This window comes from Rhizobium sp. 10N427, from assembly GCF_056394605.1.
This window is the reverse complement of record NZ_JBFTID010000006.1, coordinates 55473-112867: the sequence shown is the minus strand read 5'-3', so window position 1 is coordinate 112867 and position 57395 is coordinate 55473. Positions and strand designations below refer to the sequence as shown.

Genomic DNA, 57395 nt, shown 5'->3' with positions numbered 1-57395 from the left:
TATGAAGGGCGCCTTCCAAACCTCCTGATTGCGGCAGTCGGCGGCGGCTCGAATGCGATTGGTCTGTTTCATGCATTTCTCGGTGATCGTGACGTTGAGATGATCGGCGTCGAGGCCGGGGGCCGAGGCGTCGATACGGATGAGCACTGCGCTTCGCTTTCAAAGGGAACGCCAGGCGTCCTGCATGGCAATCGCACCTACCTTCTCCAGGATCTCGATGGTCAGATTCAAGAAGGCCACTCGATTTCGGCAGGTCTCGACTATCCCGGAGTTGGGCCGGAGCACGCGTGGTTGAAGGAGCAAGGCAGGGTTTCGTACAGGTCAGCCACCGACCGGGAAGCGCTCGATGCCTTCCAGTATCTCGCTACCGAAGAGGGGATCATCCCGGCTCTGGAGCCGTCTCATGCATTGGCGGAGTTGATCAAGATTGCCCCCGAGATGCCGGCGGAAGCAATCGTCATCCTCAATCTCTGCGGCCGCGGCGACAAGGACATCTTAACGGTCTCCAGTTTGATTGATGGCGATAACGACGCTCAGGCAAAGGCCAGTGGGGCGACCAGTCACCGATAATTGTCCAGGGACAGCAGCCCACAAGCTCAGCAAGGAGCACGTTATGATAGGGTTCGGTTCGACGGCGACTGGCGCAGCAGCAGATTCAGATGCCAGGTGCCTGGCTCTCCTTGTTGATGACGACTGCGTGTTCGCGCGGCGACTTGGCAAAGCGCTTCAGGACCGTGGATTCGACACGGAGATCTATAATACGGTCAGCGATGCGATCGACGCGCTTGGACTTCGTCGTTTCGATATCGTTATAACGGATCTCCGGATCGGCGATCGGAGTGGTCTCGAAATCGTAGCGGAAGTGCGCGATAGTTCTCCTGAGACCAAAACTCTGGTCTTGACTGGTTATGGAAACGTTCAGTCGGCCGTGACCGCAGTCAAACTTGGCGCAACTGAATTTTTGAGCAAACCCGCCGACGCGGACGAAATCCTTGAGGTTCTCGGTGTGGCAAACGCATTAAAGTTGTCTTCAGGGGATGCCATCAAATCTGCCGAGCTCGTTCGCTGGGAGCACGTGACCAGCGTGTTTGCGGAAACCGGAAACAACGTCTCGGCGACTGCCCGTCTCCTCAACATGCACCGTCGAACGCTGCAACGAATGTTATCTCGGGGGCGGCCGGAAAAAATAAGTGTATGAGCTTCAACACGAGGTTTCGGTCGATGGGAGGTTCGCGGCCACCTTGCCAGCAGTCGCTCCCTCGCGATCTGACAAGCACCATTCTACGTAAGGTCAATACAAAGGAAATGTGATGTCCGATCGAAAGAAAATTGCAGTTATAGGGGCCGGGATTGCAGGACTGACCTTCGCACGATCGCTGCATGGCATTGCTGACATTACGATCTTTGAAAAGAGCCATGGTGTCGGAGGCAGAATGGCAACCCGGCGTGCCGGCGAAATCACGTTCGATCACGGCGCCCAGTATTTTACCGTCCGCGACCCCTTGTTCCACGCTATGTTAGAGCCGGCACTCGAACTCGGCTTCGTCGAAACGTGGTCAGGAACCATCGGCTCGTCATCGATGGGCTCCGCATCAATCATCGACGAGAGCGATCGTGCCCCAAGATTTGTCGGCGTACCATCCATGACGGCGCTTCCTAAGTGGATGGCACATGGATTGGACATCCGGCTAGGCGTGACGATTGATGCTATCGAAGGGAGCCCGTGTAACTGGAGACTCGCCACTGGTTACGAGCGAGCTGGTCCCTTCGACTGGGTTGTCGCCGCCTGTCCTGCTCCCCAGGCGATGGCCTTGATGCCTGCGAACTACAGCGGCTTTCGAGCCGCAGCGAGCACAAAGATGAATGCTTGCTTTACACTGATGCTCATCCTTCAATCGCGTGCCTTGGGACGCCACTGTGCGGTGCGCTATGACGACGAGGTGATCGCATGGGTCGCCGACTGCACGTCACGCCCGCAACGCTCGCCTTTGCCGACGATTGTCGTTCACTCGCAAAACCAATGGGCCGATCGACACGTCGATGACGACTTGGAAGTCGTTCGTACGGCCATGCTCGATAGCCTGGCTAGACTGCTGCCCGGCGTTCCCGAAGGTGTTCTCTCGGCTAACGTCCATCGCTGGAAGTTCGCCAATGTACAGACAGTCAGTGAAAGTGACGTTCTTATGGACCTTGAAAACGGTCTTGCTGCATGCGGAGATTGGACGATTGGCAACAGAGTCGAAGCAGCATTTCTAAGTGCAACTAGGCTTTCCAAAGCGATCGGAGAACGGCTCTGACAGACATGGCCGATCCGGATGGCATGACTGCCCGCGTGTCGGACTTCACTTTCAGTTTGCCGCAACCAAGATAGGAAGCCATTGTCTCTGGTCAGAGCGGCAGAATCGGCTCGACTGTAGTTCGAGTGAAGATCCCCGGTCGGGCAAGTTGCGCGAAACTGCCAGGAAACGCGTTGGGTTTGATTTACCCGATGTTTCCGAGTTGAGATCGAGCGGCTGGAACCGCTTTTTTCCGGTTCTTCAACGTCAGATCGAGCTGGTGGGATGCTAAGCCGACGATCGCAAATGAAAGCCAGTTGTTAACCTCAGCCTAAGGTCGACGCCTATGGTTGAGACTGACTGCCGACCAAATCCCGTAGTCCAGAGAGTGCTTTAAAGTCTTCGGCACAGCGTTTGTGGATCGACTTCGGCCGCCGTAGCGCTCAAAGCGTGTCCGGGGCCGAGTTCCAGAAATGCACTTGCGCCAACCTCCTTGCAACTCTCCAGACACCTGGCCCATTCAACTGTATGCGAGATTTGATCAGCGAGCTTAATCTGAGCTGACGTGAGATCAAGCACCGAGGCGCCGTCGATACCACTGAAGAGAAGAATCCCGCTCGGAACCTCAGGGCAGATGGCTGCTTTTGCTAGAGAAGATGCAAACGCGGCAGATGCGTTTGCGAGTCTTGGCGTATGTGAGGCAACATGGACTTTAAGACGGACAATACGCTCGGCGCCGCTGCGAACTGCCTCTTCTTCTAAAGTTTGGAGGACGGCGACTGTGCCCCTTACGACGAATCCATTGCCGGGATTGGCGATCGCAATTGCAGTTTCCTGCGCGCGGCATAATCTTGCGACTGCCTCCCGCTTCAATCCCCGGGCAAACGTCAATCCTTCGCGACCGCGACTTGCTAGTTTCATCGCCTCCGCGCGGATCGCGACGAGCCGGAGCGCCTGTGTCCCGCTGATGAGCCCCGCCAGCGCCCAGGCAGCAACTTCACGGACGCTGTATCCAGCGACTAAACGGCGCTGGGGCTCGTTCGCCGCGACGGAGATGACAGACAATGTTTCCGGGGAATGATGCTAATTGGCGTCTAGGTCCGGCCACTCCGCACTGGCGTTGCCGCCGGTTAGCGTTCGAACGCGCCCGATACCTAAAAAAGAGAAGATCTATTCAGACCGAGAAAATGCCGGGCCGATAATTCGGCCCGGCGCTCGAACTCACATCTTCGGAAGAAGTACCTTATCAACGACGTGGATCACGCCGTTCGACTGCTTGACGTCAGCGATCGTCACGGTAGCAGTTCCTCCCGCCTCGTCGGTAAGCGTGATCTTGCCCATGTTTTCCTTGGCCTTCAAAACGCAGCCGCCGACGGTCTTGATGTCATGTTCGCCGCCATCATCCTTGATCATCTTGGCGACGGTGCTGGCCATGGCATCAGCTGCGACCACGTGGCAAGTCAGAATTTTGACGAGCTTGTCCTTGTTCTCTGGCTTGAGTAGGGTCTCGACGGTCCCTTTGGGAAGGGCATCAAAGGCTTCGTTGGTCGGAGCAAACACGGTAAATGGCCCCTTCCCTTCAAGCGTCGACACCAGGCCCGCAGCCTTGACGGCAGCGACGAGCGTCGTGTGATCCTTCGAATTCACAGCGTTTTCAACGATGTTCTTGTCCTCGAACATCGCCGCTCCGCCAACCTTAGGGTTGGCGGCATATGCAGCCAGGCTGCCTGTCATCATGCTGGCCAACGCGACTGCCGAAACTACCAGAAATTTCTTCATGATCATCTCCTCTCAATGCCGGCCTCTTGGCTCGGTAGAGGTTCTACGAATGACCGCCGCTCCGGTTCAAAAATCAGACAAATATAGTTCAGCATGATCTGAACGGCAGGTAGTGGGAAGGTCTGCGGTTACTCGGCCGATGAATACTGAAGTCAAATCCCGAGGATTGGCTGTATCAACCGCAAAAACCTGCTCTTGAAGCGTAGGGGCGCCTCGGTCACGGCAAGACATATACAGTCTCTGCCAGCATCAGCTTTCGGCTGATGCGTCAAGCTGTCGTCGGCCATCTCGACATCGCCTCGCGCAAATCGCGAAACCTCGTCGCTAAAACTGCCGTCAAGCACAAGCGTTAATTCAACGCCTCGGTGAGAATGCTCCGGGACCGGCTGACCGGCCGGAATCTTGAGCAATCTCACTGTCGTTGTTTCGTCGCTGGTCGGTATCATCATTTGGGCAGCGCCTCGACCGAGCTGGCGCCATTTCAGGCCTCCGGCTGCGTCGATATAGGTCCTCAGCGGCTGCGGGTACGTGTGATCAGACCACGAGCCTTTCTTAATGGGCACAACCTTGTCGATCTGACCCGCATCGATCTTAGCTTTGAGACTCTCCCAGCTTTGTGACACCGCGGCTTCATCAGCAGGTTCGCTGTCAATAAAATAACCGCCAACGCTTTCCAGCATTGAAAGCTTTGAGCGGCATGCCGGGCATAAGGCAAGATGAGTCGCCACAGCAACGCTCCAGCCTTCAGCCAGGGTTCCGGCCGCATATTGCTGGAGCATGTCATCATCCAGATGATGTTCGATCATTTGGCCTCGTCCTGAAGCGCTACGCGCAGTTTCTCGCATGCAAGCCTAATCCTTGATTTCACCGTTCCAATTGGGAGGTTTAGTTTTTCCGCGATCGTCGAATGGGTGAGCCCCTCGAAAAACGACATGCGCAGCACTTCCGCATATCTGCCCTTCAATGTCGTCATCGCGCCGCGCAGCGCTGCAGCACTTTGCTGACGCTCGATTAGCGAGTCGGCGGCCTCAAACTCATCCGGGACGAATGCCGGATCGTTTGGATCGAAGTCAGGCTTTATCGCTCTTCGAACAGAGTCGATCATCTGATTTCTGGCGATCGTGAATATCCACGTTGACGCCTGGGCCTTGGACGGATCGAAAAGCGTTGCCTTGTGCCAGAGGCGCATCATCGTTTCCTGCGCCAGCTCCTCTGCGAGTATGCGGTTTCCTCTCGTCATCTTGACCATGTAAGAGCGTACGCGCGGATAGAAGTGCCTGTACAAGAGTTCGAACGCCACGATATCGCGTGACTCTGCCACAGCGGACATCAGCGCTTTAATCCGCTCGGCATCTAAGCTAACGGTCTCTTCCTCCAATTTCCCGACCTTTCGCGCTCCGCCTGAAGACGACCACACTTTCGCGTCAGCGCATGTGGTTCGAAGTACTCCGATTCGAAGCGGCATCTGCATATTCATGGCGTAACCTACGCATCAGCGTGCTGCTGGATCAAAAAAATGAACTCTAAAAATTGGCCTCCAAGTCTTTGCTTGGGCTTCGATAGCGCCTGCCGGCCCACGTCGCGTGCGGACATCAGAGGCGCGCCACAGCCCCAAAGATCCGATATGTGACCCAAAAACCGACGCCTGATGCTGCCGCTGACAAGACTGTTCCCCAAATGAGGTCGGCGACCGTCAAGACAGTCGACCAGTTTCTTAAGGTAGACTGGTTGGTCAGATCATAGGTGGCATAAGCCATGAAGCCAACGGCTGCGCCGTAGATGACTGCTGTCGTCATTGATCCTGACGTCAAACCCGTCCGGACAGCGAGGAAGGTCAACCCCGCGGCGTAAATCAGGTAAAATGCCGCAGCAGGCGCCAATCGGAACTGCGGCGCAAGCATGTCGCCCAACGTTGGTCGATAGAGACGGTCGGCCATTGCGCTCAGCCAGACAAAATCGATGGCAACGAAGGCGATCAGCGTTGCGGTATAGGCGGTCAGGTACGTTTTCATACGGGGCTCCCAGATGGATTTCCAAGCTCAGTTTATGCGTGTCCAGTCCACGCCCTTGCAGATCAGACCGGCGATGACACAGCCTTTCGTGGTCATCCTGGCGCCGTCGACCTTGACGGTAAGCTTGTAGCTCAGATCGCGTTGCGGATCGAAAGCGGTGCCGGAATAGCTGCCCTCACTGTCCTCCTTGATCGACATGACCAGTTTGTCGCCTTCCTTCTCTTTCGGCGTACCGGGCTTTATCCATGTGTTGACCGCGCAGAGATCAGGGCCGCAAGGTGCAATATGCACACGCGCATTCCCGTCTCCGCGGGCCCAGTTGCCGTTTATATCGGCGGCTTCAGCAGGGAATACAGCTCCAACAAGAACAACCGGAATTGCCCAGGCAAACGATTTGGTTGTGTTCCTGTCAAAGAGCGCCTTCTTAGGCATGCTCGATCGTATAAAGTCCAACATTGATGCTTTCCTCCTCAAACCCTGCCTCGCAGTAACAAAGATAGTAGTGCCACATCCGCTTGAACGTCTCGTCGAAGCCGAGAGCGGCGATAGCCGGCCAATTCGCGTGGAACCGTGTGCGCCATTCCCGCAGGGTACGAGCGTAGGATCTGCCGAAATGTTCGACTTCCGTCAGCTTGAGCCCTGCGTCTGAGACAGCGTCCCGGAGAGCTGCGTCGGACGGCAGAAATCCGCCAGGAAAGATGTATCTTTGGATGAAATCGGTGCTGCCGCGATAGGCGTCGAAGCGGCTCTCTTCGATCGAGATGACCTGTAGCAAGGTTCGCCCGCCTGATGTCATGCACCGCTTGATCATCGCGAAGTAATCCGGCCAATAGGCTTCACCGACCGCTTCGAACATCTCGATGGATACGATACGATCAAACTGACCGTGAAGATCACGATAGTCTTGCAGCCGCAATTCAACCTGACTTGTTTTACCCGCCAACTCTACGGCGCGGTTCGCCCACTTGAGTTGCGAGGGCGACAGCGTTAAGCCCATCACATGTGAATTTGAATGTGTGGCTATGTCGAGCGCCAGAGCGCCCCATCCGCAACCGACCTCGAGGACGCAATGCCCATCCGACATGTCCAGCTTGTCGCGAATGAGCTGGAGCCGATTTTGCTGCGCCGATTCAAGAGTCTGAGTTGCACTCTCGAAGACGGCCGATGAGTACAGCATCGAGCTATCAAGCCAGTGCTTGTAGAACTCGTTGCCCAGATCGTAATGGGCTTCAACGTTCCGGCGGCTACCACGCCTGGTATTGGAATTCAGAATATGACGCAGGCGGCTGACAAGCCTTGCTATCCAGGTACCGGACAGAGCAGGCGACAAAGGCGTCGCGTTTGCGGCCACCAAACGTATTAGCGCCGTCAGATCTGGCGTGGTCCAATCTCCGTGAATATAGCCTTCCGCCGCTCCGAGATCGCCCGACACAGCGAGCCTGCGAAGTGCACCCCATCGGCGGATCACAATTGTCGCGTCCGGTCCGTCCTCAGTTCCTCGCTTTGTTACGTCTTCCCCTTTCGGCAGGATGATCGTCAACCTGCCCCGCCGAAGGTCTTTGATCAGCCTACCAAATAAAACACCACCAATGCCAACCTTCGGCCGCTCGGCCGGAGCTGCGATCGGTGAGGTGGTAGTTTCGTCAAATTGCGCCATGGGATCCTGCCTCGAGAACTTGGGAATTTGCACGACAGGAAATTGACTGGTCTCGTCCAAGAGGCCATGACGTTCTGCTTGTAATCGTCATGCCATCACCTTCTGGTCGGCAGCCATCAAGTCAAACGGTCGTGCCGACGGGATGCGGACGATGCGGCCGCTTTCATCACTGACTTCCCATGGGCGCCGCACGCCGCCGAGATCTTCGGCGACGGCGAGACCCGCCTGAATGCCGTCCTCATGGAAACCAGAGCCGAAGTGTGCGCCGCAAAACCAAGTCTTTCGTGTGCCCTGAAGTGACCAGATTTCGCGCTGGGCCCGGTCTGTGGCGAGATCGAAAACCGGATGCTCGTAAGTCTCTGTTGCGATGATCGAATCGGCGCGCGGTGGACGGGTCGGATTGAGCGTGACGAAGGTGGGGGGCGCAACACCGAGAGGCTGCAGCTTGTTCATCCAGTAGGTGATCGATGGCTTCGCCTGATCCCGCCGGTCCGAAACTCCTCTGTCGGCGACGTAGTTCCAGCTTGACCAGGCTRCACGGCGCCTTGGCATGAAGCCGGTATCGCCATGCAGAACCGCCTCGTTCCGAGAATAGCGAAAGCTTCCAAGGATCCTGCGCTCCTCTTCGGTGGGGTCGGCTAACATCCGGAGCGCCTGGTCCGCATGCGTCGCAACGACAACGTCATCGAACATATAGATTTTTCCAGTCGCGTCGCGCACTTCGACGTGATCGCTGAGGCGGCGGATATTTCTAACTGGCGTCGAGAGCTTTACACGGTCAGCGAAACCAGCAGTCATCCGCGCCACATACTCCCGACTGCCGCCCCGGACCGTGCGCCACGCTGGTCTATTCCAGAGAGCAAGAAGTCCGTGATTGCAACAGAATTTGACAAAGCTGGCTGCAGGATAGGCGCCAACCTCCATCGCAGGCGTCGACCAGATCGCCGCCGCCATCGGATAGAGGTGGTCCTCGCGAAATGCGCGTCCGTAACCGCTCCGATGAAGATAGTCGTTTAGAGAAATGCCGCCCATTAATGGGAGATCGCGCGGTGCGTTGCGATAAAAGCGCAGAAGATCGCGCATCATCGACCAGAAGCGGGGATTGGCGACGTTTGACCACTGGGCGAACAGGCCAAGTCCAGTGCCGCCGGAATACTCGAATTGCCCTTCGTTGAGGGATACTGCGAATGACATATCGGAGGCTGCTGTCGAGACGTCCAGTGTGTCGAACAGCGCCGTGAGATTGGGATAGGTCACTTCGTTGTAGACGATGAAGCCGGTATCCACCGCAACCTTGCCGCTGTCAGCCTCGAATTCTACGGTGTTGCTGTGACCGCCAATGCGATCCGCGGCCTCGAACACGGTCACGTCATGATTTTTTGCCAAAAGCCAAGCGGCGGAAAGACCTGAGATTCCGCTGCCGATAATCCCAACCTTGATGCGGCGTGATCCGGCAGCGCGAGCTCCAAATGCCATAGGTATCCTCTCTCTATAAATTTAAGAATTGACGATCTTTACGGACTGAATTCGCAGCGGTTCTCTCAAGCGAAGATTTTTTCGCATTTTTTGATTGCGGTCCGCAAACCGAGTTGCCGCAACCGGCGTAGAGGCGCTCGGAAGCAAATCGTTCTCGGGAATATGATGGACATCAATCCTCTAGTCATCATCGCGATTGGGCTCTCTGTGGCGATGGCTGGCGCGTGGGTGATACAGCGCACGACCGGCCTCAGCGGCTGGATTGACACGATTTGGTCTCTGGCTGTGGGGGCCGGCGGCATCGCGGCGGCAATCTTCGCCGATGGTAATACCAGTCGTCGCATAATGGTGCTGATGTTCGTGGCACTCTGGTCGCTCAGGCTCGCCAGCCATATTGGCGCGCGCACCAGAGGTGCGAAAGAGGACCCCCGCTACGCGAAATTTATCGAGGAGTGGGGCGATAGCGCGCCATGGCGGCTCTTCGTGTTCTTGCAAGTGCAGGCGATTGCCGCTTTCGTTCTTGTCTTGGCCGTCTATCTGGCAGCAGCCAATGGCGAAAATCTCCTTCGCACTCTGGATTTCATTGCCATTGGAGTTGGCTTTATTGCCTTGGGGGGCGAGGCGGCTTCGGATGCCCAATTGGCTCGCTTTAGAAAGTCCCCCGGCGCCAGAACAGGCGTTTGCGAGCTGGGTCTATGGCGCTACTCCCGCCATCCAAATTATTTCTTCGAATGGCTGTTCTGGTGCTGCCTTCCCCTCTTTGCGCTATCTGGGTCGATATGGAGCTGGTTATCGCTGTTGGCTCCGGCCATGATGTATTGGCTGCTTGTTCACGTCTCCGGTATTCCGCCCCTTGAAGATTATATGCTGCGAACGCGCGGCGCTAGGTTTCGTGCCCAACAGCAGCGCGTCAACGCCTTCTTCCCCGGCCCGCGCCGCAAACCCTCGTCCATTCCCCGCGGAGACGCTCCATGAACATGCTGGCCTTTGCCATCAACACCGCTGAACGCACCCCCATACCAGACGGGATATCCCTCGCAGCGATAGATTTGCTTTGCAGCAGGATGAAACGACGGCTTTTGTCGACAACCAACGAGGCTGAACAGGCTTTCGTGGATGAGATGGATCGCTTTCCCGTCGCCACTCATACGGTAGAAGCCAACCGTCAGCATTACGAGGTACCGGCAGAGTTCTTCGCGCAAGTCCTCGGTCCGCAGCGGAAGTATTCCTGTTGTCTTTATCCCGACGCCACGACCTCACTTGCCGAAGCGGAGGCGCTCGCGCTCGCGGAGACCGTTAAACATGCTGAAATCGAAGATGGCATGGAAATCCTTGAGCTTGGTTGCGGCTGGGGTTCGCTTTCGCTCCACCTTGCACAGAAATTTCCGAAGGCTCGTATTATCTCAGTATCCAATTCGGCGTCGCAGCGCTCGCATATTCTCAGCGTCGCAAACACGCATGGCATCAGCAATCTCGACGTCATCACTGCCGATATGAACGAGTTTGAGACCGACGAGCGGTTCGATCGCGTGGTTTCAGTGGAGATGTTCGAGCATATGTCGAACTGGAACGCCCTACTCCATCGTATTCGCGGCTGGACCAAGCCGGACGGCAAGCTCTTCCTCCACGTCTTCACTCACAAGAACAGATCCTACCGCTTCGACCGCGGCGATCCTGCAGACTGGATTGCACAGCATTTCTTCACAGGTGGAATCATGCCGGCTCACGATCTGCCACATAGGTTCGACAATCTTTTCCGGGTAGAAGCGGAATGGCGTTGGTCTGGACTGCACTATCGCCGCACTGCGCTCGACTGGCTTGCCAATTTCGATCGAGGCATTGAACAGATCCGGCCAATTCTTATCGAGGTATACGGAGCTGGCGCTGCCCTTTGGCAGCGCCGTTGGCGGCTGTTCTTTCTTTCCACCGCGGGGCTGTTCGGTCACGAAGGCGGCGACATCTGGGGTGTCGGCCACTATTTGATGGGACCCGTCAGATGAACGCTATCGATCGACTGCAAGACCCCTTGACGCAGGCGACGGTCACGATCGCTTGGGTGATCATCGCAAACAAGCCATTCTATCCGTTCTATGTCTGGTATCTGGTAGGCAATGGAGTGCCTGCGTCACTTTGGACGCTGGCAGCCGCTCCGCTCATGCTGATGATCCCTGTTCTGGCGAACCGCTCGCCGCTAGCTGCTAGAATCGCGCTACCCCTTATTGGAACACTCGATACATGGTTCGAGACGAAGCTGTTCGGCCAGAACTCCGGAACAGAATTGTTTTTTGCGGCCTGCATCATGTTGGCGGCAATTTCGTTCCATCCAGATGAGAAATGGTGGCAGCGAGGAATAGCTGCCTTCGTGTTCGTCGTCTTTGTTGCTTCGCGATCATTCATTGGTGCGCCGTTGCACGTTTGGAGCGAAAGCGATCTTTCCACGCTATTCAGTCTCAATGCGTTCGCTGTCGCGAGCCTGATGACCTTTATCGGGCTACGATACGCGGGGATTTGGCGCCGATCAGAGACATCAGGAACTCAGGTGCAAATTAACGATCAAGGGAGGTCTCAATGAAAAATCATCTTCGTAGCGTACGGCCGCTGCTTCTCGCTCTCGCCGTTGTTGTGTCGGCAACGTGCCTCGCTCGGGCCGAACCCGATGTCGTGAAGGTCGAACCAGATCACTACCGCGGCACCTGGCTGGAAATCGCCAGAAGACCGATGTACCTGACCGACGGTTGTGTTGCCGGCTACTCGTCATATCGTCAGGGACCGTCGCCTAGCGAGATCCTGGTCGAGGATGGTTGCAGGGTGGATACACCGAAAGGACGCTTGAAGACCGTCAAGGGTATCGGTACCATCACCGATTATGAAACGACCAACGCCAAAATGCGCGTCCGTTATCCTTGGTTCATCACATTCAATTACTGGGTTTTGTACAAGTCACCGGATAAATCCTGGTTTATAAGCGCCGACCCCTCAATGACCAACCTGTGGATCTACGCGCGAGCAGTACCTTCGAAGAGCAAACTTCAACGCATGGTCCGAAAGGCGAGCGAGTTGGGTTACGACGTGCGTCAGCTAGAGTTCCCCGCGCAGTGATAATTTTGACTATGAAGCCTGTGAGTTCGGGTAGGTTCAGAGAGCAAAGACTAGTGCTATGATCCTTCCATAGCTTGTATCTGTCGCAATGCAGCCCTGCTTTGGCTCATCTGATGAGCTTTATGACAGGTCCTTAAAGCTCGTGCCAAACCTTACCGGGTCTCGACGTGATGCGGCGTATCTTCGCATATGAGACAATGCGGAGCGGACCGCCGCGAGCAATCCATTCCGGCTGATTCTCGCCTCGCTCCGCTTAAAGGACTGAATAAAGCGTCATCGTGCAATAAGCGAAAAGAACGACTAGCGTCACACTGCCACGAAGCTTCAGGTACCAACGCAGGTCGTCGTCTTCGACGATAGTACTGGCGTCAACGACGAGGAGAAGACCAAACAAAATCATCTGAGCCAAAAGGACGATCGTTATGGATCCGATGAGAAGCGTTGCAAATGCGACCAGTGCCAGAACATTGCTAAACAGGGTAACGAAGACGCCGGCGCGACCGTTGAGTGCGCTCCGCCAAAGCGTTCCCGCCATGAACGAGGCGATAATTGCTCCATACGCTAGGAACGCGCGCTGCGCTTCAAATTGTGGCGCGATAAACGAAACAACTATGAGCAGCCAAAACGGTAACGTTCCCAAATACGTCAAGACGATTGCCAAAACGCGGTGCCTTTTGCCCATCCTACTGACCCACCATGCTACTAAGCGCCTTCGCCAGCACCAGCCCGCTAACGTGAGCCGCCCCTTTACAGCTAGCATCGGGTTGAATTTGCGCGAGCTTTGAAGCGTCGCGAACGCACCAGATTTCCGCTGCACTTTTCACGGCCGGATTGTTGCGCCACTCGGCTTGCCGGATCATTGCTGCTGCAGGACGGCCGGTGTTGCACACCGCGACTATATCACTTCGAACGCCACCGTCGCCAACCGAGCGGCAGCCTTTAATGCGAATTACAAGATCCCTGCTATCGATTGCACTCACTGTACCGCGCGAAAATAAGCCGTTTCCAACTGTCACGATTGTTCGCGCCTTTTCATCACTCCAAGAATACAAGCGCGTTTACGAGGTCATCGCGAAACAGATCAAAAAGTGGGGATCTGATCTGCCGGAAATTTGATCCGACCGATGATCGACGCCGTAACAGCGCGGTTATCATAGCGAAGGACGTTTCTGATGGACGCAATCGTAAACGACACCGGATTTTTTGCGGCCGCGGACCTGCCCACCCAGGAGGAAGCCGAGGCCGCCGTGCGCACCTTAATCCGCTGGGCTGGCGACGACCCAACGCGGGAGGGCCTTCTTGACACCCCGAAGCGCGTCACCAAAGCGTATCGTGAGCTCTTTGCCGGCTACGACGCAGCGCCGGAAGAGATTTTGGCGAAGACGTTTTCGGATGTCGCCGGTTACAAAGACATGGTCGTCGTCAAGGATATCGCATTCCATTCGCATTGTGAGCATCACATGGTGCCGTTCCACGGTGTTGCCCATATCGCCTATTTCCCGGATGGCGCCGTTCTTGGACTTTCAAAAATGGCGCGGCTCGTGGACCTTTATGCCCGTCGGCTGCAGACACAGGAAACGATGACGTCGCAGATTGCAAAAGCTTTCGATGAGAGCCTGCGACCGAAAGGCTTGGCCGTCATGATTGAAGCAGAACATATGTGCATGGCGATGCGCGGCATCCAAAAGCAGGGTGCAAAAACCATAACGACGACATTCCTTGGCCGTTTCGACGGCTCTGCGCAGGATCAGTCGCGCTTTATGATGCTGGTGCGCGGCTGATTGTTCGAGCTAACCATCCTATGTGAAGGGAGTTCGTTCAATGGCGGGTAAGCTGCTGACATCGTTGGCCCCCGGATACTCGGCCTTGGTGATCGGTGCCAGTGGCGGCGTCGGCCATGCAATAGCGAATTCTTTGGAATCCGATCCGAATTGTTCAAACACGGTGCGCCTTTCGCGCCGTGTCGATCAGCTTGACATCACTGACGAGGAATCCGTCCATCTCGCAGCCGATCGATTTCAATCAACGTCGTTCGATTTGATTGTGTGCGCGACAGGTGCTCTCACGATAGATGGTGTTGGGCCGGAGAAATCGATCCACCAGATCTCAATGATGAACCAATTTGCCGTCAATGCCATCGGACCGGCATTACTATTGAAGTACTTTGTTCCGTTGCTTGCCAAGAAGAAGCGGGGTGATCCTCGCTTTCCTGTCGGCTCGCGTGGGGTCGATTGGCGACAATGAGCTCGGCGGGTGGATTTCTTATCGTTCTTCCAAGGCTGCGCTGAACCAGATGGTCCACACGGCCGCGATCGACGTGTCCAGGGCAAATCCTGCATCGCTGCTGGTCGCAATGCATCCGGGCAGTGTTGCGACCTCCCTGTCGGATCCATTTTCCTCAGGCTACGAAAGGTCGAAGCCAGACGAGGCCGCGCGATCGGCCCCTCAGGCGCTTGACGCGCTCCAGCCTGCGAATACCGGCGGCTTCTTTGCCTATGACGGAAGCTCAATCGTTTGGTAGCACGCGTTGAAAATGCTTCGCTGACGACTAGGATCTGAACAGAGCCCAGCTGGCAGGCTCACTATCCGCAGATTCTGACATTCCTCTGATCGTTATTCCTTTACCACCGCAAAAATCTACCTGACGTTTCATATCTGGATCGGCCGCGGCAGACTCGAAGATGTCCTGTGAAAGCGTGTAGATGGCGGGGATTACTTTCCCAGCATCTTCACCAATGCTGTCGATCCAATCGATCCATTTCGGTTCTTTTGAACCTTCTATTTTAAATCGCCCCTCGATCAAAGTGTCGCCACCGGGAACAGCCACATGGAACATCTTACCGGAGATCGTGTGACTGCGGCCGTCCGAGCATTTGTAGCTGCGGTAGAATGGGTCGAGGAACCCTTGAAGCTCCTCGTAATCTCATGTTGAGCGGGATCCCGGCCGCTTGTCGACGCTCGATCTCCTTCGGGGTTTCGACTGTGGTGAGTTTAAAGGGGCATGAATCGTCGATCAGGCTGTTTCTAACGCGGCAAGACAGCAGATAACGCCGTGGAGTAGCGCAGCCGGCAACGCTAGCGTAACCCGCGACCGTGGAGTTCGAAGCTAAGTTGTCATCTGCCAGCCCAAACAGACGTGTGTGCGGGCGTTCAAGGGCCGGAGGCGCTTTTCGTCAGCTCCAGATGAGGATATTTTAAAGGCCAGTCATACGTTGGGAGATCTCCCAAAGCTGCTGACTGGCGGCTTTGTCGAGAGCCTGTTGCGGGATGCTTGCCGGTTGCGGATGTCCGCGTGTTTCGCCAAGGCGATCGGGCCCATAGTAGCCGCCTGATTTGGCCTCCTTCGAGGTGGCGGCGAATAGCTGCGGTAAAGCGCCTTGCGCGACGGGCTGGAAGAGAAACCAGAGATAGGTTCGCGCCAGACCCTGCAAGCTATTTCGTCCGGGTGCATTGTGCAGCAGATCGGTCCGAGAGATCCCGGGATGTGCCGCTATGCTTGAGACGCGCCACCCTGCAGCTCGGCTTCGAGCCTGGAGCTCGAGCGCAAACATCAAACATGCAAGTTTCGACTGGCTGTAGGCCTCCATCGGACGATAGTGCCTCTCAGAATTGATGTCGTCAAAATTGATCTTTCCTGCACGAGCTGCCACGCTGGACACGGTGACGACACGGGCGTCCGTCCCCCTTGATAGCAGTGGCATCAGATGAGCCGTCAATGCGAAATGGCCGAGGTAGTTCGTTCCGAATTGCAACTCGAAGCCATCCCGCGTTTCCTGCCGCTTCGGCGGCACCATGATGCCGGCATTGTTCACCAGCAAATCCACGCTCTCCCTCTCGTTTTCCATCCGCTGGGCGAACGACACGATTGAGGAGAGATCAGCAAGATCGAGTGTGTCAAACCGCACAATGGCTTTGGGAGCGGCATATTTAACGCGCGATACAGCGTCGGCACCTTTTTCACGATTGCGGCCGGCTATGGTCACATCGCACCCTGCGCGGGCGAGCGATAGAGCGGTTTCAAGCCCTAGTCCACCCGTTCCTGTCACCACGGCGGATCGCCCGCGCTGATCTGGTATGTCGGTCTCGTGCCACTTGGTCATTTCACGCCTCTTCCATCATTCTCGCACTTGGTGTAAAATTAATATCGCACTGAGTGTAATTATACAAGAGGCTGTGGTGAAGAAAACCGAGCGTGACGTTCAAGCAGGCGATGGCCTACGGGAACGAAAGAAGCGCGAGACAAAAAAGCGCATAACCGAGAAAGGCATCGCTCTTTTCGTTCAGAAAGGAATCGATCACACAACGCTTGACGAAATTGCCGCGGCCGCAGGGATTTCGCGCAGAACTTTCTTCTACTACTTCACGTCGAAGGACGAGATTCTACTGTCTCTCCAAAGTGGGATCGGCGAGATGTTGGCGGATGCGGTACGAAAGGCTCCCGCGACCTCGACGCCGATTGACGCGGTACGAGATGCTGTGGTGAGCGTGTGTAATGCGATCCCGACGGACGACATGATCGAGATGGATAGGTTGATGAGGACCAGTCCAAGCGTTCAAGCGCGCAAGCAGATATCATACGTGCAGCAAGAACTTGAGATATACGACGCGCTCAGAGAGCGGTGGCCCGAGCCTGAGCGATCAACGGCGTTGCGTGTCGTCGCTATGGTTTCCGTCGGAGCGATGCGCATTGCTGGAGATATCTTCAACCAGGAGAAAGGCGCGCGGCCAATGGCCGAACTCCTTCAGGAAGCATTCGGCAGCGTCGTCCGGGAGGTCCAGTCAGGGTCCACGCATGAGTGATCTCGACGAGATCCGGAGGCCGGTTAATATGAGACAAGAGCCTAACAATATAAGGTCTGGATATGTCCCACCAATGCAGTCAATGCAGGTCCGATATGGAAGAGGGTTTTTTGCTCGAGAAAGGGGACAGCGCCCTCTTGTCATCAGAGACCTGGGTTGAAGGAAAACCTGTAAAAAGTTTATTTTCCGGTTTAAGCCTCAAAGGCAAAGCGGTTTACGAGGTGGTGACGTTCCGTTGCATTGCTTGTGGTTACCTCGACTCATATGCTTTGAGGAAGCTTTAAGATTAGGCGAGCGGGCAATCGGTAGAAGCGGACTGATCATTGGCATCGTGCCGTGAAGGACTAAAATCGCCAGCCTAGTTATTAAAAGATGTTGGTCCGTCCGTTGCCCAAACGGCTGCACAAATCGCATCGATTTCACGTGGTGTCGGGAACCAGACATCATCGGCATGACGGCTGATGGCCTGCTGCGGCTTTAGGAGCGACGCGAGGTTCGTTTCATACAAGATGCGGGCGGCAATGCTAGATCGGGACATCGCCATCTGTTGTGGCGTTCGAAAGGCGCCGGACACGGTGCGGCAGGGATCAAGCTTCGCTGTGAAGGCTGCTATGCAGCGAAGCTTGATCCGACCGATTTTCCAGCAAGACTGCAAATTGTAGGTTTTTGACCTGCCAGCAAGAGGTCGTTTGGGTGTGGCGCTACCTCGCCCGTCCGATCGCCAATGCAAACAGTCTGGCCTGCCTTTCGGCGAAAGCGCGCGGATTGGTAGGCTTGTCCCCGTCGAGAATGCGGGCTTCGTCGAGCAGGAGCCAGGCGGCATCTTCGCGAAACGCCTGATCGTCCATCGCAGCGATGCTTTTCACGAGTTCGTTCTGCGCATTGATTTCCAGGACCGGCTTCGAAGCGGTCTGTAGCCGCCCTGCCCCCTGCAAAAGTTTCTCGAGCTGTCGATCTGGCCCATGTTCGGAGGCGACCAGGCAGACGGCACTTTCGGTCAACCGACCGGAGACCCGCACGTCGGTAACCTCCTCCTTCAGGCTAGCTCGCGCAAAATCGATGAATGCCGCGACGTCGGGAGAGGCTTCCAGGGCCTGCTTATCTGTGCTTCCCTCGCCGATAATGTCGTCCAGATCGGCAAGACCCTGGGTGACCGACTTGAAGGACTTTCCCTCGAAATCTGGGACATTCGTCGGCCAGAAATTATCTACGCCATCTGTAAGGAGAAGGACTTCGATACCTCTGGCTCGAAAACCTTCGAGTTGCGGCGACGATTTTAGTTGGTCCAGACTGGAGCCGCTGATGTAATAGATCGCCGACTGCCCCTCTTTCATCGACGCCAGGTAGTCGGCCAGATTACGGGTCGTCTCACCGGCCACGGTACTGCGGAAGCGGGCCAGCTTCAGCAACTGCGAGCGCCGCTCGAAGTCTTCGTAGATCCCTTCCTTGAGGATCGCCCCGAAGAGGTCCCAGAATTTGGAAAACGTCTCGGCTTCGCCTTCGGCCATTTTCTCCAGCGCGGTAAGGATCCGGCTGGTCACGCCTTTCTTGATGGCGCTAAGCACCGGGCTTTCCTGAATCATCTCGCGGGAAATGTTAAGCGGCAGATCCGAGGTGTCAACGATGCCGCGGACGAACCGCAGGTAACGCGGCAGCAACTCGGCTTCGTCGGTAATGAAGACGCGCTTCACGTAAAGCTTCATCCGACCCTGGCGGTCTGGATCGAACAGGTCGAAGGGCTGAGAACCGGGGATGAAGGCGAGCGTTGTGTATTCGTGGCGACCCTCGGCGCGGAAATGCACATTGGCCAGTGGCTCGTCATACTGACCGGAGACACCGCGATAAAAATCGTCATAGTCCTGTTTGGATATCTCGTTTTTCGGCTTTGTCCAAAGTGCTGCGCCATCGGAAACCTGCGACGGCTCAGCACCCTCTTTTTCAAGAAGGCGAATGGGGACAGGCACGTGGCCGGACTGGTCGCGAATGATCTTTTCGACCGTCCATTTGCCCGTATACTTCTTTGCGTCCTGCATGAGATGCAGCACGACACGCGTGCCCCTCGCCGGCGCCGCTTCGAGATCGACTGCGACGATGTCGTAACTTCCCTTGCCGTCGGACGACCATTTCCAGGCTTCGTCCTGACCAGCACGGCGAGAAATCACGTCGACCTGTTCGGCGACCATGAACGAGGAATAGAAGCCGACGCCGAACTGGCCGATCAATTCAGCCTTTTCACCAGCCTTGGCAGCCTCAAGCCGCTCCATGAACGCCTTCGTGCCAGAGCGCGCGATCGTGCCGAGCGCGTCGATCATTTCATCGCGGCTCATGCCGATGCCATTGTCCTCGATGACGAGGGTCAACGCCTCTTCATTGAGGCTCACGAGAATTCCCGGCGGGGTCGAATCCGCCGAGAGCTGCGGCCGGGAAATCGACTCGTAACGCAGCTTTTCGCAGGCATCCGCAGCATTCGAAATCAATTCGCGGAGGAACACATCCTTGTCCGAATAAACCGAATGCACCATCATGTGCAGCAGCCGGCTGACATCGGCTTCGAATGCGTGGTGCTCAGGCTGCCGATCTTCTACTGTCGTCATCGATAATCCCCATTGCTCAGAAATGCCGGTCAGATGGCTCTTTCACCACCGGATTTCAAGCGCCAATGACAACCCACGCTCAAGGATTTCCAGTCAGCGCATTCATCGTCTCTGCACCCGTAGCCACTGACTTGACCGTGGTGGCGTCACACACAATCAACTCACTGCACACTTGGAGCCAAGGAAATGCGCGTTCGTCACCGGTTCGGCGGACGGTCTTGGCCGTGCCGCGGTGCGCCGGACGCCAAGCCCCCGGCGCTGGAGTTCGCCGACGAGCTGCTTCACCAACCGACCAAGAGATTTATTGATGGTCTCGGCGGCACCGATTGGCTCCGCGACCGCGCGGGAGACCTCTATCCATTCTGGGGTGGAAACCGGGTCGATCGGTTCGGACATGCGACCGAAAATCTGACCGAGCCGCCGGCCGATCTCCGGACCAAACCGGAGAGCCAGCGGTGCGACGGCCGTGTTCGCACTCAGTCGGAAGCTTCGCCCAACGTGTCGGCGACATACGCGCCTCGAGTCCTCATGGACCGAGGCGAACCGGTCGTCGTGTCCCTCGATGTTTGGTGCTCAAGCTCGATAGGTGGCGTCGTAATTTGCGAAATGCTTGAGATAGAACGAGAAGCCGAGTGACGTGACAAACCAGCCCACCGTCACCAGACCTGCGCCCACGTCAGCCACCAAAGCTTGACGTCTTTGCAAGAAAGACGGCTGATTGAAGGATTTTGAGCACGAACTCTACGCCGCCTCAATCCGCGCCGACCACCTCAAATGGTCCCCAGAACAGCGGATGGGCATACCTGCCCTCGTCGCTCGACCGCAATTCGCGCATCGCATCTCCCAGTGCCGACGAGTAGGTCTTATACTTCCCGCTACCCCGGTTTTCAAACATTCTCGTCGTCAAGGCCGCGGTCGCCGCCGAGTCCACAGCCCAGTGTGACACCACCAGGTTTCGGGCACCCGCGAAGAAAAACGCCTTGGCTAGTCCCGAAAGCCCTTCCGCTCCGGCCTGTTCGGGCGCGGCGGTGTTACATGCCGAGAGGAGGACGACCTCGGCATTGAGGTTCAACGCAGCTATATCGCTGGCAGAAAGATATCCGTCATCGGTCGGCGTCGCCACCGCCGGTGGCGTCATGATCAGCCCAGGTTCCTGAACCCCAGTTATCTCTCCGGCGAGCAGGCCATGGGTCGCGAAGGCGAGTGTCTGGAACCTGGTCAGGTCCTCGCCCTTCAACGACGTCTCCGTCGCCATCTGTCCAAGCAACAACGAGCCGACAGGTGCCTTCAGGCTCTTTTGTAGGGCCCTTAGCTCGTCGGCCGTTTCCGGCAACCTTGGAAGCGCCCGGATATCCTGCACATTCGCGCCACCCCGGAGGGCGACCAGCTTCGAGGCAGCCAGACCGCCGCGCTCGGTATCAGGACTGCCATCCAGAACAGGGTCACCGATCCCAAGCAGAGGCTCCCCGCCCGGTTTCGCGCCGGCTCCGGCTCGCAGCGTCATCAGTGATGCGACCGATGGCACGCGCGTCATGGTGTACTTGTCCGATAGCCACTTCGCGCCGACGAAATCATCCCGCACCATCTCTTCAGTCAGCAGCACCGCGAAAGGAATGCTCTCAAGAGAGCCGTCCGGCACCAAAATCAGGTGTCTCGGCGACATGGTCCACTTGGCTTCGATCGGTTCGAAAAGTTGGCGGTATAACTGATATGCCGCCTCCCCGCGAAAGGCAGGAACCCGTCCTCCGCGCAGTTCGAGCCCTCGCCTGAGCTCGTGCACCAAGTCGTTTACATCGTCCGAAGACATCTCCGTCTTGATGACAGCGGTCCTTGCCTTGCTCGCAGCCACCACCAGAAAGTTGTCGCCCGTGTCGAGAAATGCGATCAGAGCCTCGTCATCCAACAATGCGGCGGTCGCCTGCTCAACCGACACGGCGACCGTGCCTGATATCTCGACGTATTTGGGAAACTGCTTGGCCAGCTCCAAATCAATGTCGTCAACCTGGACGGCCAACGCTTTGCGATCCGCGACTTGATCAACCGGCGTCGCAAGCCACTTCTGACGCAACTCTTCGCGCTGCTTGGCAAGATTTGCCAGCTGCGGAGACACCGCAGAAAGCCTCGCGCCAAGACGGGCAATGGTCGCACCCGTCCCACTCGGCTTCATCATCTGGACGATCTCGAAGACCGCTTCCACGTCGTCAGGAGAGAGCTCACGCCCGTCGACGAGAACGGAAAGCGCTTCGTTCAGAGCCGGGCGAGCAACCCGAACGATGACCTCTCTGGTTTCGTTGCGTGAAAAGCTCTGCAGACCGAGGACGAATTTGACGTACGATACCAGCGATCGGGCGTCCGACCGAGCTGACAGATCATCGTGAAGCTGGGTGCCCGCGATCATCCGCCCGTGATAGGACCCGATCACCCGCTCCCAGTCCAGACTCGATTGCGCGCCCTCGCCTACGCCTCCTCGGGTGTATGCGAGGTGTTCCGGGATGTGCTTTCCAAAGGCGGCAGTGGCAAGAAGCGGGCGATCCATGAGAAGCCATCTCCAGCCGTCGAGATATGTCTGCTCCTCATAGGTATCCGCCAGCCAAAGACTGAATATCGTTTGCGGAGGGCTTGCGGACTGATAACGCTCGATAGCCGGAAGAGCCCATGATTTCGCCATGTCGACCTTTCCAGCCTCGAAGAGCGCGGTAGAGATGAAAGCTGCGTCGAAGTCGTCAGACACCTGGTCGGCAAAGCGAGTGTCGTTCGGCGTTTGCTGGATATAGGTGTCGTGGTCCTTTGGCGTCTTGAGAAACGCCTGCTCGCGCTTCGAAAGCTTACGCTCCTGGAACTGAGCCACCTCACCAGGCGAGAACGCGGCTTTCGCCAAAGGCCGGAGGGCTGCGTATTCGGGGGCCGCGAGAAGTTTCAGAATTCGCCAATTCGGAATAGCGAAAAACGGCTTGACCTGTCCTAGCTCCAACCTTTTCGAGGCACTCTGCAACTCGGCACGTAACTGATCAGGCGAGATCGCCGCATCATCGGCGCAAAACGACGCGCGCACGATCGCCGGTAGCTCCGTTGGTTGTTGGGCGCAAATCGCCTCAGCGACCTTCGGTCCGATAATTGCCAACTTCGAAACAGGACCCGGGCCTTCCTCCTCGTCGCCTTGGAGCAACGCTGCCGCACCCAGCCGTCTCAACGCGTCCATGAACGCATCTGGTTGGTCACGGATGATGGCCGCGTAGAAGGCATATTCAGCCGATGATGGAGCATCCACGTCGGTAAGGCGCTCATACGCCGAGAGAAAGCTGTCCGGAGAGCCGTGATAGGCCTCGAAGGCAGACATCAGCCCGAGGCTGTCCGCAAGGAACTTCTTCCCGATAGGTGTTTCGCGGACGTCGGCGGGCAGCAGGTCGATACCCATCTCGACCAACTGCCGGCCCTGCCCGATGATACCTTGCATTCGCATCCATCCGGCCCACTGAACGGACGCAGCACAAAATGGAGGGATGACTGGCTGGCTACGATCGAAGCCAGGCAGGTCAAAACCACTGTATCCGGTGTAGTTCCCTGGAATCAGCCGGCAGAAGTAAGCGGCATTCTCACGGTCTCCAGAATCGTAGATTTCCTGCCATTGCGATAGCAAGGTGAACAGGTTGTTCCTCCCTTCCGCGATGAACGGCATAAGAGTGTGATCGACGAAGAATTTCGTTGCAACGTAGTCGTAGGGCCCCATCTCATAGGCGGCCTTGTCGTCGCTCCAGCTGACGGATTGGCCGGCGTCGGGATCATCGTAGATGAAAAACGGCCGCGGCTTCATCCGGCCGATGAATAGACTGCGATCGCTCTCGCTTGTCGCTATCGAAAACAAGGAAGCGATCTCCTCATAGGCCGCATCGCGTTTGCCTGCCTCAGCAAGGCCGGCAGCCTTGCTGCGAGATGCTTCGAGCTTCGCGATGAGCGGATTGCCTTCCGTCTCGGCAATTCGTAGCCGCTTGAGTGGACCATCCAGGCTCGCGTGCCCACTTCCGGTCGGAACGTTGTAGACGTTTCGCGCGATCTTAATCTCTGCTTCGGCTACCTTTCGTTTCGCCTCAGGACCTTCTACGGCGTCAAACAATGTCGGGAAAAACTGAAGTTGGTAGGCGTTGTCGTTGTATCGCTTCCAGTGAATGGCAAGTCCATTTCGCAAGTTGGACTCGGCGCTCTTCTTGTCGCCCAAGGCAAGAAACGCCATGCCTGCAAACCGATAGGCGCGCGCCCGTTGGATGATATAGCCGTCATGCTCCGCCTGATAGGGCTTCAGCATGTCTGCGCCTGACACCAGTGCAGCGGTCGCCCTCCTGAGTTTGTCGGTTTTGGCTTTGCCCTGCAGGAAATTGGCCTGCTTGTATGCCACTTCGCCGATGTCGCAGAGCAATACGCCAACCTGCCGGCTGTTCTTGCCGAACTGAACCTCGCTTGCCTCGATCAGCCGGCGAAGCACCACGACAGCGTTATCCAGTTGGTCGGATGTCACGTAGTCGGTCTGGATGATTTGCTTGATCGCGGAATGCTCCGGCCCTGTGATCATGCCTTCCATCGCCGAGCTCGCCGTGGCAGCGACGAAATAGAGCAAAGTGCTGAATGCCGTCGCGACAAACAAACGGAAGACTTTCATGGCCAGTCTCCGTATTCGATCGCGCTGGTCAGTGCAGTCTTGATGCGGGGCTCGAGTGCAAGACCCTTGATCTGCTGGACGCCTTCGAATGCCCAGTCACCGCCGCTCTTCGAGATTGCCGCGACGATTTGGGATGCCCGGTCGTAGTCATCCACGGGCTTTGCAGCTTTCTTGTCCTCGAAAGCTGCGATCCCGTAGATGTTGTAGGAAACCACCTTGGACGCATCGGCCACTTCCAGGCGAAATGCTTTGCCAGGCTCGATGAGAACGCGAACGCTGCCGGTGCGAGCGCCATCGGCTACGATGCCGTCGACCTTCTTGCCGTCAGAAGCAATTGCCTTCAGCCGGAAGGGTGGCTTGCCGTCCACCCAGCGCACCTCAAGCGTCCTGCCTCCCGCGACAAGCAAGGGCTTCGCCACATTGTCCAGGGCGGGAACGCGAAGGCCGTAGGACTCCCTGCTGCGCATCGGCTTCGACTTGCGTTCGGGGTCCCACCAGCCCAAGACTTCCGCCAGTTGCTGATATCTGCTCGAGACGTCATCTGTCAGTCCGGAGGACGGGACAGAATATGACGAAACGCGACTGATCGAACATCCCGGCTCCTCGGACCTCGATGTGTCGGGTGAGAGCAATAGTCCGCAGGCCCCGCCTCGGTTTAGTTTGACAAAGCCGGGTTCTGGAATATCGAGGCGATCCCCCTCCTCCAAAACACTCCCCAGCTGGAACTCCATCGCTGTGCCCGATCGCGTGCCGATGATGGAGGCCGCGCCTTCGTAGTCGACGATCACGGCCGCCGGCTGTCCCGCCAGAGATGCCACGGGAGCAAAGAGAATACAGCTCGCCAGTATGAAACATGTCGGTTCTTCCAACATCCAGACACGTCTACCCATTGAGAAACGACCTCCAGCTGCGCCCCTCAAGAAACCCGCGGCATATCGATTCAACAGACTCCAGTGCAATGACCAGCACCCAGATTACGATGGCGTACTGGACGACAGACTGGGCGGCGGCAGCGCCGAGATTGATGTTGCAGGCGGTGTACACAACGATGCCCACCAGCAGTGCCAACGGGGCCGAGATCAGAGATTTGAAGGTGAAGGTCAGAAATGCGACGAGACCCGCGAGGAACATGCTCGATAGGATGACGGCGGCCTTCGTCGGATACTCTGCAGCTGCAATAGCCTTTGTGGAATTGGCGACCGCATTTGCGATAACGCGCATTCCTTCCATTTCCCCGATCGGGGTGTCGTGGAAGTCCCCGTTGGAGGCGTAGCTGTTTCCAATGATGACGAAGCGATCCGCCAACGCACTGGCGGCGATGGGACGCTGCGCAAACTGGTATCCCGACAACTGAATGAGAGCGGGCACATGACCGTCTTCGACCATCATTGCGGACATCGCAGTGTCACTCTTTGGGAATGAAAACTGGATCGCCGAGCTCTTCTCTGCGTCGCTCAACCACCTTGGCACAGCACTCGGCATGTCTTGCCCTTCGCGAGCGCAGCCTACGCCGTCGCGGCTGCCAAGATATCTCTGAGCAGTCTCGACCATCGCCGCGCCACCCAACTTGAATGCATAAGACAGTATCGCCGGAGACAGGAGAGCTTGGCAGGCACCCTTAGGCACTTCCCAAAGGTTCCAGTTTCTAACCTTGGCACCGTCACCCACCTCAAAAAGAACGTTCACCCAAAAGAGCGGTTTTCCGGCTTTGAAATGCATATCAAAGTCGGACGGCGAGGCAGGGAGGCTGTTCCCGTCGGGGTCGAACGAAAGCTCTCTTGGGAAGAGCAAGGGCGGGTCTGATGGTCGCCATCTGTCGAGTAAGTCGTGCAGTACGTCGGCGTCCTTGCCACCTCCCGCGGATATATCGAGGTCAACAAGGATTGCCCGCGGACTGGATGTCCTCGCCTTCTCTATCAAGCCGGCGATGATCGCCTTGGTGATTGGAAAAGGACGTTGCCACGCCTCGAAGCTTTGGTCATCGATGCGCACCAGCGTCACCGGCACGCTGGGCAACGAAAGGAAGCCGAGGCCCTGGGAAACAGCGTGAATCTTGTCGAGAGTTGGGTTGTCCGTGATGGATTCCACCCATTCCTTCAACCAGAATGGTGCGACAGCCGCAATCAGCCCAAAAGCTAGCAATGTCACAATAACAAGCCTGTAACGGCTACGTAACTTCATCGCCCCACACGCCAGACACGAGATTTCCCCGGGTGGATCAGATCACGGAGGCCGATATTGCGCAATCATGTCCATGTAACCAATTCGGATAATGAAAATATTTTCGCTACGTATCCTGCGACTTACTGGTCGATTTGACAGCACTGAATTGGACGAAAGCGGGACATTGACTTGAGTGCGAGGCCAAAACTAGAAATTTATTCGGGCGTTATTCAAAGGGGGAAACTATGGAAAGCCTTTCGGTCTGGCATATGCTTGTTGTTCTTATTGTATTCGGGTTGCCGCTGTTCTTCGTGTTCAAGAGCCCACCGTCAGGCGTAAACCGCTTTGGGCAGGCTCCTTCTTCAATGGGGTTCGGACAGGCGATTTCGACGTTCTTTAAAAAGTACGCGACGTTCGAAGGCCGCGCCAGCCGATCGGAATTCTGGTTTTCATTCTTCTTCCTCGTCATCGTTTCGGCAGTTCTCAGTGCTATCGATCCGACGGATGCTCTGTCTGGCCTCTTTAGTCTCGGCGTCCTTCTTCCAACCATCGCTCTCGCAACCCGTCGTCTGCATGACCTGAATAGAAGCGGCTGGCATCAGCTCCTGTCGTACCTGTTTCCGGTCGGAACCATCGCGCTGATTATCTGGTACTGCACGGCCGGCACCGACGAGGTCGCGCCCGCCACTACGAAGGCCGCGGGCGGCACCATGTCTTCGAACGCCGTCGAGGTGCTCGAGCGACTCGCGAAGCTGAAGGATAGCGGCGCAATCAGTGGCGACGAATACGATGCCGAGAAGAGGAAAATCCTGGGATGACGGCCGTGCTGCAAAGCGGTCAGAACTTCGCCGTGAGCGTAGCCCGAAATGTGCGCCCAGGCGAAGGGTTCCAAGGCATCGACATAGAATTTGTCTATGAGGATTTCCGCCTGGAAGTCGAGGCGGACATTGTCGTTTATCTTATAGGTCGCGCCGCCACCGTCTAGGCACTTCCGATTGCGCGCTGACCACTGCTTGGGTTCATTCAGACACCCGGGCTGTTGGCGTAGGTCCGGCTGTAGTAGGGCTTGGAGTGACGTCCTCCAACAAATAGGAAACACCGTAGCTGAGGTTCACGTCGCCATAGTCAGCGTCGAACGTCATCGCATTCGAGACGTCTCCGCCGAACGTGTGCCCGGGACTTCCCCGCTCCGCTGGACTTTCGCTGGTCCGATTTCGAGGACGGCATCCATATCCCGCCTGAGATCGCCGGTTGACGCTCGGTAGCGAGCTATCGACGGCCTAGCCATCGTAGCCAAATATTGCAGGCTCTCGACTGCATTGTCTGTTACAACGTTGATACCGGCAACCCAAGCTGCTCGGAATAAATCGGCGTCGATTTGTTCGCGGGTCATTGCTTTTCCTACGGCCGGATCGTGCGATCGAATCGCAGCCAAGGTCGGGATGCCGCTGATGCTCCCAGGGTGCGTGGGAAGAACCGCGCCGCTCACCGGCGCGGCAACCCTTTGTGGCGTCATTCAGGTGGGTGAAATGCTCAGCCCGTCGCCAAGCTCTTGGAAGGCCCAGATCTCGTCGGCGCAAATGCGTTTGCGCGCGAGCCCGGCGACGTGCTCGGGACGTCCGGAATTATGGTCAAGTCAATCAGCATGATCTCCTCAAACGCTGGCAATCAAGCCGCCATCGATGCGAATGACCGACCCTGTGAGGTAGGAAGCGCGAACGCTCGAGACGAAAGCGACGACATCGGCATATTCCTGCGGATCGCCATAGCGGCCGACTGGGATCGACGCGGTGCTCGCCGCCGATACCTCTTCGACCGCCTTGCCTTCTCGCTTCGCCTTCTGCTCGTCGAGGAAGCTGATACGCTGTGTGGCAACGCGTCCCGGCACGACCACATTGACAGTCACGCCATCGCGGCCGACCTCGCCGGCCAGGGTCTTCGACCAGCCGAGAAGCGACATGCGTAGCGCGTTCGATAGGCCAAGATTGGGAATCGGCGCGACCACGCCCGATGATGTCGAGGTGATGATGCGGCCCCACTTCTTTTGCCGCATACCCGGAAGTACCGCGTCGCTGATGGCGATGACCGACAGGACCATGCTGTCGAAATACTTGCGCCAGCTATCGGCGCTCTGGCCTGAAACGACTGTCGGCGGCGGGCCGCCGGTGATGTTCACAAGCACGTCCACCGAGCCGAACTGCTTGTCGATAGCCGCGAGATTGGGCGGCAGCACGCCGAGATCGCCAACGTCCCATTGAAGCGCCATGGCCGAACCGCCAGCCGCGACGATGTCCGCGACCGTCTTGTCGGCGGCCTCCTTGTTGATATCGGCGACAGCGATCTGCGCACCCTCCGCTGCCAGCGTCCGGGCAATCGCTCCGCCAAGTCCTCCGCCAGCGCCCAATACCAGGGCAGTCTTGCCTTTCAATCCGAGATCCATGGTCTCTTTCCTTTCCCTTATTTCGAATATTGCGCGGCGCTGTGATCAGCCCGCCATCCAGCCGCCGTCGACCATCAGGTTGACGCCGGTCATGTAGCTCGCCATGTCGCTTGCGAGGAAAAGTGCGGCACTCGCGACGTCGCTCGGCTCGCCGAGCCGCGGCCAGGGCGTGCGGCGGCGCGAGTATTCGAGTGCGTCAGGAGCGTTGGCGACACCCGGTTTGCCGGTGACGATCTTGCCAGGAGCGATCGCATTGCAGACGATTCCCGCTTCAGCGTGGTCGACGGCAATTTGCCGCGTCATCTGCACGATCGCACCCTTGCTGACGCTATAGGGAAAATCACCCGGGCAGGCGACCATGCCATGCTGCGACGAAATGTTGATGATCCGGCCGCGCGTGTCACCGACCAGCTCCTGCTTAAGAAACTGCTGAGCGGCCCGCTTGCAACAGTAAAAGTACCCGGTGACGTTGACGGCAATCACCCGATCCCATTGTTGCGGCGACGTCTCGAGGAGATTGGTCGACGTATAGATTGCGGCATTGTTGACCATGATGTCGAGCCGGCCGAACTCGGCTACAGCGTGGGAGATCAGCGCATCGACATCGGCCCAGCTGGAGATGTCAGTCTTGACAAAAACGCTCTTTCCGCCTGCGGCCACGATGCGCGAGAGGGTGGTTTCGCCCCCCTCGATCGGAGCGTCGGAAACATCGGCGATCACGACAGTCGCGCCCTCCTCGGCATAGCGAAGCGCGATCGCACGGCCGAGACCGGAGCTTGCGCCTGTCACGATGGCAATTTTCTTGTCGAGCAACGGCATGGACGTTCCTTTATGGAGCTCTGCGGACGACGAGGCCGCGTCCGGGACAAATGAGGGTTCCGTTGCTGACGATGCGCTCGCCGCGCAAAAAGACGTCGGTTAACAGGCCAACAGTCTGCTTGCCATGGAAAGGCGTGTAGGCGGCTCGGGAGACCTGTTCGGCATCGGTAATGGCATTCGATCGTCTCATGTCGACAATCAGGATATCGGCATCCCAGCCGACCGCGATCGCCCCCTTGGAGCGTCCGAGGCCGAAGCGCTGCGCAGGATTGTAGGCACAAATCCGCACCAGGTCGGCAAGTCCCAGGACCTTGTCCGCAACGAGGCTGAGTATCACCGAAAGCAACGTCTGAAGGCCCGGCATGCCGCCGGGAATGTCGGCAAACGAACCATAGGGGGCAGACTTTTCGGCCGGGCTGTGCGGTGCGTGGTCGGTCGCCATGATGGTGATCAGGCCCTCCGACACCGCATGCCGCAAGGCGGCGACGTCACCACGGCCCCGGAATGGAGGGGACCCCTTCAGCCGGGCACCGCCGGTCTTGTAGTCTTCCGAGGTGAAGAACAGGTTTTGCGGCGTTGTTTCGACGCTGACGTCAGCCATCCCCTGAAGGCGGCGCCAGGTTTCGACGCCGAGTTTCGAGTTGATCTGGCGGACATGCACGCGCGCACCCGTTTCGGCCGCAGCCAGGACAGCGCGGGCGATACCGCTTGCTTCGGCGAGTGGCGTCCGGCTTGCCAGAAACGTTGAAATGTTGCCGCTGGTGTCATGAAGCCCGCTTTCATCGAGGATCGACTGGTCACCCGGCGAAACGCCGATCACCGTAGCGGCTTCCGCCAGCCGGCGAAGCATCCGCGTCACCTGATCCAGACTGTCGAACCGGTATTCGACGGGTACGTCTGCGGTGAACAATTCAAGAGATACGGGCGAGAGCGCAAGCAGGTCATCCAGGTTCTTGCAATTCTTCGAAACCACGGCCTGAAACCCGACATCGACATTCAGCCTACCCGCGGCACTCTCCATCTTGTCTGACAGTTGTTTGGCTGTTGCCGTCCAGGGATCGTCAGTCGGCATGTCGAGGATGGTCGTCACACCGCCGAGAGCGGCCGCATGCGTGCCGCTTACAAAGTCTTCCTTTTGCGTCAGTCCAGGTTCTCGCAAATGCGCATGTGCATCCACGAGCCCAGGCAGTAGCAGCTTGCTGCCGGCGTCAATGAAATCGCGCGCCATCGCGGTCTCGCCCGGTGCGAGGATAGCCGCCACGCGCCCATCGCGAATGCCGACATCCGCGGGGCGCTGACCGTCTGCGTTGACGACCGTGCCGCCTAGAATCATGGTATCGAACACGTCCGCCTCCGCTTCTCTACCGCACGCCCGCGAGCCGTGGTTCCTCGTGCGTGACGACCTCGATGAGCGCCGCCTGACCGGCCGTGACCCTCTCAAGAGCACGCAGCAATGCCGGCCGCAGGTTCTGCGGTTCCGTCACGCATTCGCCATAGCCGCCGAGGGCTTCGGCGATCGGCGCATAATTGCCCGTCACCCGGTTCGCGCCATATTTCTGCGTGGCGACAGGCATGCTCTTCGCATAGCCGCCGAGCACGTTATTGCGAAGCACGATGGTCAGAACCGGAAGATTGCAGCGAATAGCCGTTTCGAAGTCTATGCCGACCATGCCAAAGGCGGCCTCTCCCATCAGGTTGACGACCGTCGCCTCCGGACGGGCAAGCTTGGCGCCCATCGCAAAGCCAAGGCCGCTGCCGAGCTGTGTGGTCTTGCCCCAGCCGATATAGCTGCCTGGCGTGCTCGCCACGTAAAACGGGCAAAACTGGTCGCGCGGGTTGCCGGCATCGTGCGTGACGATGGAGGTCTTCGGATTGATCGCCTGCATGATCTCCCAGACGACGCGGTAGGGCGAGATCGGCGTGCTGTCGGATGTCAGCAGCGGCATCCATTTTTCCATGAACGCCGCGCGCACTTCGGCTATCTCCGCGGCCGGCTGCGGCCGTTTTCCACGGATCAAGCGATTGTCGCGGATATAGGCGGTCAACTGCCTGAGAACGGAGGCGGCATCGCCGATCACCCCTTGGGCGATCGCGTAGTCCTTCCCGAGATCAGCTTCACCGAGCGTCACATGGAGGATGGTTTTATCTTCCGGAATGGGCAGGATGTAATAGGAGCGGGTCAGGCTGCTGCCGATGGCGAGCACGACATCCGCCTTTTCCAGGAAATGATCGATCGTCGCTGGCCGTGCCCGTCCGGCAGTCCCAAGCGCAAGAGGATGATCTTCGGGAAAACCACTCTTGCCGTTTGGCGTCGTCATGACGGGAATGTTCAACAGTTCGGCCAACGCGACCAGTTCCTGCGTCGCCGATCCGGCCAGAATTCCCTGACCGGCCAGGATTACCGGGTTGCGCGCGGCCATCAGGGCTTCGGCCAGATCGGCCACCTCAGCGTCACCGGCCTGCGGCACGCTGCTGCGCGGGCGGCGATGGTCGCCAGGCTTGGCATCAAACCTTTCGGCAAGCAGGTCGATCGGCAGTTCCAGCAGCACAGGCGCCGGTGGACCGTTTCTGACGCGCGAGATCGCCGCATGCATCAGTTTCGGCAGATCGGCGACTTGGCTTGCCGCCTCGCACCATTTGGTAATGTGTCGAAAGTTGCGGCGGGATTCGAAGTTCGGGGACACCGCTTCCGAGCCGCGCGGATAACCGGTTGGCAGGAACAGCATCGGTACGCCGTCATTGAAGGCCTGGGCGATGCCGGCAAAGGCACTCTCGGCGCCCGGGCCGTACTGCACGGTGACAACGGCAAGCTCCCTGCCAGCCGTGACCCGGGCGTAGCCCTCGGCAATGTTGACGGCGACGCGTTGGGTACGGGCGATCAGCGGCGGAATATCGAAAGCCGCCGATGCATCGAAAAGCTCGCTTGCCGGAAAACCGATGATTTGCTTGACGCCCTCTTCCTTGAGGACGCCCGCAATATATTCGGCCCCGCTTATCGTTCCCGGTTCCACCTGAATACGCTTTTCCGGCATTGCATGCGCACTATCAGCCATGATGGTCGATCCAGTATTGAGCGATGTCTTCGCGTCGCATGAAGGCAGCGCCTGGCGTCTTCTTGACGTGCTCGATGACATCCCGCAGGCCCGATGCCCTGTTAGGCTGGCCCATCCAGCGGGCGTGCACACCGATCGTCAGCATGCGCCCGCCTGTCTCGTCTGCTTCGCCGATCATGTAATCGATCGCCGAACGGCAATCCTCGGCAAAATCGCGCGGGTTGCTGTAGCCGGGGGCAATCAGGTAGCGACTGTCGTTCAGCGTCTTCGAATAGGGCACGATCAGAAGTCGCGTGCCCTCATGATCGAGGAAGTAGGGAAGATCGTCATTGCAAGGGTCGGAATAATAGAGGAAGCTGCCTTCCTTGACGATCAGATCCCGGGTGTTGACGCTTGGAAAGGAACGGCAGTTCCAGCCCATCGGCCTGCCGCCGGTCAGTTTCTCGTAGAGAGCAATCGCTTCGTGAAGCTGCTCCTCTTCCTCATGGCGCGGCATGCTGGAATACTCGCTCCAACGCAGACCATGGCCGAGCAGATCGTGGCCGCGTGCATTCATCCAGGCGACGACGGCCGGGTTCTTCTCGAGCGCAACGGCGCAGGCCGAAACCGTGACGGGAATATCGTAACGGTCGAACAGGCGTGCCAGCCGCCAGACGCCGGCGCGGCTGCCATATTCAAAATGGGTCTCGGTGCCGAGATCGCGCAACGGCGGACTGTTGGGAATATTGTATTCGCCCCAGTTGTCGTTGCGCCCGTCCTCGAGCCAGGAATATTCGGCGCCTTCCTCGTAGTTCAGCACGAGGTTGATCGCCAGCTTGACGCCACCCGGCCAGGTCACGAACGGCGGCTTCGGACCGTAACCAATAAAATCGCGCGATTGATCTTGTGCAGCGGTGCTCATCATTGTCCTTCGCTCTGATTTTCGTTTTCGACGATCCAGTCCATATAGTCATGGAAGGATTGCTTCCCGCCGCGTGGCTGCCAGCCGGTATCGCGGGCGATGCGGGCGATGTCGTAGGCACCCCACATGCCGTCTTTCAGCGAGAGGTCCTGGATGATGTTGCCGGTCTCATCGGAACTCACATCCACCTGCAATCCGGGCACACGCTCCTTCGCCCAACCGACGATGTCGCCGATCGTCGAGGTCTCGCCGCTGCCGATGTTGTAGTGGCGGTAACGCAGGCGCTCCGCAAAGAGCAGCGCGATGATCGCCTCGGCCACATCCGTGGAGGTGACATAGTCGCCGACGGGTTCCAGGCTGTTCGGCCGGATCGTCTCGTCGGCGAGCGCCATATGGGCGACGCGGTTCGGCACATGGCGAAAATTGCGGCTGCCGGTGACCCTGTCCATCGGCCCATAGACCGACGCGAGCCGGACAGAGGCGGCCGACAGGCCGAAGAGATCGGCGTAACGGTTGACCACCATCTCGGCCGCAAACTTGGAGATGCCGTAGAGCGTCAGCGGCGCGACATAGCCGTCCTCGGGTAGCGGTTCGCCCGTCCAGTCCGGCCCGTGATGGCGGTAAACGGAGCCCGAGCTGACAAAGACCAGGCGCTGAATACCGGGCCGTTTTCTCAGCCATTCGAGAATATTGACAGTGCCCATCAAATTGACATCGACGATCCTGGCAGGATCTTCGGCTTCGGGCTGACGCTTTGCCTCCGCGGCACTGCCGCGAGAAATCGGGGTGACGGTCGCGCCATGCACCACATAGCGGATATCGTGGCTGTCGAGGACGGCCTCCCACTGCTGGGGATCACAAATATCGGCCGTGACGACCGTGAGCCGATCGCGGACCGGCGCAAAATAGCGTTCCGCCATGGCATCCAGGCCCGCACGGTCGAGAGTAACGACGCGCGCCTTGGCATCACGTTCGAGCCATGTCCTTGCGAGGACGCTCATGACGAAGCCGGTTCCGCCGGTAACGAGAAGGGTCATTTCAAATCCATCCAAAAACTTCAGCAAAAATCTCAGCGCGTCGCATAACCACCATCGGCCATGAGATCGGTTCCGGTGATGAACGAAGCATCCGGTGACAGGAGGAAGGCGGCAGCGGCGGCGATTTCGTCGGGCTGGGCGATACGGCCGAGCAGATGCGCCGGTCCAAGCCCGGTATTGGCTGCCGCAAGGTCCGGCCAGCGTTGCAGCAATCTCGGGGTAGACACAGCACCCGGCGAAAGGCTGTTGACGCGAATGCCATCGGCCGCGTGATCGACCGCCATGGCCTTGGCGAGATGCACCAGACCGGCTTTGGCGGCGCAATAGGCAACGGCTTTGCCGGTCGCCACATGGGCGAATTGCGACGCAATAAAGACCACCGATCCGCCGCCACCGCTGGCAATCATCGCCGGGAGCGCGTGCTGGCTTGCCAGAAAGGCGCCGGTCAGAATGACGTCGATCTCCAGCCGCCATTGCTGTTCGGCGAGATCGATGACCGTGCCGTCCATCGATGGTGCAGCAGCGTTGTGCACGAGGCCATCGAGGCGACCGAAATGCTTTACGCCGCCGTCCATCGCATGCCCGACCGACGCCTTGTCGGTGACGTCGCATGGGACACCAAACGCCTGGGGACCGAGGGATTGCGACAGTGCAGCCACCTCATCGGACGACCGATCCGCACAGATCACTGAGGCGCCTTCGTCTATGCAGCGGCGCGCGATCGCCGCGCCGATACCGCTCGCGGCACCCGTCAGAAAGATCACCTTGCTTTCAAGGCGTGTCATCGGCGCCGTCATGATGCGAGAACCTTCGAAAGCCCCTGCTGTGGCGGGAAGGAGCGTTCTCTGGCAACGAACCGGCCGCGGCCGGGTTCAGTCAGAATCTTTCCGTCATCCCAGACGATATCGCCGCGCGAGATCGTCATGATCGGCCAGCCTTTGACGACCTGCCCTTCATAGGGGGTGTAGTCGGTGGCGTGATGCAGCAGCGAATTGGTGATCGTTACGCTGCGATCCGGATCCCAGATCGCGATGTCGGCGTCCGCGCCGGTGACAATGCTGCCCTTGCGCGGAGCAAGCCCGAACAGCCGCGCCGGAGCGCCCGACGTCAGATCGGCGAATTTCTGCAGCGAGATCAGGCCGCCATTCACACCCGCCGAAAACAGAAGGGCAAGCCGCGTTTCGATGCCCGGAATACCGTTCGGAATACGATGGAACGGTGTCCCCGGCCCGCCTGCGATCTTGTCCGCATAGTGCCAGGGCGAATGATCCGAGGTGAAAACCTCGAGCGTCCCGTCCAGGATGCCTGCCCAGATCGCCGGCTGGTTCGACTTGTCGCGCGGCGGCGGCGTGCAGACGCATTTGGAGCCAGACAGATCGTGCGTGTCGATATCTTCGGCCGAAAGGAAGAGATATTGGGGGCAGGTTTCAGCGTAGATCGGCAGGCCGCGGGCTTTGGCGCGGCGGATCTCCTCGACAGCGCCCCCGGCTGCGACATGGCTGACGAGGATCGGCGTCTCGATCAGTTCCGAAAGGCTGATCGCCCGGAAGGTCGCTTCACGGTCGCCGATCGCCGAATGCGCCTTTTCGTGGTAACGCAGTTCGGTCTTGCGGGCGGCAATGAATTTTTCGGTCAGCCAGCGGATGCAGGCGTCATTTTCCGCATGCACCATGACCATCGCGCCTTGTGCACGAGCGAGATCGAGAACGTTCAAAACCTCGTAATCATCGAGCTTCAGCCCGTCGTAGGTCAGATAGATCTTGATCGAGGTGCAGCCCTCGGCAATCAGCTGAGGGATCTCGTTGCGCAGGACCTCCGCCGAGGGATCACCGACGATCAGATGAAAACCGTAGTCGATATGTGCTTTCGGGCCGGCACGCTGATGATAATCGTCGACAATGTCGCGCAGCGACTGGCCGCGCATCTGCATGGCAAAAGGTACGACGGTTGTCGTGCCGCCGCACATCGCCGACAGCGTGCCGGTGTTGAAGTCGTCTGCGGTCGCCTTGCCCTCCCAAGGTTGCTGATCCATGTGGCAATGGCTGTCGACGCCGCCGGGCAGCACGATACGCCCCTCTGCCGCGACTTCATTCTTGCCCTCGGGCAGATCCGGCTCGAGCGCGGCAATCACACCGTCACGAATGCCGATATCGATCTGCTTTGTCGCGTCCGGCAGCACCACACGGCCACCACGGATGACGAGGTCAAAAGGCTTCGTGGACGTCATTCGCTTCCTCCCGGGACGAGGCAAGTTTTGGTGGCGCCGATCGGACGGCGGATGAGATTGAAGCAGGCGGCCGCGGCAACCAGGAAGGCTCCGCCCCCAAGCAGCAAAAAGAGCGCCTGTGGTGCAAACAGCTCCATCAGCTGTGCGGCAAGCCCGGGGGTCATGATGTTGCCGATCGAATAGAGCAGCAATAGGCTGCCCGATGCCGAGACCATATACCGGCTGTCGAGCTGCGAGTTGGCATAGGCGATGCCGACAGGATAGATCGTCAGTGCAATTGCGCCATAAGCGAAGAACAGGCCGTAGAGCAGTGTCTGCGAATAGGTGCCCGGCCATGAGATGGCCGCGCACAGTCCCGCTCCAGTCAACCCCTGGATCAGCAGCAGAACGCGCCGATCCATGCGGTCCGACAGCCATCCGACCGGCGCCTGCGCCAGCATGCCGCCGAGACTGAAGGCGGTTACCAGCGTCACCGCGACGGACGCGTCGAGTTTGATGCGCTCCGCGTAAATCGGCGTCATCGTGTAGACATTCATGTTGGTCATGCCTGCCTGGAACACGCAGACGACGGTGACCGGCGCGAGAGCGGCGAGCCGCCAGATGCCGTAGCGATGTCCGGAATGGGCATTGCCCGCTTCGACAGTGACAGCCAAAGGCAGTCGCAACGCAGGCCACGGCCGGCCGACGAAGCGGGCATAGAACAGTCCGAACAGAATGACGCCGAGACCAAGCTGAAAGAGATAGGGAGAGGCTGCGCCGGCCGCCTCGACAAGCAGTTGCGCAAACAGCGTCGCCAGCGACGTCATCAGCATATAGAGCGAGAAATAGGCTCCACGGTTCTTCTGATCGGCATAAAGGTTGATCCAGCTTTCGGAGACGACGAAAAGCGTTGCGATCGAAAAGCCGTTTATCAGCCGCAGGCAGAACCACACTGGAGCCGCTTCCGTCAGCATGTAGCCGGCAGAGCCCAGCGCGGCGAGAAATGCGACGATATGGAAGGCGATCTCATGCCCAAATCGGACAACCAGGAAGCGGGCTGACAGGCAGCCTCCCAGAAACCCGATCGGAAACGCCGTCAGCAGCAACTGGACGACGTGCGGATCGAGCGCGGGATCGCTGAGATGCAGCGACACCGTCGTTGTTAGAAGCGAATTACCGGTGGCAACGATGCAGATGCTTGCCATCACATGGACGATCGCACGCAGGCCCGCGGCGCTTCGCCACAACTTGCCGATCGTTCCGTCGGGCTCGTGCATTGCTTATGCCTTTCCGGCCTGGGGAAAAACGGAGGCCTGGGCGGCGAGAGCTGCCTCGTCGATATGACACAGGATCTCATGCGTGCCGGACATCTTGCGGAGCGGCGGCGCAAACGTGTCGCAGATGCTGCCAAGCTTGCGGTGGCACCGCGTCGAGAAGCGGCAGCCGGCTGGCACGTTGACGGGGCTTGGTGTCTCGCCGGACAGGTGAATGCGCTCGCGCGGCAGTTCGTCCAGATGCGGGCTGCGGATAGCGGAAAGAAGTGCCTCGGTATAGGGATGCGACGCACCGCCGAACACTTCCTCAACGGTCCCCTGCTCCATGATCTTGCCGAGATACATGACGACGACCTTGTCGGCGACATGACGAACCAGTGCCAGATCGTGGCTGATGAACAGCATCGTCGCATGCTTCTCCCGCTGAATGTCGAGCAGAAGGGTGACGACTGCCGCCTGAACCGAGACGTCGAGCGCGGAAACCGGTTCGTCGGCTACGATCAGCGAGGGCTCGGCCGCAAAAGCGCGGGCAATGGCAATGCGCTGCTTCTGGCCACCGGAAAGCTGGCTCGGCTTCCGCTCCGCGACTGCCGGAGACAGCCGCACCATTTCCAGAAGCTCGCGCACACGCTGCTCGATCTCGGCCTTGCCCTTGCGGATACCGAACTTCTTGATCGAACGGCGAATGGAGAAGGCGGCGGAATGCGACGGATTGAGCGTGCTGTCGGGATTCTGGAAGATCATCTGAACCTGTTGCAGCAACTCGCGCGGGCGCTCACCGGCCTGCAGTTCGGCAATATTTTCGCCGGCCATTCGGATTTCGCCCGACGTCGCCTTGTCGAGACCCGTGACGATGCGTGCCAGCGTCGATTTCCCGCAGCCGGACTCGCCGACCAGTGCGACGATCTCCGCCTTTGCCGCTTCGAAGGTGACCGCTTCGTTAGCCTTGACGAACTTATGATGGCCGACAGGATAGAGACGGCTGACGTCGGACAAAGCTATCGCGGTCGATTTTTCAATGACCGTTCTCTCGACAGGGGCTAGCGCCGCCTCCGTCGTGGAGATCTCAGGCCAGCGGACGCATCGCACCAGATGGTCGTTGGCCGCGCGCTCCATGGCGAGTCCGGGGCGATCGCAAAGACCGGAAACGAAACTGGAACAGCGCGGCCCGAACAGACAGCCTTGCGGCCGTTCCTGCGGCAGCGGGATCGAGCCCGGGATAGCCGCCAGCGTGCGGGTGCGCTTGTCGCCTGTGATGTCGGGGATGCAGTCGATAAGACCGCGTGTATAAGGGTGTTTCGGCCGGCGGAACACCTCTGAAGTGGTTCCCTCTTCAACCATTTGGCCGGAATACATGATACCCAGACGATCGCAGCTTTCCGCGATCAGGCCAAGATTGTGCGAGATGAACAGCAGGCTGGTGGAATAGCGCTGGCGCAGTTCGGCAATCAGGTCGATGACCGCAGCCTCGACGGTGACATCGAGACCGGTCGTCGGCTCATCGAGCAGCAAGAGGGACGGCTTGGCGAGCAGTGCCATGGCGATGACCACGCGCTGCTGCTGGCCGCCGGACAGTTGATGCGGATAACGCCGCGTCATCTCGCCGGGATCGGGCAAACGCACATCTGAAAGCATCGCCTCGGCCATGGCCAAAGCGTCTTTCTTGCTCGCGCCCATATGCAGCAGGGGGACCTCCGCAAGCTGCGCACCGATTGTCTTCACCGGGTTCAGCGCGCTCATCGGGTCCTGATAGACCATGGCGATCTGGCGCCCGCGGATGGAGCGCAATTCCTTCGCAGATGCGTTGACCAGTTGCTTGCCGTTGAAACGGATGCTGCCGCCGGCAATCACACCGGTATTGCCGAGATAGCTCATGATCGCCATCGCCGTCGTGCTCTTGCCGCAGCCGGATTCTCCAACCAGGCCATAGCTCTCCCGGGGCATGACTTTGAACGACAGATCGGGGATCGCGACCACCGTCTCGCTCTTGCCGCGGAACTCGATACGCAGGTTCTGAATGTCGAGAACCGGTTCAGGATCGATCGATGGGGTGATGGACATGGCCGCTCCTTGGAGATTGGACGCGATGACGTTCATGGTTTCCATGCCTCCCGCACGCCATCGGCAAGCAGATTGAAGCCGAGGACGAGGCTGACGAGCGCAGCCGACGGGATCAGCGACATGTGCGGCCAGACATTCAAGACAGTCACGCTCTCCTTGACCATTCCGCCCCAATCCGGGTTCGGTGGCGGCAGGCCGAGGCCGAGGAAGCCGAGAATACCGATGGTGATGATCGTGTAACCGATGCGAAGACAGGCATCGACAATCAGGAGGCTGCGGCAGTTCGGCAGCAATTCGACGATCATGATGTAGAGCGTACTTTCCGCCCGCAGCTTTGCCGCCGAGATATATTCCTGCTGTTTCAGACCGAGCACCAGGCCGCGGGTGATGCGGCCGATACCCGGCGCCGAGGCAATCATCGTCGCGATGACGATATTGAGGACCGATGGGCCAATATTGGCAATCAGGATGACGTAGATGACCAGGACCGGGAAGGCGAGGATGATGTCGGAGAAGCGGCTGATGAGAACGTCGACCCAGCCACCGTAATAGCCTGCAACCATCCCCATCGTGATGCCGACGACCATCGCGACCGCGACAGACAGAGGCGCGACGGAGAGAACGGTGCGGGCACCGAAGATCAGCCGCGACAGCATATCTCGGCCAAGAATATCGGTTCCCATCCAGTGGGCCGCCGAGGGATAGGGATTGCCCATCGCCATCACGTCAGAATCCGTCGGCGACGGCAGCGGCAGGATGGGCGCCAGAAGGGCCGCGAGCACCCAGAAGAGAACCAGACAGAGCCCGACAACAGCCGTGGGCGAGTGCAGGATGCGCATCCAGTTCGCCCGTGCGGCTCGCCTCGGCGGCGCGATGACTGCCCCGGTGATATTGTCTTGAACAGCCATGATTTACCTCACCCGGATGCGTGGATCGAGCAGCATGTAGCCAAGGTCGCCGAGCAGCTGCGTGATGACGGCGATCGCGACGGTGATCAGCGTGGCGGCCTCAAGCGTCGCGATATCGCCGAACAGGCTTGCGTCGAGGATGAGACGGCCGAAACCCGGATAGGCAAAGACGAGTTCGGTGACGACAACGCCGCTGATCAGGAAGTTGATTTGCAGCAGAAGCACGGTGAAGGGCGCGATCATCGCATTGCGAAGCGCGTGGCCGAGGACCATCCGTCGTGTGCTCATGCCCTTGAGGATTGCCGTGCGAATATACGGCCGCTCCATGACGCCGATCATCGAGACGCGGATCATGCGGGCCACATAGCCGAAGTCATAGATGACGAGGACCGCGACGGGCAGCACGAACTGGTAAGGCACTGCCCAGCCGCCATCGCTGTTGAGCGGGCTGGTGCCCGGCAGTATCGGCCAGAGGATGACGAAAAGCGTCACCAGGAAGACGCCTGAGGCAAATTCCGGAATAGAGGTGAAGGTGATGCAGATGACCGAGAGTGTCCTGTCGAGCACGCCGCCCTCCCTCAATCCCGATAGGATACCGAAGATGATCGATAGCGGCACGATCAGCAGGAATGCCAGCCCGGCGAGGATAGCGGTATTGCCGAGGCGATCCCAGATAACGTCATTGACGGGCAGCTTGTTCAGCGTCGAATAACCGAAGTTACCGAAATACTGGGCACCGCGCGGGTCCGTGAAGTTCAGGCCGGTGGCCGGATCCTGAAGCGGATCGGGGACTGCGCCAACGAGTACGCCGAGCCAGCGGCCGTAGCGTACGAGCAACGGATCATTGGCCTTCAGTTTCTGCGACAGCAGGTCGACCTGCTGCTGGGTGGCGAAAGGACCAAGCGACTTGCGTGCCACGCTGCCGGGAGTGAACTCGCAGACGGCGAACACGAGAAACGAAGCACAAAGCATCGTCACCACCATCATCGCCAAACGCTTGAGAAGAAAATTCGCCATAGCCGGAGCAATCCGAATGTCCGGGCCCAGTGCCCGACCGCGCGAACGCGGCCGGGTCGCCAGCCGGGAGGTTAAGCCGAGATCGCGTACTGGTGCGCGAAGATGTATTGCGAAGGATGGAGCTCGAAGCCCTTGACCTTCTTGTCCATGACGGTCGAAAAGACACGCCAGAAAGGCTGAACGATCGGCCCGTCGTCCTGCATGATCGCCTCGATCTTCGCCATCACCTTGCTGCGTTCCTTCGGGTCGAGAATGCCTTCGGCCTCGGTTAGCAGCTTGTCGAAATCCGCGTTGGAATAATTGGATTCATTCCATGCAGCGTTCGAGCGGTAGGCGAGCGACAGCGTCATGATTGCCAGCGGCCGGTGGCCCCAGGCCGTCAGGCTGAACGGCGACGTCGTCCACACTTCCCAATACTGGGCGCTCGGTAGCGCCTTGATATTGACCTTGACCCCGATATCCTTGAACTGTTCGGCAAGGACCTGGGCCGTATTGAGTTCCCAGATCGGGTCCGGGCGCGTCGTCATGTCGAATTCGAAACCGTCCGGATAGCCCGCATCGGCAAGAAGCTTTTTGGCCTTCTCGACGTCGCGCGGATATTTCGGAAGTGCCGCGTATTCGGGATGCGAGGGCGCGACATGGTGATCTTCGGCTGGAACGCCAGCGCTGAGAAGTGCTGTCTGAATGACCTTGTCGCGGTCGATCGCATAACGCATGGCCTGGCGAACGCGCTTGTCCTTGAACTGCTCGATATCCGGGTGCATGCGGGCGACGACCGTCTGCGTCGTCTCGACCTGATAGACGCCGACATGCGGGAAGTTCTTCATCGCGTTGATCTGCACCGCATCGGCCTCCGACAGGCCATCGACCTGCTTGGAGGCCATGGCGGCTATACCGGCACCGGGATTGTCGCCGAGGTCGACATATTCGAAGGTGTCGAGATAGGGACCTGTGCCCCAGTAATCGCTGCGAGCCTTGTACTTGGCACCCTTGCCAACGACATATTCGGTAATGGCGAAGGGACCCGTGCCATTCGCATCAGCGCCGAAGGCACCTTTTTCTTCCGGATCGATGATGAACATCGGGTAGTGATAGAGGTGCTCGGGCACGGCGATCTGCGGCGAGGAACAGTTGAGGCGAACGGTGTGATCGTCGACCTTCTCGATGGCGTTGTCGGCCCAGAGCTTGCTCGACTTCTTCGGGTTGCCCTTCTCGTCCTTTTCGCCAGTTTCGTATTCCTGGACGAGGTAGCCGGTGAAGAGGCCGAGCATCGATGAACCGATTGCCGGGTCGCAGACACGCTTCAGATTCCAGACGACATCGTCGGCCGTCAGAGAACGACCCTTGCGCCACTTCACATCCTTGCGAAGGTGCAGCGTCCATGTCTTCAGGTCGTCGCTCACTTCCCATTTTTCTAGAAGATAGGGATGCGTGATGTTGTTGCGGTCGGTCAGGGTGAGATACTCGCAGACCTGACGGATGACGTTCGACTTCTCGGCGAAGTCGGCCAGATGCGGATCCTTGATTTCCATGCAGCGCATGCCGATGCGTAGGTTGCCGCCCTTCGGCATGTCGTCTGCCAGAGCGGCGTCGCCGGGCATCGCCAGACCGGCCAGAGAATAGGCAGTTGCGGCAGACACGCCGAGCAGTGTCGCTTTGCGAAGAAATTCGCGTCGCCCGATCACGTCGTTCGACATCTGTTCGACCAGGGTCGGGATATAGGAATGCTGATTGTTGTCCACTGCAGTGGTCTCCTGTTGGCGCCTAGCTGTTCCAAATCTTATCGGTTGGCCCGCAGGCAGTCGTCGCCTGACTGGGCCTGCAGGCTTTTGCCCGTCGACCGTTCCGTCTTCAAAAAAGTAAGACTAGGCTACCCTACATTATATGCACCGATGCGACGTCTTCTATGCGTCAATCGACATAGTGCGCAAGGTGAGCCGCTCACGCTGCTTCTCAGCGCGCCGCGTGGCCACCGGGCTCTCTTTGAAAAGCCGGCGATAGAAGCGGCTGAAGTGCGAAGCGGATTCATAGCCGCAGATCTCTGCGATCTCCGCCACGGAGAGCTCCGTATCGACAAGCAACTCTCTGGCACGTCCCATGCGCAGATCGATATAGAATTGCGACGGGCTTTTCCCGAGTGATGCGCGAAATAGACGTTCGAGCTGTCGAAGGGAAAGTGCGACACTCTCTGCAAGTCCAGATATTTCGACCGGGTCGCCAAGCGTCGCCTCCATGCGGCGAACGACGAAGCCGAGCTTGGCATTCTTGATGCCGAAGCGATCTTCCGGCGCCATGCGCTGCACATCGTCCTGCCTTCGAATCCGCGGATGGTTAAACTGATCCGAAATCAGCGATGCAAGTCCGTGGCCTTCGACGGCGGCGATGAGATATAGCATCATGTCGAGAGTGACCGTGCCGCCCGAGGACGTCAGAAAGCGTCCGTCGATGGCAAAAATATCGTCCGTCGCAAAACAGTTGGGAAATTCGCTGCGGAAGCTTGCCAGCGATTCCCAATGAACCGCGCATCGGCGGCCCTCGAGCAACCCGGCCTTGGCGAGAAAAAAGACAGCCGTGCTAACAGCGCCAAGTATGCAGCCTTCCGAATAGATTCGGCGCAGCCACGCGAAGATATTGCTGTCATATGCGTCTGAGTAGTTGATACCAGCGCAGAGGATGACGACATCGCATCGCGGAGCTTTGCTGATAGCCGCATCGGCATCGAAGCCGAGTCCGCTGCTGGAGCGGACATGTAATCCGTCGAAAGAGATGAGCACCCACTCGAAGCGCTGGGCCTTTGCCAATCTGTTCGCCTGTCTTAGCGAGTCGAGAGCCGCAGCGAAGGTCATCAGTGGGAAGTTCGGAACGAGATAAAACCCGATCCGCACTGGCCGGTCGCCCGTCGCCAAATGCTTAAGCGAGGAGGTTTGATCGTTCATCGAGGCTATATTCACCGAATAGTGGCAAACCACTTAACCGATCACCCATTGTAATCGCTTCTCCCAAATTGGCGCCGCAAACATATTACAACTTGTGCGGACCATAGGGTCCGAGTGGAACTATTGCACATAAAGCGGACTGTCGGAAGCACTGTCGGAGGAATGGGTAATGAGATGTGCTGCCGACATCCGGCAATCTACCATGGGTGGCCTTTCCTTGTAGAGCGATGGGGGATTGGCGGAAGTGCCATAATTCCGCGAGCTCTAGCGCTTGCCCGCGATATCACCATTAGCTTTGCGGCAGTTGACAGCAAGCCCCAGGGCAACGGATGAAACGGCTCGCATGGAAGATCAATCTTGAGGGACGGCAACATGCCTAGAGGAGATCATGCGGCGCAGGCCCTGTAGCGAGATTACGCCGCGTTCCTGCAGGTCCGTGGAGGCCCTGCAGACTGTCTCGGCGGAGATCCCCAAAATGTCGGCGATATCGTATCGCGAGATGGGCAGCGCGAGACCGAAGAGATCTCCCGGCAGGTAGATATCGACAAGCTGCCGGCGCCCGTCGGTACGCATCAGATATTTGCAGGCTGCCCCCCGAAACGACACGGTACCAGGTGTCGGTGCGCTCATCTTGGACGTAAATGTCCTGCTCGCGGCGGAAGGGGCGAAGGTGGGACAGGGCCCGGAGCCTTGGCGGCTCTGCCGTCAGCACTTCTGGTAGGCGATGCAGGGCCATGGGAGTTTCCAGAGCGTCAACCATTATAAATCCCCTTTTCTCGACGATGCGGAAGGCTTGATATCCGCCCTGCTTGTTCGAAAGGAAATTAGGGACCTCTCCGTACCGTAAAATCCCTTAATCTACCGACATGATTATCTCCCTGATGCTGACGGACGTCAGTGCAGCCCTGAAATTCAGTGGTATGCAACAAGCTCATGTTCTTCACGTTGTGGCGATAGTGTGCGAAGATCTCTTTCCGGGTCCTGCCCGAACCGGCAACCCGACAGCACGTGTCGTGACATGCGTTGATCAGTCGAGCCTTGAAAACACCCTGCAGGGATCGAGTACGCTCTGCGTGATCCGTAGCGGCTCTTGGCCGCCCCGGAAGGATCGTCCGATGTTGTCGGGCCGACCCCAGGGTATCGGCTGTCCTAGATCGAATGTCAGCGTGCGGAGGAGCAGCGTCCCTTGCTGACGGCGGACGTCGAAGTCACCAAGCACGACTGAGCGTCAGCACAGCTTTAACCGGTTCTCACGGAGATACTCCGTGAAGAATCCTAAATGATCAGGTTTGACGATGTGCAGCGAATACGAACAACGCATTTGCTACGCCGAATACGGCAATGTGATGCAAGATCTGGCGCTTGGGATCCCGGCACGACAATCGGAACTGGATTTGGCGCCGCGTGCCCAAATCAAAATCGGCGATATGGGTGCCGTAATACGCTGTGTGGGCGACAATACTGTCGAGCTAGCACAGATGAAGTTCGGTTTTCCGCCGGCCAGGAAGCACGGTCCAGTATTCAACATTCGATCGCAAGGAAAAAGTTTCAGCGATGGTCATCGGTGTCTCATTCCGGCTAGCGCATTCTTGGAGTCTACCGGAAGAAGGCGTTCGAAGGGCAAATATCGCTTTGAGCTCGTTGGCGCGCCATTTATGGCCATCGCCGCGATCTGGCGGCCCGGCCGGAAAAGCCAGCCTTCGGCGTTCGCGATGTTAACGACACACCCCGGGCCTGATGTGGAGCAGTTCCATAATCGACAAGTCGTCGTCCTCCGACCGAGTGATTGGAAGGCATGGCTTGATCTTGAAAGGTCCCCAGCTGAGTTATTGCAGCCGCTATCACGGGGCTCGCTGAAGGTGGAGGAAGCCAAGCCGCCCGAGTTTGGGATGGGATTGAGCTAGCTGCTTGTGCGTCAAGCTATAGCCGACGCCTCGGATGGTCGTGATGGCGCAACTCGCGACATCGAGTTCTGCAAGCTTGCCGGTAACCGCCTAAGTGTCCAGTCGAAAGTGGGTGCGTTCATCGAGGGCATATTGCCACCCAGTGGACTGTGCATGCCCACTGATTGTAAGTAACTACTCCTTGGACAATGGCACTCATAGCCACCAATGCGGCGGCTGTTATCCCGACAAAAGCGTACACCTTTTGCCCGAAAGTTAAGACAATACGCTTCGCGTTGACTTGCTTTCCCGGCCAATAAAACCCGCCGTGCTTGTCAATGCCCAGACAATCCAGTTCATCCATCCCGATTTTCCGCACGCCCTTAGGCCAATAGTTGACGGCGGGCCGTCGCAGGGGCACTTCTTCCATTTCATGTGGTTCGTCATCGTCCGCCACGAAGCTTCCTCCACCTCTTTAAATCGCGACAGAGACTAGACGGAACACATTACGGTCGCCTCGTAGCACTGAGGGACAAGATGGGCAGAGTCTGCCCCAAAGTTGATGCCCGTGGGTGACGTGTCCCTCGGGATGCGAGGGATGGCATCACCGACTTCGGAGCGGATCAAACCTTCAGCCTAGGGTGCCATTTTTGTGACCGTCATCTCAAGGTCCATGCCAAAAAGTTGTTCCTGTACGCATTCGTGAGTAACAATAGGGTGTTTGACGGTCGTCGTAGTTGACGACCGTCAATTTGTGTCCAAAGTCTCGGGGCTATCCTTGCGGCGCGACGCTCTCCGCTAAGTGCAGGATCTCATGTACAATCTCCGTCCGACGTGCAACTGCGGGAAACCCAATGCCGAATCGACCTATCGACAATGCTGTGGAGGCGACCGAAAAGCTTCAAGGCATCGTTCGCGTGCGAGGTGCACGAGAACATAACCTTAAAAACGTCGACGTCGACATCCCGCGGGACGCGCTCGTCGTCTTCACGGGCGTCTCCGGTTCCGGAAAATCCTCGCTCGCATTCAGTACCCTCTACGCCGAGGCCCAGCGCCGGTACCTCGAATCCGTGTCTCCCTATGCTCGCCGTCTCTTCACCCAGATGAGCGTACCAGACGTCGACCAGATCGAAGGCCTCCCACCCGCTGTCGCCCTGCAGCAGCAACGCGGATCGCCAACGGCACGCTCCTCGGTTGGAAGCGTGACGACAATCTCGAACCTCCTTCGGATGCTGTATTCGCGGGCGGGCACATATCCGCCGGGCCAACCGCACCTCGATGCAGAGTCGTTCTCGGCGAACACGCCGGAGGGTGCCTGCCCGCAATGCCACGGTCTCGGTCGCGTACACGAGGTGACCGAGGCGTCCATGGTGCCCGATCCCTCGCTGACTATCCGCGAGCGCGCAGTTGCGGCATGGCCATTGGCATGGGGCGGGCAGAACCTCAGAGACATCTTGATCACGCTTGGCATCGACGTCGACCGGCCGTGGCGGGAGCTTCCAGAGAAGATCCGCCAATGGATCCTATTCACGGACGAACAGCCGGTCGTCCCGGTCTACCCGGGTCTCACGCGTGATCAGGTGAAGCGTGCCATGGCACGGAAGGACGAGCCATCCTACATGGGCACCTTTTCCAGCGCCCGACGACATGTCACCCATAGCTTCGCGACGACGCAGAGTGCGATGATGAAGAAGCGGGCTGCCCGCTACATGATCAGCAGCGCCTGTCCGCTCTGCGAGGGCAAGCGGCTGCGGAAAGAGTCACTCTCGGTGAGGTTCGAGGGCTTCGACTATGCAGAAATTAGCAGACTGCCGATGGCGAGGTTTTCCAACATCTTCGCACCTTATGCGGATGCCGATGCCAGGAAGCTTAAGACCATGCGGAAAGAACATCCGGAAAAAGCCATGGTCGTCCAGCGGATCGCAGCAGACCTCTGCCGACGGATGGATGTCCTTCTCGATCTCGGCCTTGGCTACCTCACACTCGAGCGGAGCACGCCGACCCTGTCTCCGGGCGAGCTCCAGCGGCTTCGCCTGGCGACACAGGTCGCTTCAAACCTCTTCGGCGTCGTCTATGTCATGGATGAGCCCTCTGCAGGCTTGCACCCGGCCGATACCGAAGCGCTGTTGCGGGCGCTCGACGGGCTGAAGGCGGTCGGAAATTCGCTGTTCGTCGTGGAGCACGAGCTCGACGTCGTCCGCCACGCGGACTGGATCGTCGACGTGGGTCCGGCAGCCGGCGAGCTGGGCGGGGAGATCCTCTACAGCGGCCCACCGGAAGGTCTGCGGAAGGTCGAGCGATCGGAGACCGCCAGGCATCTTTTTGCGGAAGCCGGCAAACCGGCTGGACGTCGGACAGAACCGGATGGATGGCTTCGCCTATCCGGCGTCACAAGAAACAATCTCCGTGATGTGGATTGCAAATTTCCGCTGGGAGTCATGACGACGGTGACCGGTATCTCTGGGTCTGGCAAGTCGAGTCTGGTCAGCCAGGCGCTCGTCGAGCTTGTCGGCGAGGCACTTGGCGTTCCTGTTCGTGTGGTAAACGATGCTGAGGACGAGGCCGCCTTGGAGATAGAGCCGGGGACGCCGACGCAGGGCAGGATCGAAGGTGGGCTCGACAAAATCCGGCGCCTCATAGAGGTCGACCAGAAGCCGATCGGCCGAACGCCCCGGTCCAACCTCGCGACCTATACCGGGCTCTTCGATCATGTTCGCTCGCTGTTCGCCGCCACACGGGAAGCGAAGAAGCGTAATTACGACGCCGGTCGGTTCTCCTTCAATGTCGCCAAGGGCCGCTGCCCGCGATGCGAGGGAGAAGGCTTTGTCATGGTCGAGCTACTCTTCCTGCCAWGCGTCTATGCCCCGTGTCCAACTTGCCACGGCACCCGCTACAACCCGCAAACTTTGGAGATCCGGTACCGGGGCAAGAACATCTCGCAGGTCCTGGGACTGACCGTCGCGGACGCCTCGGACTTCTTCGACGACGCTCCGAGCGTACGGGCATCCCTGAAAGTTTTGCGCGAAGTAGGCTTGAGCTACCTCAGGCTTGGTCAGCCTGCAACCGAGTTCTCTGGGGGCGAAGCACAGCGCATCAAGCTGGCGACGGAATTGCAACGTGCCCAAAAAGGTGGCGCGCTCTACGTGCTGGACGAGCCGACGACCGGTTTGCATCCTTCGGATGTCGAGCGGCTGCTCGCACAGCTCAATGCGTTGGTCGAGACCGGCAACACGGTGATTGTCGTCGATCACGACATGACCCTCGCTGCGGCCAGCGACTGGGTCATCGACATCGGGCCAGGTGCCGGAGATGAAGGCGGCCGGATCGTCGCAAGCGGAACACCGGAGCAGGTTGCCCTTGCAGGAAATAGCCGGACAGCACCTTATCTCAAGCGCCTTCTCTCGCCCAACTGACAATCAAGTCAATCGAGACCATCAGCTTAAAGGTCGTTGCGCTTCAAGCAAATGCCGTTCGGGTCGCGCTGTCAAGCTCATGCAAACAGGTATCATTCCGGGTAGCGAGCGTCGGCAGCATCGAAGCCGCGCACTTGGCAGACTGAGAGCTATGCCTCATTTTCGTCAGTACTTTGAGGTTCTGGCGCTCATGGCCGCTTGTCGGCGAGGATAGCCAACTTATGGATCTGTGGCGGCTTGGCAAACAGGTCTCCTGCCTCTGCCTTGGCCATCAAGGCCGCAGCGACTTGGCCATTTAAGTGAGCATCTCTTCCATCCTCGTCGTCAAACGTATCGAAGATCGCAAACGAACTCGGACCTTCCTGGATCGCATACCAGGAAATCGTGCCTGGCTCGGCGTTGACGAGAGGTATGGCTGATCTTAGGAAATCGGCGACCTCCTGTTCCTTGCCGGGTTTTGCTTCAAGCGGAACGTAGAGCGCGAATTTGGTCATGACCATCTCCATGGGCACCTGATCGTGCCGCAAGCTGCTATACCACGTTTAGCCGCCGAATGTTTCGAGATCGGGCAAATAAAAGAAGTCCATAGGAAAGCACGGGTTGATCTAAGATGGCGACCCCCTCGGAATGGTTGGGTCGGCACTGTCTCGGCCAAAGGCGATGAGGAGATCGGCAAGTATCTCGCTGAAGCGATGGAAAAGGTCGGCAATTAAGGCCTGGACCTCAATACTACCGTATAAGCACCGGTGCGATTGCAGGGCTGCAAGCCGACCACGGGTGAGATTACCCTTTTTTATCGCGATCCACGTGATGTTTTGCATTTGCTGCCTGAGCCTCATCCTCTGTTTGTTGATGTTGCTCATCCGCATGTTTCCACTCTTCAACCCCTGGCGCAGCCCCGTCTTCGTTGCCAGGTGTTGGCCCGGGTCCATCTCGTTTCTTACTGTCATCCATCTCATCACTACCTTTAAACCAACCACGCTGCCGTCCGAACTCCCACAGCCCCGCATAGTTCCCCGGCGTGAACCAAGAGTCCCCGTTGTGCGGTGCCGGCGCGTTAACCGGCGAATTGGTCACCAGAACAATTCGTACCAATAGCGGTTCGCTGCTGGGTTTTCTTTTTAGTCGCAACTTCATTAGATGGACGGCGGCACTCTTTGCCCGTCTGAATGCTACCCAGCGACTGCAGACATAAACGCCCGTCAAGTTCTCCCTAGGCGAGCCTTTTTGTGTGTCGGAGGCAAGTGTATATTGGTGACGGGAGGCGTCGAGATGGCATCGGGAATAGATCATGTGGCCCACGGGTGGGCTTTGCTCGCGATACGACTTCCGGAGCTTCGTCCGCTTGCAACAGAGCGCCGCCGCGTTGCCGAGCTGTGCGAATGTTACAGCATCGCGGTGCTGCACTTGCGCAAGCTTGCACCCGATTCCAAGTACATCGGTGAATATGAGGATATGATCTCCGGCATCGAGCTCGAAGTATCCGTCTACCTTGAGCAATTTGCCGGCATAAGCGCTGGGCGCGGGCTTCCAAGCGATCCGTAGCCACTGTCTCATGACGGCGGCAAACCAAATCCATGCAATAGGCGCGATGCAAGCGTCCGACACCTCGGCGATTACGAGCAGGCTACTAACGCCCCTCCGAGCGTCTTAATCCGTTTCACTCCTCGATCGTCGGCGCGGCGACCTCCGCATGGTTCTTTTTTATGTGTTCATCCAGGGCTGCAATCTGATCCCGCCGTTGCGCCTCGACCTGTCCGCTAATCGTCAGCAGCGGCGGTAGCGCTCTCTACCGCTTCAAAGTTCCGTCAAACAGACCGGGGTCCGAGATCGCTTACAAGTGTCCAGATTGACCAGCGCTACGTCGCAACAGAGGAGCAGTCCGGAACGCGGCGGATCGTGGATACGGCGACTGGGCTTCCTGCGGCAACAAACGGCAGAGAGTTCGTCCAGCTTACTGCAAAAGACGTGGAACCGCTGGTGGCCTCCTCCAAAACCGACGCGCCGGATGACGGGGGCGGCCCGTGCTCTGTGCTCCTGTGAACGAGCGCCTTAACGAGATATGAAGCCATCGACACGTGAATAGGCTGATGAGCGGTCCCAATGGTTGCCGAGATTGCATCAATTTCTGAACCGAACCCGCAACTGGGCTGCGACGGGCGGAAATGGAGATACCGCAAGAACGTACGGGTGAAACTGATATCGTGGTTTCTCGCTGACTTTCGGGTTTGGTGGAGCGATACATCCCCTGTCCATGGTTATGCGGTTCTTCCTCAATTCCTGTGATCCAGCGGCATCATTCTCGCCCTCATTAGTTCCGGGCCGGCGCGACCGTACATTGCTCCTTCAATACCTTGAGGCGGTTGATTTGGCCCGAATTTAATCAACACAGTCAAATCTAAATGCAGCACGCTGCCCCGCAGCAAGTGGATTGAGCAGGCTCCGCAGCAAGCCAGCGATCACGCGGCTCGCAACTAGCCGCGCGCGGCGACAGTTCGACATGCTGTGCGCCATCGCGAAGCCTTGGTATGCCGGCGCAATAGAGCGACATTGGCCGCACACCGTCGCTGACCTCGAATGTCAGCTTGGCGGATCCGTCCAGCTTCAGATGCCCCGAGGCGCCTTGCAGATGATGGCCGAAAACTTTCCGCCCGGCATGTGAGGTCGATCGTCCTCATCAATGTCCCACAGTTGGACGAAGATCTCCGACCATGCTTCCGGGTTTGCACCGCAGTCCAGTGCCGAGAGATGTCCGGCCTTGACCTCCGTCACATGGTAGCCCGCCTTCACCGGGTGCCCATCGTAGTGGAACACCAGATGCACGTCCTTGGCGCCGGCCAGTGTGTCGAGAAGGAAACCCAAGCTGATGTCTTCGGAAGAATTCTGCTGTTGTCGATCGCGTTTATTTGCGGTAATCCTCGTTTCAACTATTCAAGGATGATTGAAATATGGACCAGCGTCAAGCCCTCGGTGCGTTCGCCGCCCTCTCTCAGGAGACCCGTTTGCAGATCGTCCGCATCCTGGTGGTCGCTGGGCCCGATGGGATGGCGGCCGGGGCATTGGCCGAGAAGGTCGAGGTCTCGCCGTCGAATATCTCGTTCCACCTAAAGGAACTCGAGCATTCCGGGCTGATCGCTGCGCAACGACAATCCCGCTCGATCATCTACACCGCGAACTATGAAGCTCTGAGCGGGCTGGTGCGCTTCCTGATGGAAGACTGCTGCTCAGGTCATCCCGAAATCTGCGCGCCGGCCGCCGAGGTTGCCGCCTGCTGCGCTCCAACGGCCAAGGAGAACCTGCAATGACTGCCGACCGCGTTTATAATGTGCTCTTTCTCTGCACGGGCAATTCCGCACGCTCGATCCTGGCGGAATCCATCCTCAATACCGAGGGAAAAGGCCGTTTCCGCGCCTTCTCGGCTGGCAGCCATCCGAAGGGACAGGTCCATCCCTGGGCGCTGAAAACTCTGGACGCGCTTGGCTATCCCACGACCGGATTCAGCTCGAAAAGCTGGGATGTCTTTGCCGAGGCGCATGCCCCGCAGATGGACTTCATCTTCACCGTCTGTGACAACGCGGCGGGGGAAGCCTGCCCGGTCTCGCTTGGCCATCCGATGGCCGCCCATTGGGGTGTCGAGGACCCTGCTGCGGTAGAGGGTTCCGATATTGAGGTTGGCCGCGCCTTTGCCTTGGCGGCACGCTACCTCAAGAACCGTATTACCCTCTTCATCAACTTGCCGATCACCTCGATCGACAAGTTGGCGCTCGAAACTCAACTCCGTCAGATCGGTGCGACCGAAGGCGCCACCTCGCCGACGCTCCTTCCGTTAACCGGACATGAAGACGCACTCCGTAGCGCGCTCGAAAATGCCGACCTTCCAACGGATGATCTTGACGACGCAGGGCGAACATTCTTCCGGATTGCCCGTGGCGTCGATACGGTGGGCTATGGTGGATATGAGTTGCATGGCGACAATGCGCTGCTGCGGTCGGTGGTGATCACGCCTGACAACCGTCACAGGGGCCTGGGCCGTCGTGCGACTGACCTTTTGCTGCGACGCGCCTATGCGGACGGCGCACGCACGGGCTACCTTCTGACCACGAACGCCGCTCCCTTCTTCGAAACCCTCGGCTTCAGGCCGATAGACCGTGCGACGGCGCCGACCGCAATTTTGCAGACCCGTCAGGCGGCCAGCCTTTGTCCCGCGTCAGCAGTGCTGCTCGCCAAGCCATTGCAGGGATAGCAACGATGTCCTCATTTGAACGCTATCTAACGGTGTGGGTATTTTTATGCATCCTTGCAGGCATCGCCCTTGGTCACTTGATGCCGGATGTCTTTCAGGTGATCGGCGCCGCCGAAGTCGCCAAGGTCAACATTCCCGTCGCCGTGCTGATCTGGCTGATGATTATCCCGATGCTGGTCAAGATCGATTTTGCGGCTCTGAGCCAGGTCGGCCGGCATTGGCGCGGTATCGGTGTGACGCTGTTCATCAACTGGGCAGTCAAACCCTTCTCGATGGCGCTGCTGGGCTGGCTGTTCATCGGTTATCTGTTCCGGCCAATGTTGCCGGAGGTGCAAATCGATTCCTATATCGCCGGTCTGATCATCCTTGCCGCGGCACCCTGTACGGCGATGGTGTTCGTCTGGTCGAACCTGACCAAGGGCGAGCCCCTCTTCACGCTTTCGCAGGTCGCGCTGAATGACGCGATCATGGTGGTGGCGTTCGCGCCGATCGTCGGCCTGCTGCTTGGTCTTTCCGCCATCACCGTGCCATGGGCGACGCTGGTATTCTCGGTGGTGCTCTACATCATCCTGCCGGTGATAGTCGCCCAGATCCTGCGCCGCAGCCTGCTTGCTTCCGGATCATCGGCATCCCTCGACCGACTGCTGAAAACACTACAGCCACTATCGTTGGTGGCGCTCCTTGCCACGCTGGTGCTTCTGTTCGGTTTCCAAGGGGAGCAGATCATCGCCCAGCCGACCATCATCGCCTTGCTGGCGGTGCCCATCCTGATCCAGGTCTACTTCAACTCCGGTCTTGCCTATCTGCTGAACCGGGTGTCAGGCGAGCAACATTGCGTCGCCGGTCCGTCGGCCTTGATCGGCGCCTCGAACTTCTTCGAACTGGCGGTCGCCGCAGCAATCAGCCTGTTTGGCTTCAACTCGGGCGCGGCACTTGCAACCGTCGTCGGCGTTCTCATCGAGGTGCCGGTGATGTTGTCAGTCGTCTGGATCGTCAACCGCAGCAAGGGTTGGTACGAGTGCGGCGGCGCCGTGCGAGCAACTTCCCATTCCAAATCCGAAGCCATTGAAAGGGTCTGACCATGGACGCCATCATCTATCACAATCCGGATTGCGGAACGTCTCGCAACACGCTGGCGATGATCCGGAACGCCAGCATTGAACCCACGGTGATTGAGTACCTGAGGAACCCGCCCTCACGCGATCGGCTTGTGACGATGATCGCTGACGCCGGTCTAACCGTGCGCCAGGCGATCCGTGAAAAGGGCACGCCCTATACGGAATTGGGTTTGGACGACCTATCCTTGACCGACGATCAGTTACTCGACGCCATGCTCGAAAACCCGATCTTGATCAACCGGCCGTTCGTCATTACGCCGCTCGGCACAAGGCTTGCGCGTCCGTCGGAGGTGGTTCTGGAAATCTTACCGGAAACGCATCAGGGCGCCTTCACCAAAGAGGATGGTGAAAAGGTACTCGACAGCGAGGGCAAGCGCATTGTCTGATTTGGCTGCTGCATCGTTGGAACACCTGCAACAGCCGGTTCAGGCTGCATTGCGTCCGGCGTTCTCGACCCACAAGCCGCGCATCCTTATCCTCTACGGCTCGCTGCGGACCATCTCCTATAGCCGATTCCTGGCATTCGAGGCTGGTCGGCTGCTCGAGCACTTCGGCTGCGAGGTTCGGATCTTCAATCCGGAGGGTCTACCTCTGCCTGACGCCGAGCCGGTGAGCCATCCGAAGGTACAGGAACTGCGCGAGCTCTCGGCATGGTCGGAGGGTCAGGTGTGGGTCAGCCCGGAACGCCACGGCGCGTTGACTGGGATCATGAAGGCGCAGATCGACTGGATTCCGCTGTCGATCGGATCGGTTCGTCCGACCCAGGGAAAGACGTTGGCGGTAATGCAGGTCTCTGGCGGATCGCAGTCGTTCAATGCCATCAACCAGCTTCGTGTTCTCGGTCGCTGGATGCGGATGATCACGATCCCCAACCAGTCGTCGGTCGCCAAGGCCTTCCAGGAGTTCGACGCGGACGGGCGCATGAAGCCATCCTCCTACTACGATCGCGTCGTCGATGTCTGCGAGGAACTGGTGAAGTTCACCCTTCTGACACGGGATGCGTCTTCCTATCTCACCAATCGCTACAGCGAGCGGAAGGAAGAGGCTGAAAAACTCGAACAACGCGTGGGCCTGAAATCCATATGATGGAACGTCCGCCGATTGCCGCCATCCTCGCTTTGGGCCTCACGCAGATCATCGGCTACGGGACGCTTTACTACAGCTTCAGCATTCTCGCGCCAGACATGGCACGGGATCTGAACTGGTCGGCGGAATGGATATTCGGTGCGCTTTCGGCGGCACTTCTCCTGGGCGGACTGAGCGCGCCGTGGCTGGGCAGGGCGATAGACCACTTCGGCGCGGGCCGCGTGATGACGGCTGGTTCCGCAATTGCCGCTTCGGCCCTTATCGCCTGCGCTTTCGCGCCCGGCAAGATTGCCTTCGTCGCGGCGTTGATCGTGATCGAGATCGCCGCAAACCTGGTGCAGTACGGCGCAGCCTTCGCGCTGCTTGTCCAGATCCGGCCGCAGACCGCCCAACGCAGCATCACTTATCTGACCTTGATCGCCGGATTTGCTTCAACAATCTTCTGGCCCATCACCACGACGCTGCATGCCCATCTCTCCTGGCAAAACATCTA

General features: G+C 58.4%; 53 protein-coding genes and 5 pseudogenes (2 of these 58 cut by a window edge). 22 read left to right on the top strand and 36 right to left on the bottom strand.

All coding sequences use genetic code 11. The annotated features are described in order from the left end of the window. The 3 genes from trpB to AC1DIJ_RS14710 form a co-directional block, all read left to right on the top strand. Positions 1–570 carry the final stretch of a tryptophan synthase subunit beta gene (gene trpB, locus AC1DIJ_RS14720; protein WP_112389419.1) on the top strand. It extends 675 nt beyond the left edge of the window, so only the last 570 of its 1245 coding nucleotides appear in the window; the start codon falls outside the window, past its left edge; it ends in the stop codon at positions 568–570. Between the two features lie 43 nt (positions 571–613). After that, a complete protein-coding gene (locus tag AC1DIJ_RS14715) occupies positions 614–1198 on the top strand; it encodes a response regulator transcription factor (RefSeq protein ID WP_162706045.1) in 585 nt (194 codons plus the stop codon). Positions 1199–1310: 112 nt separating this feature from the next. Then, a complete protein-coding gene (locus tag AC1DIJ_RS14710) occupies positions 1311–2297 on the top strand; it encodes an NAD(P)/FAD-dependent oxidoreductase (RefSeq protein ID WP_112389421.1) in 987 nt (328 codons plus the stop codon). Positions 2298–2669: 372 nt separating this feature from the next. Here AC1DIJ_RS14710 and AC1DIJ_RS14705 read toward each other — a convergent pair whose 3' ends face one another. The 8 genes from AC1DIJ_RS14705 to AC1DIJ_RS14670 all read right to left on the bottom strand — a co-directional run bounded on the left by AC1DIJ_RS14705 (position 2670) and on the right by AC1DIJ_RS14670 (position 9200). Beyond that, positions 2670–3341: an acyltransferase domain-containing protein gene (locus AC1DIJ_RS14705; protein ID WP_112389422.1), complete on the bottom strand. Its 672-nt coding sequence runs from the start codon at positions 3339–3341 to the stop codon at positions 2670–2672. A 156-nt stretch (positions 3342–3497) separates the two neighbouring features. Further along, a complete protein-coding gene (locus AC1DIJ_RS14700) occupies positions 3498–4055 on the bottom strand; it encodes a fasciclin domain-containing protein (RefSeq protein ID WP_405049597.1) in 558 nt (185 codons plus the stop codon). A 152-nt stretch (positions 4056–4207) separates the two neighbouring features. Further along, complete coding sequence (locus AC1DIJ_RS14695; RefSeq protein ID WP_112389423.1) at positions 4208–4861, bottom strand: ChrR family anti-sigma-E factor; 654 nt, start codon at positions 4859–4861, stop codon at positions 4208–4210. After that, entirely contained in the window at positions 4858–5433 is a 576-nt protein-coding gene (locus AC1DIJ_RS14690; RefSeq protein ID WP_112389543.1) for a sigma-70 family RNA polymerase sigma factor, read from the bottom strand. Before AC1DIJ_RS14690 ends, AC1DIJ_RS14695 begins: the two co-directional genes overlap by 4 nt. 214 nt (positions 5434–5647) lie before the next feature. Further along, entirely contained in the window at positions 5648–6067 is a 420-nt protein-coding gene (locus AC1DIJ_RS14685) for a DUF2177 family protein (protein ID WP_112389424.1), read from the bottom strand. Between the two features lie 27 nt (positions 6068–6094). Continuing rightward, positions 6095–6499 (bottom strand): DUF2147 domain-containing protein, encoded by a 405-nt coding sequence (locus AC1DIJ_RS14680; protein ID WP_310295161.1) that lies wholly within the window; start codon positions 6497–6499, stop codon positions 6095–6097. After that, entirely contained in the window at positions 6492–7724 is a 1233-nt protein-coding gene (locus AC1DIJ_RS14675) for an SAM-dependent methyltransferase (protein ID WP_112389544.1), read from the bottom strand. The genes AC1DIJ_RS14680 and AC1DIJ_RS14675 overlap by 8 nt, the downstream gene beginning before the upstream one ends. Positions 7725–7811: 87 nt before the next feature. Then, on the bottom strand, positions 7812–9200 hold the full coding sequence (locus tag AC1DIJ_RS14670; RefSeq protein WP_477831442.1) for an NAD(P)/FAD-dependent oxidoreductase: 1389 nt from the start codon (positions 9198–9200) through the stop codon (positions 7812–7814). A 162-nt stretch (positions 9201–9362) separates the two neighbouring features. On the opposite strand from AC1DIJ_RS14670, the gene AC1DIJ_RS14665 reads away from it, so the two are divergent. The 4 genes from AC1DIJ_RS14665 to AC1DIJ_RS14650 are packed head-to-tail and all read left to right on the top strand — an operon-like array spanning position 9363 to position 12299. After that, the gene (locus AC1DIJ_RS14665; RefSeq protein ID WP_047636765.1) at positions 9363–10175 is read left to right on the top strand and encodes a DUF1295 domain-containing protein; all 813 of its coding nucleotides are present in this window, start codon (positions 9363–9365) and stop codon (positions 10173–10175) included. After that, a complete protein-coding gene (locus AC1DIJ_RS14660) occupies positions 10172–11200 on the top strand; it encodes an SAM-dependent methyltransferase (RefSeq protein WP_112389426.1) in 1029 nt (342 codons plus the stop codon). Before AC1DIJ_RS14665 ends, AC1DIJ_RS14660 begins: the two co-directional genes overlap by 4 nt. Then, on the top strand, positions 11197–11772 hold the full coding sequence (locus AC1DIJ_RS14655) for a hypothetical protein (RefSeq protein WP_112389427.1): 576 nt from the start codon (positions 11197–11199) through the stop codon (positions 11770–11772). Before AC1DIJ_RS14660 ends, AC1DIJ_RS14655 begins: the two co-directional genes overlap by 4 nt. Continuing rightward, entirely contained in the window at positions 11769–12299 is a 531-nt protein-coding gene (locus AC1DIJ_RS14650; RefSeq protein ID WP_112389428.1) for a lipocalin family protein, read from the top strand. The genes AC1DIJ_RS14655 and AC1DIJ_RS14650 overlap by 4 nt, the downstream gene beginning before the upstream one ends. A 253-nt stretch (positions 12300–12552) precedes the next feature. Here the strand turns inward: AC1DIJ_RS14650 and AC1DIJ_RS14645 are convergent, their stop codons facing one another. Next, positions 12553–12960, bottom strand: a complete 408-nt coding sequence (locus AC1DIJ_RS14645) for a DUF3429 domain-containing protein (protein WP_162702714.1) — start codon at positions 12958–12960, stop codon at positions 12553–12555. Between the two features lie 511 nt (positions 12961–13471). On the opposite strand from AC1DIJ_RS14645, the gene folE reads away from it, so the two are divergent. Both folE and AC1DIJ_RS14635 read left to right on the top strand, forming a co-directional pair. Continuing rightward, complete coding sequence (folE, locus tag AC1DIJ_RS14640) at positions 13472–14080, top strand: GTP cyclohydrolase I FolE (RefSeq protein ID WP_112389430.1); 609 nt, start codon at positions 13472–13474, stop codon at positions 14078–14080. Positions 14081–14120: 40 nt separating this feature from the next. Then, a pseudogene (locus AC1DIJ_RS14635) lies at positions 14121–14820 on the top strand (SDR family NAD(P)-dependent oxidoreductase). 27 nt (positions 14821–14847) lie between these two features. Here AC1DIJ_RS14635 and AC1DIJ_RS14630 read toward each other — a convergent pair. Both AC1DIJ_RS14630 and AC1DIJ_RS14625 read right to left on the bottom strand, forming a co-directional pair. Next, positions 14848–15126, bottom strand: a complete 279-nt coding sequence (locus AC1DIJ_RS14630) for a hypothetical protein (RefSeq protein ID WP_162706046.1) — start codon at positions 15124–15126, stop codon at positions 14848–14850. 367 nt (positions 15127–15493) lie between these two features. Then, positions 15494–16399 (bottom strand): SDR family oxidoreductase, encoded by a 906-nt coding sequence (locus AC1DIJ_RS14625; protein WP_112389432.1) that lies wholly within the window; start codon positions 16397–16399, stop codon positions 15494–15496. Positions 16400–16475: 76 nt separating this feature from the next. Between AC1DIJ_RS14625 and AC1DIJ_RS14620 the strand changes: the two genes are divergently transcribed. Continuing rightward, a complete protein-coding gene (locus tag AC1DIJ_RS14620) occupies positions 16476–17099 on the top strand; it encodes a TetR/AcrR family transcriptional regulator (RefSeq protein WP_112389546.1) in 624 nt (207 codons plus the stop codon). Between the two features lie 701 nt (positions 17100–17800). Here AC1DIJ_RS14620 and htpG read toward each other — a convergent pair. The 6 genes and pseudogenes from htpG to AC1DIJ_RS14590 form a co-directional block, all read right to left on the bottom strand. Continuing rightward, the gene (gene htpG / locus AC1DIJ_RS14615; RefSeq protein WP_112389434.1) at positions 17801–19693 is read right to left on the bottom strand and encodes a molecular chaperone HtpG; all 1893 of its coding nucleotides are present in this window, start codon (positions 19691–19693) and stop codon (positions 17801–17803) included. A gap of 234 nt (positions 19694–19927) precedes the next feature. Further along, positions 19928–20167, bottom strand: a pseudogene (locus tag AC1DIJ_RS14610) (DNA polymerase Y family protein); the annotation flags it as partial. A gap of 2 nt (positions 20168–20169) precedes the next feature. Continuing rightward, a pseudogene (locus AC1DIJ_RS14605) lies at positions 20170–20400 on the bottom strand (ribonuclease); the annotation flags it as partial. A gap of 44 nt (positions 20401–20444) precedes the next feature. After that, positions 20445–24344, bottom strand: a complete 3900-nt coding sequence (locus tag AC1DIJ_RS14600; RefSeq protein ID WP_112389435.1) for a CHAT domain-containing protein — start codon at positions 24342–24344, stop codon at positions 20445–20447. Beyond that, positions 24341–24847: a hypothetical protein gene (locus AC1DIJ_RS14595; RefSeq protein ID WP_112389436.1), complete on the bottom strand. Its 507-nt coding sequence runs from the start codon at positions 24845–24847 to the stop codon at positions 24341–24343. The genes AC1DIJ_RS14600 and AC1DIJ_RS14595 overlap by 4 nt, the downstream gene beginning before the upstream one ends. A gap of 379 nt (positions 24848–25226) precedes the next feature. Then, positions 25227–26525 (bottom strand): CHASE2 domain-containing protein, encoded by a 1299-nt coding sequence (locus AC1DIJ_RS14590; RefSeq protein ID WP_112389437.1) that lies wholly within the window; start codon positions 26523–26525, stop codon positions 25227–25229. 227 nt (positions 26526–26752) lie between these two features. Between AC1DIJ_RS14590 and AC1DIJ_RS14585 the strand changes: the two genes are divergently transcribed. Further along, on the top strand, positions 26753–27325 hold the full coding sequence (locus AC1DIJ_RS14585) for a DUF805 domain-containing protein (protein WP_112389438.1): 573 nt from the start codon (positions 26753–26755) through the stop codon (positions 27323–27325). Then, positions 27322–27492, top strand: a complete 171-nt coding sequence (locus tag AC1DIJ_RS14580; protein ID WP_162706047.1) for a hypothetical protein — start codon at positions 27322–27324, stop codon at positions 27490–27492. Before AC1DIJ_RS14585 ends, AC1DIJ_RS14580 begins: the two co-directional genes overlap by 4 nt. A gap of 669 nt (positions 27493–28161) precedes the next feature. On the opposite strand, the gene AC1DIJ_RS14575 is transcribed toward AC1DIJ_RS14580, so the two are convergent. The 15 genes from AC1DIJ_RS14575 to AC1DIJ_RS14505 all read right to left on the bottom strand — a co-directional run bounded on the left by AC1DIJ_RS14575 (position 28162) and on the right by AC1DIJ_RS14505 (position 45789). Next, positions 28162–28947 (bottom strand): SDR family oxidoreductase, encoded by a 786-nt coding sequence (locus tag AC1DIJ_RS14575; protein ID WP_112389440.1) that lies wholly within the window; start codon positions 28945–28947, stop codon positions 28162–28164. Between the two features lie 45 nt (positions 28948–28992). Then, the gene (locus AC1DIJ_RS14570) at positions 28993–29766 is read right to left on the bottom strand and encodes an SDR family NAD(P)-dependent oxidoreductase (protein WP_112389441.1); all 774 of its coding nucleotides are present in this window, start codon (positions 29764–29766) and stop codon (positions 28993–28995) included. A 10-nt stretch (positions 29767–29776) separates the two neighbouring features. Further along, positions 29777–31111 carry a dihydroorotase gene (locus tag AC1DIJ_RS14565; RefSeq protein WP_112389442.1) on the bottom strand — a complete coding sequence of 445 codons (1335 nt, stop codon included), beginning with the start codon at positions 31109–31111 and terminating at the stop codon, positions 29777–29779. Between the two features lie 16 nt (positions 31112–31127). Further along, on the bottom strand, positions 31128–32819 hold the full coding sequence (locus tag AC1DIJ_RS14560; protein ID WP_112389443.1) for a thiamine pyrophosphate-requiring protein: 1692 nt from the start codon (positions 32817–32819) through the stop codon (positions 31128–31130). After that, on the bottom strand, positions 32812–33720 hold the full coding sequence (locus AC1DIJ_RS14555; protein WP_112389547.1) for an allantoinase PuuE: 909 nt from the start codon (positions 33718–33720) through the stop codon (positions 32812–32814). The genes AC1DIJ_RS14560 and AC1DIJ_RS14555 overlap by 8 nt, the downstream gene beginning before the upstream one ends. Then, positions 33720–34757 (bottom strand): NAD-dependent epimerase/dehydratase family protein, encoded by a 1038-nt coding sequence (locus AC1DIJ_RS14550; protein WP_112389444.1) that lies wholly within the window; start codon positions 34755–34757, stop codon positions 33720–33722. Before AC1DIJ_RS14550 ends, AC1DIJ_RS14555 begins: the two co-directional genes overlap by 1 nt. 32 nt (positions 34758–34789) lie before the next feature. Then, positions 34790–35542: an SDR family NAD(P)-dependent oxidoreductase gene (locus tag AC1DIJ_RS14545; RefSeq protein ID WP_310295147.1), complete on the bottom strand. Its 753-nt coding sequence runs from the start codon at positions 35540–35542 to the stop codon at positions 34790–34792. 8 nt (positions 35543–35550) lie between these two features. Next, positions 35551–36984: a dihydropyrimidinase gene (gene hydA / locus AC1DIJ_RS14540; RefSeq protein WP_112389446.1), complete on the bottom strand. Its 1434-nt coding sequence runs from the start codon at positions 36982–36984 to the stop codon at positions 35551–35553. Then, positions 36981–38240 (bottom strand): MFS transporter, encoded by a 1260-nt coding sequence (locus tag AC1DIJ_RS14535; RefSeq protein WP_112389447.1) that lies wholly within the window; start codon positions 38238–38240, stop codon positions 36981–36983. Before AC1DIJ_RS14535 ends, hydA begins: the two co-directional genes overlap by 4 nt. Positions 38241–38243: 3 nt before the next feature. Further along, positions 38244–40334: a dipeptide ABC transporter ATP-binding protein gene (locus AC1DIJ_RS14530; protein WP_112389448.1), complete on the bottom strand. Its 2091-nt coding sequence runs from the start codon at positions 40332–40334 to the stop codon at positions 38244–38246. After that, complete coding sequence (locus AC1DIJ_RS14525; RefSeq protein ID WP_112389449.1) at positions 40331–41206, bottom strand: ABC transporter permease; 876 nt, start codon at positions 41204–41206, stop codon at positions 40331–40333. The genes AC1DIJ_RS14530 and AC1DIJ_RS14525 overlap by 4 nt, the downstream gene beginning before the upstream one ends. 3 nt (positions 41207–41209) lie before the next feature. Then, the gene (locus AC1DIJ_RS14520; RefSeq protein ID WP_112389450.1) at positions 41210–42223 is read right to left on the bottom strand and encodes an ABC transporter permease; all 1014 of its coding nucleotides are present in this window, start codon (positions 42221–42223) and stop codon (positions 41210–41212) included. A gap of 71 nt (positions 42224–42294) precedes the next feature. After that, entirely contained in the window at positions 42295–43965 is a 1671-nt protein-coding gene (locus tag AC1DIJ_RS14515; RefSeq protein ID WP_112389451.1) for an ABC transporter substrate-binding protein, read from the bottom strand. Between the two features lie 162 nt (positions 43966–44127). Then, entirely contained in the window at positions 44128–45159 is a 1032-nt protein-coding gene (locus tag AC1DIJ_RS14510) for a GlxA family transcriptional regulator (protein WP_310295142.1), read from the bottom strand. Positions 45160–45510: 351 nt separating this feature from the next. Continuing rightward, complete coding sequence (locus AC1DIJ_RS14505; protein WP_162706048.1) at positions 45511–45789, bottom strand: helix-turn-helix domain-containing protein; 279 nt, start codon at positions 45787–45789, stop codon at positions 45511–45513. Positions 45790–46454: 665 nt separating this feature from the next. On the opposite strand from AC1DIJ_RS14505, the gene AC1DIJ_RS14500 reads away from it, so the two are divergent. Continuing rightward, positions 46455–47063 carry an SOS response-associated peptidase family protein gene (locus AC1DIJ_RS14500; protein WP_112389453.1) on the top strand — a complete coding sequence of 203 codons (609 nt, stop codon included), beginning with the start codon at positions 46455–46457 and terminating at the stop codon, positions 47061–47063. Positions 47064–47181: 118 nt separating this feature from the next. Here AC1DIJ_RS14500 and AC1DIJ_RS14495 read toward each other — a convergent pair whose 3' ends face one another. Then, the gene (locus tag AC1DIJ_RS14495; RefSeq protein WP_112389454.1) at positions 47182–47499 is read right to left on the bottom strand and encodes a hypothetical protein; all 318 of its coding nucleotides are present in this window, start codon (positions 47497–47499) and stop codon (positions 47182–47184) included. A 397-nt stretch (positions 47500–47896) separates the two neighbouring features. Between AC1DIJ_RS14495 and AC1DIJ_RS14490 the strand changes: the two genes are divergently transcribed. Beyond that, a complete protein-coding gene (locus tag AC1DIJ_RS14490; protein WP_477831441.1) occupies positions 47897–50455 on the top strand; it encodes an AAA family ATPase in 2559 nt (852 codons plus the stop codon). 188 nt (positions 50456–50643) lie between these two features. Here the strand turns inward: AC1DIJ_RS14490 and AC1DIJ_RS14485 are convergent, their stop codons facing one another. Further along, positions 50644–50949, bottom strand: coding sequence for a putative quinol monooxygenase (locus tag AC1DIJ_RS14485; RefSeq protein ID WP_112389548.1), 306 nt, complete (start codon positions 50947–50949; stop codon positions 50644–50646). Positions 50950–51238: 289 nt separating this feature from the next. Further along, positions 51239–51661, bottom strand: coding sequence for a hypothetical protein (locus AC1DIJ_RS14480; RefSeq protein ID WP_162698812.1), 423 nt, complete (start codon positions 51659–51661; stop codon positions 51239–51241). Between the two features lie 66 nt (positions 51662–51727). Here AC1DIJ_RS14480 and AC1DIJ_RS14475 point away from each other — a divergent pair, with 66 nt between their 5' ends. Then, the gene (locus AC1DIJ_RS14475; protein WP_162698811.1) at positions 51728–52000 is read left to right on the top strand and encodes a hypothetical protein; all 273 of its coding nucleotides are present in this window, start codon (positions 51728–51730) and stop codon (positions 51998–52000) included. Between the two features lie 853 nt (positions 52001–52853). Here AC1DIJ_RS14475 and AC1DIJ_RS14470 read toward each other — a convergent pair. Then, a pseudogene (locus tag AC1DIJ_RS14470) lies at positions 52854–53361 on the bottom strand (DUF6428 family protein). Positions 53362–53403: 42 nt separating this feature from the next. Between AC1DIJ_RS14470 and AC1DIJ_RS14465 the strand changes: the two are divergent. From AC1DIJ_RS14465 to arsK, 7 genes and pseudogenes are all read left to right on the top strand, one after another. Next, on the top strand, positions 53404–53760 hold the full coding sequence (locus AC1DIJ_RS14465; protein WP_112389458.1) for an ArsR/SmtB family transcription factor: 357 nt from the start codon (positions 53404–53406) through the stop codon (positions 53758–53760). Next, a pseudogene (locus AC1DIJ_RS14460) lies at positions 53757–54266 on the top strand (arsenate reductase ArsC); the annotation flags it as partial. The gene AC1DIJ_RS14465 and the pseudogene AC1DIJ_RS14460, both read left to right, overlap by 4 nt. Continuing rightward, on the top strand, positions 54240–54698 hold the full coding sequence (arsN2, locus tag AC1DIJ_RS14455; protein WP_310295995.1) for an arsenic resistance N-acetyltransferase ArsN2: 459 nt from the start codon (positions 54240–54242) through the stop codon (positions 54696–54698). The pseudogene AC1DIJ_RS14460 and the gene arsN2, both read left to right, overlap by 27 nt. Before the next feature lie 5 nt (positions 54699–54703). Then, positions 54704–55777: an ACR3 family arsenite efflux transporter gene (arsB, locus tag AC1DIJ_RS14450; RefSeq protein ID WP_112389459.1), complete on the top strand. Its 1074-nt coding sequence runs from the start codon at positions 54704–54706 to the stop codon at positions 55775–55777. Then, positions 55774–56202, top strand: coding sequence for an arsenate reductase (glutaredoxin) (arsC, locus tag AC1DIJ_RS14445; protein WP_162706057.1), 429 nt, complete (start codon positions 55774–55776; stop codon positions 56200–56202). Before arsB ends, arsC begins: the two co-directional genes overlap by 4 nt. After that, positions 56159–56902, top strand: a complete 744-nt coding sequence (gene arsH / locus AC1DIJ_RS14440) for an arsenical resistance protein ArsH (RefSeq protein ID WP_162706050.1) — start codon at positions 56159–56161, stop codon at positions 56900–56902. The genes arsC and arsH overlap by 44 nt, the downstream gene beginning before the upstream one ends. Beyond that, a protein-coding gene (gene arsK, locus AC1DIJ_RS14435; RefSeq protein WP_112389462.1) for an arsenite efflux MFS transporter ArsK crosses the window boundary here: on the top strand, positions 56899–57395 show its 5' end (the start). It continues 745 nt past the right edge of the window; the window shows 497 of its 1242 coding nt (coding positions 1–497); the start codon lies at positions 56899–56901; the stop codon falls past the right edge of the window. The genes arsH and arsK overlap by 4 nt, the downstream gene beginning before the upstream one ends.

What these genes read in the sequence shown, in the direction of transcription:
- AC1DIJ_RS14680 (WP_310295161.1), bottom strand. Translation starts at nt 6,499, where the DNA reads ATGCCTAAGAAGGCGCTCTTTGACAGGAACACAACCAAATCGTTTGCC.
- AC1DIJ_RS14685 (WP_112389424.1), bottom strand. Translation starts at nt 6,067, where the DNA reads ATGAAAACGTACCTGACCGCCTATACCGCAACGCTGATCGCCTTCGTT.
- AC1DIJ_RS14590 (WP_112389437.1), bottom strand. Translation starts at nt 26,525, where the DNA reads ATGAAGTTACGTAGCCGTTACAGGCTTGTTATTGTGACATTGCTAGCT.
- AC1DIJ_RS14555 (WP_112389547.1), bottom strand. Translation starts at nt 33,720, where the DNA reads ATGAGCACCGCTGCACAAGATCAATCGCGCGATTTTATTGGTTACGGT.
- AC1DIJ_RS14465 (WP_112389458.1), top strand. Translation starts at nt 53,404, where the DNA reads ATGGACCAGCGTCAAGCCCTCGGTGCGTTCGCCGCCCTCTCTCAGGAG.
- AC1DIJ_RS14665 (WP_047636765.1), top strand. Translation starts at nt 9,363, where the DNA reads ATGATGGACATCAATCCTCTAGTCATCATCGCGATTGGGCTCTCTGTG.
- AC1DIJ_RS14675 (WP_112389544.1), bottom strand. Translation starts at nt 7,724, where the DNA reads ATGGCGCAATTTGACGAAACTACCACCTCACCGATCGCAGCTCCGGCC.
- arsB (WP_112389459.1), top strand. Translation starts at nt 54,704, where the DNA reads ATGTCCTCATTTGAACGCTATCTAACGGTGTGGGTATTTTTATGCATC.
- folE (WP_112389430.1), top strand. Translation starts at nt 13,472, where the DNA reads ATGGACGCAATCGTAAACGACACCGGATTTTTTGCGGCCGCGGACCTG.
- AC1DIJ_RS14700 (WP_405049597.1), bottom strand. Translation starts at nt 4,055, where the DNA reads ATGAAGAAATTTCTGGTAGTTTCGGCAGTCGCGTTGGCCAGCATGATG.
- AC1DIJ_RS14585 (WP_112389438.1), top strand. Translation starts at nt 26,753, where the DNA reads ATGGAAAGCCTTTCGGTCTGGCATATGCTTGTTGTTCTTATTGTATTC.
- hydA (WP_112389446.1), bottom strand. Translation starts at nt 36,984, where the DNA reads ATGACGTCCACGAAGCCTTTTGACCTCGTCATCCGTGGTGGCCGTGTG.
- AC1DIJ_RS14485 (WP_112389548.1), bottom strand. Translation starts at nt 50,949, where the DNA reads ATGACCAAATTCGCGCTCTACGTTCCGCTTGAAGCAAAACCCGGCAAG.
- AC1DIJ_RS14575 (WP_112389440.1), bottom strand. Translation starts at nt 28,947, where the DNA reads ATGGATCTCGGATTGAAAGGCAAGACTGCCCTGGTATTGGGCGCTGGC.
- AC1DIJ_RS14560 (WP_112389443.1), bottom strand. Translation starts at nt 32,819, where the DNA reads ATGGCTGATAGTGCGCATGCAATGCCGGAAAAGCGTATTCAGGTGGAA.
- AC1DIJ_RS14660 (WP_112389426.1), top strand. Translation starts at nt 10,172, where the DNA reads ATGAACATGCTGGCCTTTGCCATCAACACCGCTGAACGCACCCCCATA.
- htpG (WP_112389434.1), bottom strand. Translation starts at nt 19,693, where the DNA reads ATGACGACAGTAGAAGATCGGCAGCCTGAGCACCACGCATTCGAAGCC.
- AC1DIJ_RS14535 (WP_112389447.1), bottom strand. Translation starts at nt 38,240, where the DNA reads ATGCACGAGCCCGACGGAACGATCGGCAAGTTGTGGCGAAGCGCCGCG.
- AC1DIJ_RS14570 (WP_112389441.1), bottom strand. Translation starts at nt 29,766, where the DNA reads ATGCCGTTGCTCGACAAGAAAATTGCCATCGTGACAGGCGCAAGCTCC.
- AC1DIJ_RS14580 (WP_162706047.1), top strand. Translation starts at nt 27,322, where the DNA reads ATGACGGCCGTGCTGCAAAGCGGTCAGAACTTCGCCGTGAGCGTAGCC.
- AC1DIJ_RS14475 (WP_162698811.1), top strand. Translation starts at nt 51,728, where the DNA reads ATGGCATCGGGAATAGATCATGTGGCCCACGGGTGGGCTTTGCTCGCG.
- AC1DIJ_RS14655 (WP_112389427.1), top strand. Translation starts at nt 11,197, where the DNA reads ATGAACGCTATCGATCGACTGCAAGACCCCTTGACGCAGGCGACGGTC.
- AC1DIJ_RS14600 (WP_112389435.1), bottom strand. Translation starts at nt 24,344, where the DNA reads ATGAAAGTCTTCCGTTTGTTTGTCGCGACGGCATTCAGCACTTTGCTC.
- AC1DIJ_RS14530 (WP_112389448.1), bottom strand. Translation starts at nt 40,334, where the DNA reads ATGAACGTCATCGCGTCCAATCTCCAAGGAGCGGCCATGTCCATCACC.
- AC1DIJ_RS14510 (WP_310295142.1), bottom strand. Translation starts at nt 45,159, where the DNA reads ATGAACGATCAAACCTCCTCGCTTAAGCATTTGGCGACGGGCGACCGG.
- AC1DIJ_RS14520 (WP_112389450.1), bottom strand. Translation starts at nt 42,223, where the DNA reads ATGGCGAATTTTCTTCTCAAGCGTTTGGCGATGATGGTGGTGACGATG.
- AC1DIJ_RS14695 (WP_112389423.1), bottom strand. Translation starts at nt 4,861, where the DNA reads ATGATCGAACATCATCTGGATGATGACATGCTCCAGCAATATGCGGCC.
- AC1DIJ_RS14500 (WP_112389453.1), top strand. Translation starts at nt 46,455, where the DNA reads ATGTGCAGCGAATACGAACAACGCATTTGCTACGCCGAATACGGCAAT.
- AC1DIJ_RS14625 (WP_112389432.1), bottom strand. Translation starts at nt 16,399, where the DNA reads ATGACCAAGTGGCACGAGACCGACATACCAGATCAGCGCGGGCGATCC.
- AC1DIJ_RS14505 (WP_162706048.1), bottom strand. Translation starts at nt 45,789, where the DNA reads ATGAGCGCACCGACACCTGGTACCGTGTCGTTTCGGGGGGCAGCCTGC.
- AC1DIJ_RS14525 (WP_112389449.1), bottom strand. Translation starts at nt 41,206, where the DNA reads ATGGCTGTTCAAGACAATATCACCGGGGCAGTCATCGCGCCGCCGAGG.
- AC1DIJ_RS14650 (WP_112389428.1), top strand. Translation starts at nt 11,769, where the DNA reads ATGAAAAATCATCTTCGTAGCGTACGGCCGCTGCTTCTCGCTCTCGCC.
- AC1DIJ_RS14545 (WP_310295147.1), bottom strand. Translation starts at nt 35,542, where the DNA reads ATGACACGCCTTGAAAGCAAGGTGATCTTTCTGACGGGTGCCGCGAGC.
- AC1DIJ_RS14550 (WP_112389444.1), bottom strand. Translation starts at nt 34,757, where the DNA reads ATGACCCTTCTCGTTACCGGCGGAACCGGCTTCGTCATGAGCGTCCTC.
- arsH (WP_162706050.1), top strand. Translation starts at nt 56,159, where the DNA reads ATGGTGAAAAGGTACTCGACAGCGAGGGCAAGCGCATTGTCTGATTTG.
- AC1DIJ_RS14710 (WP_112389421.1), top strand. Translation starts at nt 1,311, where the DNA reads ATGTCCGATCGAAAGAAAATTGCAGTTATAGGGGCCGGGATTGCAGGA.
- AC1DIJ_RS14715 (WP_162706045.1), top strand. Translation starts at nt 614, where the DNA reads ATGATAGGGTTCGGTTCGACGGCGACTGGCGCAGCAGCAGATTCAGAT.